At 59.2% G+C, this 57,671-nt stretch carries 45 protein-coding genes, 4 tRNA genes and 1 pseudogene (1 of these 50 running past the window's edge); 20 read left to right on the plus strand and 30 right to left on the minus strand.

What is annotated here, in order from left to right; genetic code table 11:
* Positions 1-253: 253 nt before the first annotated feature.
* The 4 genes from CKW20_RS18620 to CKW20_RS18635 all read right to left on the minus strand — a co-directional run bounded on the left by CKW20_RS18620 (position 254) and on the right by CKW20_RS18635 (position 3,422).
* Complete coding sequence (locus tag CKW20_RS18620; RefSeq protein ID WP_030131947.1) at positions 254-1,033, minus strand: ABC transporter permease; 780 nt, start codon at positions 1,031-1,033, stop codon at positions 254-256.
* Positions 1,030-1,962, minus strand: a complete 933-nt coding sequence (locus CKW20_RS18625) for an ABC transporter ATP-binding protein (protein ID WP_095054241.1) — start codon at positions 1,960-1,962, stop codon at positions 1,030-1,032. Before CKW20_RS18625 ends, CKW20_RS18620 begins: the two co-directional genes overlap by 4 nt.
* Positions 1,963-2,095: 133 nt before the next feature.
* Positions 2,096-2,719: a glutathione S-transferase family protein gene (locus tag CKW20_RS18630; RefSeq protein ID WP_095054242.1), complete on the minus strand. Its 624-nt coding sequence runs from the start codon at positions 2,717-2,719 to the stop codon at positions 2,096-2,098.
* Positions 2,720-2,762: 43 nt separating this feature from the next.
* Positions 2,763-3,422, minus strand: coding sequence for a transglutaminase-like domain-containing protein (locus CKW20_RS18635; protein WP_095054243.1), 660 nt, complete (start codon positions 3,420-3,422; stop codon positions 2,763-2,765).
* Between the two features lie 249 nt (positions 3,423-3,671).
* Between CKW20_RS18635 and CKW20_RS18640 the strand changes: the two genes are divergently transcribed.
* Positions 3,672-6,119: an acyl-CoA dehydrogenase gene (locus CKW20_RS18640; protein WP_095054244.1), complete on the plus strand. Its 2,448-nt coding sequence runs from the start codon at positions 3,672-3,674 to the stop codon at positions 6,117-6,119.
* A 114-nt stretch (positions 6,120-6,233) separates the two neighbouring features.
* Positions 6,234-6,641, plus strand: coding sequence for a PA2817 family protein (locus CKW20_RS18645; protein ID WP_095054245.1), 408 nt, complete (start codon positions 6,234-6,236; stop codon positions 6,639-6,641).
* A 205-nt stretch (positions 6,642-6,846) separates the two neighbouring features.
* On the opposite strand, the gene CKW20_RS18650 is transcribed toward CKW20_RS18645, so the two are convergent.
* On the minus strand, positions 6,847-7,788 hold the full coding sequence (locus CKW20_RS18650; protein WP_095054246.1) for a LysR family transcriptional regulator: 942 nt from the start codon (positions 7,786-7,788) through the stop codon (positions 6,847-6,849).
* Positions 7,789-7,878: 90 nt separating this feature from the next.
* Here CKW20_RS18650 and CKW20_RS18655 point away from each other — a divergent pair, with 90 nt between their 5' ends.
* From CKW20_RS18655 to CKW20_RS18700, 9 genes are all read left to right on the plus strand, one after another.
* Positions 7,879-8,505 (plus strand): serine-tRNA(Ala) deacylase AlaX, encoded by a 627-nt coding sequence (locus CKW20_RS18655; RefSeq protein ID WP_030131941.1) that lies wholly within the window; start codon positions 7,879-7,881, stop codon positions 8,503-8,505.
* A gap of 4 nt (positions 8,506-8,509) precedes the next feature.
* Complete coding sequence (locus CKW20_RS18660) at positions 8,510-8,893, plus strand: hypothetical protein (RefSeq protein ID WP_256585075.1); 384 nt, start codon at positions 8,510-8,512, stop codon at positions 8,891-8,893.
* 572 nt (positions 8,894-9,465) lie between these two features.
* Positions 9,466-10,689 (plus strand): type II and III secretion system protein family protein, encoded by a 1,224-nt coding sequence (locus CKW20_RS18670; RefSeq protein ID WP_095054248.1) that lies wholly within the window; start codon positions 9,466-9,468, stop codon positions 10,687-10,689.
* Positions 10,690-10,808: 119 nt separating this feature from the next.
* Positions 10,809-11,519, plus strand: a complete 711-nt coding sequence (locus CKW20_RS18675; RefSeq protein WP_095054249.1) for a tetratricopeptide repeat protein — start codon at positions 10,809-10,811, stop codon at positions 11,517-11,519.
* A gap of 18 nt (positions 11,520-11,537) precedes the next feature.
* Complete coding sequence (locus CKW20_RS18680) at positions 11,538-11,807, plus strand: DUF3613 domain-containing protein (protein ID WP_095054250.1); 270 nt, start codon at positions 11,538-11,540, stop codon at positions 11,805-11,807.
* Between the two features lie 473 nt (positions 11,808-12,280).
* A complete protein-coding gene (gene tssI / locus CKW20_RS18685) occupies positions 12,281-15,721 on the plus strand; it encodes a type VI secretion system tip protein TssI/VgrG (protein WP_095054251.1) in 3,441 nt (1,146 codons plus the stop codon).
* Positions 15,714-16,382: a DUF2931 family protein gene (locus CKW20_RS18690; RefSeq protein WP_095054252.1), complete on the plus strand. Its 669-nt coding sequence runs from the start codon at positions 15,714-15,716 to the stop codon at positions 16,380-16,382. Before tssI ends, CKW20_RS18690 begins: the two co-directional genes overlap by 8 nt.
* Positions 16,369-17,076, plus strand: a complete 708-nt coding sequence (locus tag CKW20_RS18695; protein ID WP_095054253.1) for a DUF2931 family protein — start codon at positions 16,369-16,371, stop codon at positions 17,074-17,076. The genes CKW20_RS18690 and CKW20_RS18695 overlap by 14 nt, the downstream gene beginning before the upstream one ends.
* A complete protein-coding gene (locus CKW20_RS18700; RefSeq protein ID WP_095054254.1) occupies positions 17,063-17,767 on the plus strand; it encodes a DUF2931 family protein in 705 nt (234 codons plus the stop codon). Before CKW20_RS18695 ends, CKW20_RS18700 begins: the two co-directional genes overlap by 14 nt.
* Positions 17,768-18,131: 364 nt before the next feature.
* Here CKW20_RS18700 and CKW20_RS18705 read toward each other — a convergent pair whose 3' ends face one another.
* The 12 genes from CKW20_RS18705 to CKW20_RS18760 all read right to left on the minus strand — a co-directional run bounded on the left by CKW20_RS18705 (position 18,132) and on the right by CKW20_RS18760 (position 28,428).
* Positions 18,132-19,094, minus strand: coding sequence for a type II secretion system F family protein (locus CKW20_RS18705; RefSeq protein ID WP_095054255.1), 963 nt, complete (start codon positions 19,092-19,094; stop codon positions 18,132-18,134).
* 29 nt (positions 19,095-19,123) lie between these two features.
* Complete coding sequence (locus tag CKW20_RS18710) at positions 19,124-20,110, minus strand: type II secretion system F family protein (RefSeq protein WP_095054256.1); 987 nt, start codon at positions 20,108-20,110, stop codon at positions 19,124-19,126.
* On the minus strand, positions 20,107-21,549 hold the full coding sequence (locus CKW20_RS18715) for a CpaF family protein (RefSeq protein ID WP_095054257.1): 1,443 nt from the start codon (positions 21,547-21,549) through the stop codon (positions 20,107-20,109). The genes CKW20_RS18710 and CKW20_RS18715 overlap by 4 nt, the downstream gene beginning before the upstream one ends.
* 3 nt (positions 21,550-21,552) lie before the next feature.
* A complete protein-coding gene (locus CKW20_RS18720; protein ID WP_095054258.1) occupies positions 21,553-22,773 on the minus strand; it encodes an AAA family ATPase in 1,221 nt (406 codons plus the stop codon).
* Positions 22,767-23,261: a TadE/TadG family type IV pilus assembly protein gene (locus tag CKW20_RS18725; protein ID WP_095054259.1), complete on the minus strand. Its 495-nt coding sequence runs from the start codon at positions 23,259-23,261 to the stop codon at positions 22,767-22,769. The genes CKW20_RS18720 and CKW20_RS18725 overlap by 7 nt, the downstream gene beginning before the upstream one ends.
* Entirely contained in the window at positions 23,261-23,740 is a 480-nt protein-coding gene (locus CKW20_RS18730) for a TadE/TadG family type IV pilus assembly protein (RefSeq protein ID WP_095054260.1), read from the minus strand. Before CKW20_RS18730 ends, CKW20_RS18725 begins: the two co-directional genes overlap by 1 nt.
* A gap of 8 nt (positions 23,741-23,748) precedes the next feature.
* Complete coding sequence (locus CKW20_RS18735) at positions 23,749-25,089, minus strand: Tad domain-containing protein (protein ID WP_095054261.1); 1,341 nt, start codon at positions 25,087-25,089, stop codon at positions 23,749-23,751.
* 74 nt (positions 25,090-25,163) lie between these two features.
* Positions 25,164-25,982, minus strand: coding sequence for a Flp pilus assembly protein CpaB (gene cpaB, locus CKW20_RS18740; protein WP_095054262.1), 819 nt, complete (start codon positions 25,980-25,982; stop codon positions 25,164-25,166).
* Between the two features lie 15 nt (positions 25,983-25,997).
* Entirely contained in the window at positions 25,998-27,326 is a 1,329-nt protein-coding gene (locus CKW20_RS18745; RefSeq protein WP_095054263.1) for an ATP-binding protein, read from the minus strand.
* A gap of 2 nt (positions 27,327-27,328) precedes the next feature.
* Complete coding sequence (locus CKW20_RS18750) at positions 27,329-27,859, minus strand: prepilin peptidase (protein WP_095054264.1); 531 nt, start codon at positions 27,857-27,859, stop codon at positions 27,329-27,331.
* Between the two features lie 30 nt (positions 27,860-27,889).
* A complete protein-coding gene (locus CKW20_RS18755) occupies positions 27,890-28,084 on the minus strand; it encodes a Flp family type IVb pilin (protein WP_095054394.1) in 195 nt (64 codons plus the stop codon).
* Between the two features lie 149 nt (positions 28,085-28,233).
* Positions 28,234-28,428: a Flp family type IVb pilin gene (locus CKW20_RS18760; RefSeq protein ID WP_095054265.1), complete on the minus strand. Its 195-nt coding sequence runs from the start codon at positions 28,426-28,428 to the stop codon at positions 28,234-28,236.
* A 412-nt stretch (positions 28,429-28,840) separates the two neighbouring features.
* On the opposite strand from CKW20_RS18760, the gene CKW20_RS18765 reads away from it, so the two are divergent.
* Complete coding sequence (locus CKW20_RS18765) at positions 28,841-29,695, plus strand: DNA-binding response regulator (protein ID WP_095054266.1); 855 nt, start codon at positions 28,841-28,843, stop codon at positions 29,693-29,695.
* Between the two features lie 92 nt (positions 29,696-29,787).
* On the opposite strand, the gene CKW20_RS18770 is transcribed toward CKW20_RS18765, so the two are convergent.
* The 7 genes from CKW20_RS18770 to CKW20_RS18800 all read right to left on the minus strand — a co-directional run bounded on the left by CKW20_RS18770 (position 29,788) and on the right by CKW20_RS18800 (position 34,532).
* Positions 29,788-32,268, minus strand: a complete 2,481-nt coding sequence (locus tag CKW20_RS18770; protein WP_095054267.1) for a TonB-dependent receptor — start codon at positions 32,266-32,268, stop codon at positions 29,788-29,790.
* 105 nt (positions 32,269-32,373) lie between these two features.
* On the minus strand, positions 32,374-33,333 hold the full coding sequence (locus CKW20_RS18775; protein WP_095054268.1) for a FecR domain-containing protein: 960 nt from the start codon (positions 33,331-33,333) through the stop codon (positions 32,374-32,376).
* The gene (locus CKW20_RS18780; RefSeq protein ID WP_095054269.1) at positions 33,330-33,851 is read right to left on the minus strand and encodes a sigma-70 family RNA polymerase sigma factor; all 522 of its coding nucleotides are present in this window, start codon (positions 33,849-33,851) and stop codon (positions 33,330-33,332) included. The genes CKW20_RS18775 and CKW20_RS18780 overlap by 4 nt, the downstream gene beginning before the upstream one ends.
* A gap of 268 nt (positions 33,852-34,119) precedes the next feature.
* A tRNA-Gly gene (locus tag CKW20_RS18785) sits at positions 34,120-34,195 on the minus strand.
* A gap of 3 nt (positions 34,196-34,198) precedes the next feature.
* A tRNA-Glu gene (locus tag CKW20_RS18790) sits at positions 34,199-34,274 on the minus strand.
* A 104-nt stretch (positions 34,275-34,378) separates the two neighbouring features.
* Positions 34,379-34,454: transfer RNA gene (locus tag CKW20_RS18795), tRNA-Gly, on the minus strand.
* A 2-nt stretch (positions 34,455-34,456) separates the two neighbouring features.
* Positions 34,457-34,532: transfer RNA gene (locus CKW20_RS18800), tRNA-Glu, on the minus strand.
* A gap of 394 nt (positions 34,533-34,926) precedes the next feature.
* Between CKW20_RS18800 and CKW20_RS18805 the strand changes: the two genes are divergently transcribed.
* Positions 34,927-35,685 (plus strand): hypothetical protein, encoded by a 759-nt coding sequence (locus CKW20_RS18805; RefSeq protein ID WP_176466925.1) that lies wholly within the window; start codon positions 34,927-34,929, stop codon positions 35,683-35,685.
* 70 nt (positions 35,686-35,755) lie between these two features.
* On the opposite strand, the gene CKW20_RS30200 is transcribed toward CKW20_RS18805, so the two are convergent.
* The 4 genes and pseudogenes from CKW20_RS30200 to CKW20_RS18820 all read right to left on the minus strand — a co-directional run bounded on the left by CKW20_RS30200 (position 35,756) and on the right by CKW20_RS18820 (position 40,169).
* On the minus strand, positions 35,756-36,637 hold the full coding sequence (locus CKW20_RS30200) for a methyl-accepting chemotaxis protein (protein ID WP_371857440.1): 882 nt from the start codon (positions 36,635-36,637) through the stop codon (positions 35,756-35,758).
* 27 nt (positions 36,638-36,664) lie between these two features.
* A pseudogene (locus tag CKW20_RS30205) lies at positions 36,665-37,720 on the minus strand (methyl-accepting chemotaxis protein); the annotation flags it as partial.
* 108 nt (positions 37,721-37,828) lie between these two features.
* A complete protein-coding gene (locus CKW20_RS18815) occupies positions 37,829-39,217 on the minus strand; it encodes a PLP-dependent aminotransferase family protein (protein WP_095054272.1) in 1,389 nt (462 codons plus the stop codon).
* Between the two features lie 190 nt (positions 39,218-39,407).
* The gene (locus CKW20_RS18820) at positions 39,408-40,169 is read right to left on the minus strand and encodes an SDR family oxidoreductase (protein ID WP_030131915.1); all 762 of its coding nucleotides are present in this window, start codon (positions 40,167-40,169) and stop codon (positions 39,408-39,410) included.
* Between the two features lie 236 nt (positions 40,170-40,405).
* On the opposite strand from CKW20_RS18820, the gene CKW20_RS18825 reads away from it, so the two are divergent.
* On the plus strand, positions 40,406-41,410 hold the full coding sequence (locus CKW20_RS18825) for an NADP-dependent oxidoreductase (RefSeq protein ID WP_095054273.1): 1,005 nt from the start codon (positions 40,406-40,408) through the stop codon (positions 41,408-41,410).
* Between the two features lie 101 nt (positions 41,411-41,511).
* Here CKW20_RS18825 and pyrF read toward each other — a convergent pair whose 3' ends face one another.
* Positions 41,512-42,210, minus strand: coding sequence for an orotidine-5'-phosphate decarboxylase (gene pyrF, locus CKW20_RS18830; protein WP_176466926.1), 699 nt, complete (start codon positions 42,208-42,210; stop codon positions 41,512-41,514).
* Positions 42,211-42,502: 292 nt separating this feature from the next.
* Between pyrF and CKW20_RS18835 the strand changes: the two genes are divergently transcribed.
* From CKW20_RS18835 to xopAW, 3 genes are all read left to right on the plus strand, one after another.
* The gene (locus tag CKW20_RS18835) at positions 42,503-43,261 is read left to right on the plus strand and encodes a response regulator (protein ID WP_095054275.1); all 759 of its coding nucleotides are present in this window, start codon (positions 42,503-42,505) and stop codon (positions 43,259-43,261) included.
* Positions 43,261-44,313, plus strand: coding sequence for a HAMP domain-containing sensor histidine kinase (locus CKW20_RS18840; protein WP_095054276.1), 1,053 nt, complete (start codon positions 43,261-43,263; stop codon positions 44,311-44,313). Before CKW20_RS18835 ends, CKW20_RS18840 begins: the two co-directional genes overlap by 1 nt.
* A 149-nt stretch (positions 44,314-44,462) precedes the next feature.
* A complete protein-coding gene (gene xopAW, locus CKW20_RS18845) occupies positions 44,463-45,290 on the plus strand; it encodes a XopAW family type III secretion system calcium-binding effector (protein ID WP_095054277.1) in 828 nt (275 codons plus the stop codon).
* A 203-nt stretch (positions 45,291-45,493) separates the two neighbouring features.
* On the opposite strand, the gene CKW20_RS18850 is transcribed toward xopAW, so the two are convergent.
* Positions 45,494-52,612: a retention module-containing protein gene (locus CKW20_RS18850; protein WP_095054278.1), complete on the minus strand. Its 7,119-nt coding sequence runs from the start codon at positions 52,610-52,612 to the stop codon at positions 45,494-45,496.
* Between the two features lie 592 nt (positions 52,613-53,204).
* Between CKW20_RS18850 and CKW20_RS18855 the strand changes: the two genes are divergently transcribed.
* The 3 genes from CKW20_RS18855 to CKW20_RS18865 all read left to right on the plus strand — a co-directional run.
* Positions 53,205-54,563, plus strand: a complete 1,359-nt coding sequence (locus CKW20_RS18855) for a TolC family outer membrane protein (RefSeq protein WP_095054279.1) — start codon at positions 53,205-53,207, stop codon at positions 54,561-54,563.
* A gap of 142 nt (positions 54,564-54,705) precedes the next feature.
* Entirely contained in the window at positions 54,706-56,865 is a 2,160-nt protein-coding gene (locus tag CKW20_RS18860) for a type I secretion system permease/ATPase (RefSeq protein WP_095054280.1), read from the plus strand.
* Positions 56,866-56,874: 9 nt separating this feature from the next.
* Positions 56,875-57,671: the 5' portion of an HlyD family type I secretion periplasmic adaptor subunit gene (locus CKW20_RS18865; RefSeq protein WP_095054281.1), read on the plus strand. The gene runs 571 nt beyond the window's last position; only the first 797 of its 1,368 coding nucleotides appear in the window; the start codon lies at positions 56,875-56,877; the stop codon falls past the right edge of the window.

Here is a 57,671-nt window from a genome sequence, read left to right on the forward strand (position 1 = left end):
CAACTTGACCATGACACTGGCCGGTGCCTTTTTTTCAAACCGCGCTAGAACTTCTGCCCACATCGTTTTCGTCACCCTGACTGGAGTTTTGGGGGGATTCTAAACGAAGACCTTGAAAGGGCTGGCTGTAAAAGCGAAACCAATAGAAGCCGTGACCGCAGAAACGGATATGTACACCATCAAAAACCACGTCGCCTGACATCCAGCCTTCGCGGGCAAGCCTCGCTCCTACAGGTACGGTGATGCTCTTTGATCAGGTACGCATCCCACGCCCACTCACCAGCAACCGCGCACAACCGATATACAGCACAACAGTCGCAATGAGCATGAAGGTAATCGCCACGCTGATCCTGATATCCGACACACCGAGAATGCCGTAACGGAAGGCGTTGACCATGTGCAGCACCGGGTTGGCCAGCGACACGGTCTGCCAGAACGGTGGCAGCAAACTGATCGAGTAGAACACCCCGCCCAGGTACGTCAGCGGCGTCAGTACGAACGTCGGGATGATCGAGATATCATCAAAGTTGCGCGCAAATACCGCGTTGATGAAACCCAGCAACGAGAAGATCGTCGCCGTCAGCACCACCACCAGAACGGTCACGCCCAGGTGATGCACCTGCAATTGAGTGAAGAACAGCGACAGCAGGGTCACGATGATCCCGACCATCAACCCTCGCAGCACGCCGCCCAGGGTGTAGCCGATCAGAATCGTATGCGGTGACACCGGCGACACCATCAATTCTTCGATGGAACGCTGGAACTTGCTGCCAAAGAAACTCGACACCACGTTGCCGTAGGAGTTGGTGATCACCGACATCATGATCAGCCCCGGCACGATGTACTCCATGTAAGTGAAGCCACCCATGTCGCCGATCTGCCGGCCGATCAGGTTACCGAAAATCACGAAGTACAAAACCATGGTGATTGCCGGCGGCAGCAAGGTCTGCGGCCAGATCCGGGTGAAGCGCTTGACCTCACGGTAGACGATGGTATTGAGGGCAACGAGGTTGGGTTGCAGCTCGGAACTCATACCGCCACCTTCGACAGATTCTTCTCCACCAGAGACACGAACAACTCCTCGAGGCGATTGGTTTTGTTACGCAGGCTCAACACTTCGATGTTCTGCTGCGCCAATTGGGTGAAGAGCGCGGTAATGCCCATGGCCTTGTCGACCTGGACTTCCAGGGTATGACTGTCGATCAGCCTCGTCGGGTAACCGAGCAACTGCGGGGCCACTTGCAAGGTGTTCTTCATATCCAGCAGGAAGGTTTCGACATGCAGTTGGCTGAGCAACTGCTTCATGCTGGTGTTCTCGACAATGGTGCCGTGGTCGATGATGCCGATGTTGCGGCACAACTGCTCAGCCTCTTCCAGATAGTGAGTGGTGAGGATGATGGTGATGCCTTTTTTGTTCAGTTCGGTGAGGAAGGTCCACATCGAGCGACGCAATTCGATGTCCACCCCCGCCGTCGGTTCGTCGAGGATCAGCAGGCGCGGTTCGTGAACCAGCGCACGGGCGATCATCAGTCGGCGCTTCATGCCGCCAGACAGGGAGCGCGACGGCACATCGCGCTTGTCCCACAGGCCCAGCTGGGTCAGGTACTGCTCGGCGCGTTCTTTGGCGATTTTCGGCGGAATGCCGTAGTAACCGGCCTGGGTAACGACGATGTCGAAGGTCTTTTCGAACTGGTTGAAGTTGAATTCCTGGGGCACCACACCGATGCAGCGCTTGAGCGCCGCTGGTTCCTTGTCCAGGTCATGACCGAAGATATTCACCGTTCCGCTGGTCTTGTTCACCAGGGTCGAGAGTATGCCGATGGTCGTGGATTTGCCGGCGCCGTTGGGGCCGAGCAAGGCGAAAAAGTCACCTTCGGCGACGTCCAGATCGATACCACTCAAGGCCTGGAAACCGTTGCCGTAGGTTTTGGTTAGCTGCCGGATGGACAGAGCGGAACTCATATCGGATTTACGCACCAAGAAGGGAAGAAAGGAATAAATAAGGGCGGGCGGCGAGCAATGCAACCGCGGCGCATGAGCGCAATGGTGCTTGTCGCTGCCGCACAAGTACAGTCAAGCGTGTCGATAGTGAGTATTAAGTCAACGCGGTCATGACGGCTTTGCGATACGCCGGACGCTGTTTGAGGCGCTCGTACCAGGCCTGCAAATGAGGCTGCGGCGCGCGCTCGATCGGCATCTCGAACCAGGCATAAATGAAGCAGCCCAAGGGAATGTCGCCCATGCCGATTTCATCGCCGGACAGGTACGGTTTAACCGCCAGCGCTTGATCGGCCATCGACAGCAGATCGTCGCATTCCTTGATCGCAGCCTTGATGGCTGGCCAGTCCTGCTGGTCTTGCGGGGTGCGCAACACGCCCCAGAACACCGTGCGGAACGGGGCGGCAAAACTTGAGGTGGTCCAGTCCATCCACTTTTCGGCAGAGGCTCGGGCCTGCAGGTCTGTCGGGTACCAGGCCGTATCGCTGGCATGACGGGCCAACAGATAACGGACGATGGTGTTGGATTCCCACAGCACAAAACCGTCGTCTTCGATCACCGGCACGCGGCCATTGGGATTCATCGCGCGGTACTCAGGCGTGTCGACCACGCCAAAGGCGCCGCCGGCGTCGATGGCTTCATAGGCCAGGCCCAACTCTTCGGCCGCCCACAATGGCTTCCTGACATTCGACGAATTTTTCCGACCCCAGATCTTCAGCATGACCGCCCCTTTTTGGATGAATGCGCAGGCAGCATACGCCGGATCAGGCGCGACTCAAATCGCTCTGCATGTCACCCAGCAACACTGGCAGTTGCTCGCCGAACAGATGCGGATAGCACTTTTCCAGGTGATCAAAAAAGAACGCTTCAGGCACATCGGTGAACTGACCGTGATCAATCAGGTACTCCATCAATTGCTCGCCGTCACGATTGAAGGGATGGAACACGCTGTCGTTGATCCCGTCGAATTCCAGCGGTGCGACATTGAACAGTTCGCAGAGTTGTTGATTGAACGCCGGTGTAGCTTTGACCCAACGATCGTTCAGATAGAACTCGGTGTAACCGTGCATGGCGAACACATCACTTTTGAGCAATTCGAGCAGACGCGGCGTCGACAGGTGATTACGCACATCTGCCAGACCGATACGCGCCGGGATCCCGCAATGCCGGGCTGCACCGGCCAGCAGTGTGGCTTTGGGCACGCAATAACTCTCCCCCGCCGCCAGCGCATAGCTGCCGCGCAAGGTCTCTGGATCGCGGCTGAAGGTGTAGGGGTTGTAGCGCACGGCCTCGCGCACCGCGTAATAGAGATTGATTGCCTGTTCGAGCGGATCGCGCCCGACGCCACGATGTTTTTCGGCGAACTCCACCACCGAGGGATGGTCACTGTCGATGAAGCGGCCGGGGCTCAGACATGCGTGCATGGGAACAATCTCCAGGGGGAAGCCACGAGTCTAGCGACACCTTCAGCACAGAGATAACGACGTATCGGCCAAATATCAGCGTTTGCCGCGCAGTCTACAAAAGCACTTAACCGTCCGCCCTCGAAATAACTGACGAATTTCAGCCGCAGCTTCCTACGCGCTCAGACTCATCGCTCTGACCCCGCATTTTTATGGATGCCGTCTAAGCTCTGAAGGTGGTTTTGCCCTTGGCTTCACGGAGAATTGAATATGCTGCTGTTGTGGATACTGGTTCTGGTGGTCGGGATTGCCTACTTGGCACATCGCCGCACTGCGCCTCTGCCCGCCTTGGCCATCATTGCGGCCTATCTGCTGGCGATGGGCATCTTCAGCCGTGCCCCCGTCTGGCTGATGCTGATTTTCTGGGTGATGCTCGCAGCCGTGAGCGCTTTCCTGTTGCTGCCGGATCTGCGCCGAAAACTCTTCACGGCCCCGATGTTCAGCTGGTTTCAAAAAAACTTGCCGCCGATGTCGCAAACCGAGCGTGAAGCCATCGAAGCGGGCACGGTCTGGTGGGACGGCGAGCTGTTCAGCGGTCGCCCGGACTGGAACAAGCTGCTGGCCTATCCAAAAGCGCAACTGAGCGAAGAGGAACAAGCCTTCATCGATGGTCCGACCGAAGAGCTCTGCGCCATGGTCAGCGATTGGCAGATCGGCCAGTTACTGGATCTGCCGCCCCAGGCTTGGGATCACATCAAACAACATGGCTTTTTTGCCCTGATCATCCCCAAAGAGTACGGTGGCAAAGGCTTCTCGGCCTATGCGCACTCCCAGGTAGCGATGAAACTGGCCACCCGCAGCGGCGACCTGGCCTCGACCGTCATGGTGCCCAACTCCCTCGGCCCGGCGGAACTGCTGCTGCATTACGGCACCGACGAACAACGCAATCATTATCTGCCACGGCTGGCCCGTGGCGACGATATCCCCTGCTTCGCCCTGACGGGCCCGATGGCGGGCTCCAACGTCGGCGGGATGACCGACACCGGGGTGATCTGCAAAGGTGAATGGGAAGGCCAGGAAACCCTCGGCCTGCGCCTTAACTGGGAAAAACGCTACATCACCCTCGGCCCGGTGGCGACCTTGATTGGCCTGGCCTTCAAAGCCTATGACCCGGATCATCTGCTGGGCGACAAAGTCGACCTGGGGATCAGCCTCGCCTTGATTCCAACCCAGACTCCTGGTGTAGAAATCGGCCGCCGTCACCTGCCGCTGGGCGCCTCGTTCATGAACGGCCCGAACTCCGGCAAGGACGTGTTCGTACCGCTGGAATTCATCATCGGCGGTCAGGAGATGCTCGGTGAGGGCTGGATGATGCTGATGAACTGCCTGTCGGTCGGGCGTTCCATTTCGCTGCCTGCCATCGGTACCGCTGCGGGTAAGTTCACCAGTCTGGTGACAGGCCAATACGCGCAGGTTCGTGAACAATTCAACGCACCGCTGTCAGCCTTCGAAGGGATTCAGGAAGCACTGGCGCGGATCGCCGGCAGTACCTGGCTGATGGACAGTGCACGGATGCTCACCGCCAACGCGGTCGACCTCGGCGAAAAGCCGTCGGTACCTTCGGCCATTATCAAATACCACCTCTCCGAGCGTGGCCGCGAGTGCATCAGCCACGCCATGGATGTTCACGGCGGCAGGGCCATCATCATGGGCCCGAACAACTACCTGGCGCGTGCCTGGCAAGGTGCGCCCATTGCCGTCACGGTCGAAGGTGCGAATATCCTGACTCGCAGTTTGATGATCTTCGGCCAGGGCGCTATTCGCTGCCATCCATTCGTGCTCAAGGAAATGGCCCTCGCCCACCGCGAAGACAAACAGCAGGCCCTGATCGAATTCGATGCACTGCTGCTCGACCACATAGGTTTTGCCGTGAGCAACGCCGCCAGCACCCTGGTACTGAACCTTGGTCTGGGGCATTTCGAACACATGCCTGGGGACAGGCTCAGCCAAAGCTATCTCCGCGCCCTCAACCGTCAGGCCGCGGCCTTTGCCCTGCTTGCAGACCTGAGCATGATGCTGCTGGGCGGTGATTTGAAACGTCGCGAACGGCTGTCCGCACGTCTGGGCGATGTACTCAGCTACCTGTATCTGGCTTCCGCCGCACTCAAGCGTTATCACGATCTCGATTCGCCGGAGCATATGCATCCGCTGTTCGCCTGGGCCATGGAAGAGAGCCTCGGCCAGTCGGAACGTGCGCTGGACGAACTGTTGAGAAACTTCCCGAACAAGGTATTCGGATGCCTGCTGCGGGTGATGGTGTTCCCGTTCGGTCGCAGGCACAGAGGCCCGTCGGACAAACTGGCGGCCGAAGTCGCAGCCGTCATCGGCCGCGCCAAGGGCGATCCAACGCTTGAGGAGTTACTGGGGGGGTGCTATCGCCCGCAATCGCCAGAAGATTCGGTCGGCGCCCTGCAGCACGCCTGCGACTTGTTGAATGCTGCGAAGCCGATACAGAAAAAACTCAATACGGCGCTGAAAAGTCGCCAGGTCAAACCCACTGTCGGAGAATCCGCCATCGATGCCGCCCTGGAGGCTGGCGTCTTGCAACCGGTTGAAGCCCAGACCTTGCGTGAAGCAGAAGTGGCGCGACGCAAGGTGATTGATGTCGATGATTTCGACCCTAAGGAGTTGGTATTGGCCAAAGGCAAGGTCCGCTGATCCGGCGGACCATGTGTCTTGCATGGGGCTCTTTACCATGTGCTCTCTATCATGGGAAAAGGGGCGCAAGAGCTTTATACTCTCGCGCCCGTTTTGCTCTTGAGGACTTATCTCGTGTCCAACATCGTTGCCGATCATCTCGTTTTGCTCGACCACCTGCGCAGCATCCTGGTCGCCGTAGGTGAGGCCGAACAGGTTCCCGAAGAAAGCCATGCCTTGTTCCTGGAGCGCTTTGACGAACTGCTGGCGTCACTGCCGATCGAACCGATTGAAAGCCAATACCTGGGCCAGGACATCCTGACTCAAGTGATTTCCCGTTATCCGCAAATCGCCCATCTGATCCCGCGGGATCTGCTTTGGTACTTCGCCGGCGACTGCCTGCACTACCTGTCCGACGAAGAAATCGATCTGTACCAGGCCCTTGAAGAACGTCGCTTCGAAGCCGAACAGAACGATGAACCATTCGACTGGAATCAGGAAAAACAACTGCTGGCGATGTCGAACCAGGACAGCAAGCACTGATCCCCAATCAGTCATGCAAAAGGCCCGCATGGTTGAACATGCGGGCCTTTTTTTTAGTGATGTGGGTGATTCGAAGTCAAGCCGCGAAACCCTTAGGAGCGAGCTTGCTCGCGAAAGCGGTATCTCTCACGACATCAATGTTGACTGTACCGCCGCCTTCGCAGGCAAGCCTGCTCCTACAGAGCTTGCGCTTAACTGACTGGCATTATGGCTTGCCCGGCCTTCTCAGCGTCGGCTCCTTCTCCAGGCATTCCACCAGATAATCGATAAACACCCTTAACTTGGGCGGTAGATAGCGGGTTGGAGAATGCAGCAGCCAGGCGCCTCCGTGGTAGGACGCCAGAAAAGTCCAGTCCGGCAGTACTTGCACGATCAGTCCTTGTTCCAGCGCATAACGGGCAGTGAAATACGGCAGGCTGCCGATTCCGATGTGTTGCAATACTGCGTCTAGTCGCACACCCGTGTGATTGGCGGCATAACGTCCACGCACACCGACAGTCACAGCCTTGGTGCCCTTCTTGAATTTCCAGCGCGCATCGTTCGGGGTTTCGCCCAGATAGACGCAACTGTGGTTGAGCAAATCGTGGGGATGAATCGGTGTACCGTGCTCGGCCAGGTACTGCGGCGTTGCACAGAGCAAATGATCGATGGTCAACAACTGCCGTCCCACCAGTCCCGCGGGCGGGCGATCGGTAATACGGATCGCCAGATCGACGTTGTCGTCGATCAAATCTACCTGACGGTCCTCGAGTAACAACTCCACGTTCACTTTGGGATAACGCCGCAGAAATTCCGGCATATGCGGATGAATCACAAATCGCCCGACGGCCTTGGGCACGCTGATACGCACCAGCCCTTCTGCTTCATCGGTGAATTGACCGCTGATTTCCATCACCGACTTCGCGGCGCTGACCATCTCCTGGCAACGCTTGAACACCTCTTCGCCACCGTCACTCAGACGCAGCTTGCGTGTGGTTCGTTGCAACAGCCGCATGGCGAGCGCCTTCTCCAGCCGCGAAATGCTGCGACTCACCGCCGAGGGTGAAGAACCTGACTGGCGCGCCACTTCGGAGAAGCTGCCGGTTTCGACCACTTTGACAAAAATTGCCATTTCACCGAGCAGCGGCAGGGGAAGATTTATGCTCACAGCGCAACAGTCCTTTGATGGTTGAACGGATTATCACGCAATTTCAGGGTTCATATAATAAAGACAGAAACTTTAACAAGAGCATGAAATATGACGTTCCGCCTCTTTTTCCATAGTGATGACCTCAAGGCCGATGTGGAAGTCCTGGATTGCACGCCCCACGAAAACGAATTCGCCGTGGTGCTGCACTCCACCCTGTTTCATCCCCAAGGCGGCGGGCAACCCTGGGATATCGGTTGGATCGGCGAAAGCCAGGTACTGCGCGTGGTCCAGGATCCGGACCGGATCATCCATTTCGTCGACCACCCGGTAAAACCCGGCATGACCCGGATTCGGGTCGACGAGCAACGCCGCCGGTTCAATACGCGCATGCATTCGGCGGGGCACCTGATTGGTCATTTCGTCCAGGCAATGGGCTGGATGCCGACCAAGGCTCATCACTGGCCGGACGAAGGACGTGTGCAATTCAAACCGGGCGACGGTGCGCAGGAGGTCGATACCCAGACGATTCAGCACGGCATCGAACAATGGATCGCCCATGATCTGCCGCGCCTGACATCGTTGCGCGAAGGTGCCCGGGAAATCGGCTTCGGTGAATTGCCCGCCTACGGCTGCGGCGGCACCCATGTACAGAGCCTGAAGGATTTGGGCACGGTCACGATCACTTCCCTTTCACAGAAAAAGGGAACGCTGTCAGTCCACTACAGCGTGGACTGAGCATTTGGGCGATGACGACGCCGGGGAACCTGCGTTCGCGGGTTCTATTGACTATCTGACGTGGTGCGACATGGCCGTTCTGTATCTCGTAGCGTCGCCGTCAGCCCCGCCGCTGAGCATCCTTACCGAGGAATTCCCTGCCAGGTTGGCGGCCTTTAACGGCCTGACCCGCGACATGCGTGACGCAGGCATTGCAATCAAAGCGTTAGTGCTTTCGGACAACATGATTTGCGTCGATTGCAAAAGCCTCGACCTGCTGTCGCGTCACTTTGGGCATGAGTTTCGCGGGATGCGCTGCAACGCTGAGGGCCAGGTTGCCCGCAACACGGCGACTATCCGGGGCATTGGCGTGGTCTGGTTCACGCAAGTCAAGCAACAGGACGAATAAGTTCGCTCGAGAGTCGCCGAAGTCGCCCCCTCGAACAGCCTCATGTGCCACTCCATCACCTCCAACCTGCCTATCTCCACCCTTTGAACGGAAAGTTTTCGTTCAAAGCGTGGCGCTTTGCCTTGGTTGAACTACCTTTCAAACAAGAAGAAATCATAACGGTTGGGAATGACCACGTTAGGTTCAGCGATCAGATAGCGGATTGGCAAAAGGAGTTACCTCACTATGGTCCTGGCAAGCGTTTTCCGGCTCTGTGTTTTGATTGCCGGGTGCTTTTTCGGGGAGTCAGGTCGGCGGACAGTGCCGTCTTTAGCTGCTGTTGCTTTCAAGCCTGAACTTATCGTTCGGGTCGACAGCCCAGGTATCTGGATCACTAAAAACCGTTTTAGCGAAGGTCGCTCGCTGTTCAGTCAGACCAGCGTATTGCACCTGTTTGCAGGTAGCACCACGGAATATTGCCGGGGCCATTAGTCAGGGGTCTGGCGGGGTAGAGGGCCACTCAAGGCCCCTTGTAGTGATCCGAGGCAACTTAATCAGCCTCAAAGATGGCCTATTCAGCGAGGATGCACTTAATGAGCTATCGTACCGTGCCCGCTTTCAAGCGAATTATCCATGGCCTATTCTGGACGGGCCTCAGCGTGAATGCGGCTCAGGCCGCGCCGGCCAATTGTCCACAACTGGAGAGTTTGCCGGCAACGTTCGAGGTCGGTCAGGGGCTCCAGAATGAACTGCGCGTCCCCGTCCCGGTGACGCAGCTGGCAGTCGGCGACCCAAAAATCGCCGACGTGCAACCCAGCGGCAGCAACGCCTTCATCCTCACGGGCCTCGCGCCGGGGGCCACCAGCCTGATGGTCTGGACCGCCTGTTCGAAAACGCCGCGCCAAAGCATGGTGTTCGTCAAGGGCAAGGCCACCTCGGCGCTGACCAGCGTCTCGACAGTGCCTTCCGAAGACCCGCTGTTGCCGATCCAGGTGCAAACCGACATCCGCTTCGTTGAAGTCAGCCGGACCAAACTCAAGGAAGCCAATGCCTCGATTTTTGGCCGCCAGGGCAACTTTCTGTTCGGCTCGCCGAGAACCTTTCCCACCATCGACGGCATTGTCACGCCGTCGGTGCCGGTGAACAATGACATGTTCAACTTCGCTTTTGCGTCCAGCGATACTCTAGTGTCGATCAACGCACTGGAAGGCAGCGGTTTCGCCTACACCCTGGCACGGCCAAGCCTGGTAGCGCTCAGCGGACAGAGTGCGAGCTTCCTGGCCGGTGGTGAAGTGCCGATTCCGGTGCCCAGTTCAGGCAGCGATAACGTGTCCATCGAATACAAGGAATTCGGTATCCGCCTGACCCTGACGCCCACCATCATCGGCAAAAACCGGATCGCGCTGAAGGTGGCACCGGAAGTCAGTGAACTGGACTTCACCAACGCTGTAAGCATCGCCGGCACCATCGTTCCGGCGCTGACCATACGCCGTACCGACACCAGCATCTCCCTGGCCGACGGCGAAAGCTTCGTCATCAGCGGCCTGATCAGCACCCGCAACAGTTCCCAGGTGAACAAGTTTCCGGGGCTGGGCGACATCCCGATTCTGGGCGCGTTCTTTCGCGACAACACCATCAACCGTGAAGAGCGCGAACTGCTGATGATCGTCACCCCACACTTGGTTCAGCCACTGGCTGCCAACGCACAACTACCGTCATTGCCTGGCGAACAGCTGCGCAATTACGACCCGAACTTCTACCGCATGTTCTTCCTCGAAAACGGCGATTTCGACAGTCGCTCCGGGCTTTCGCAATGAGCCAGAGCCTGAATCAGACTTGCCTCGCCCTCACTCCTGACGGTGACCTTGAGCGCTTGCCGGGCCAGCTTTCTTGCCATTGGCCAGGCGTTCAACGTGTTGTAGCCAAAGGACATTCGATGAAAGCAGTCATTGCAATAACGGCGACATTAATGCTCGCCGGTTGTGCCACCAATGGTTTGTCTTCGCGACCGGCTATCTGTGCCAAGCCCGATTCGGAAAAAGAGTTGGCCCTGAGCCTGGCCGACAACATGGCCAATGAAGGCCGTTTGTATGCCAGCCTGGCGAATCTTGAAGGTTTGCCCGACAACATGGTTCAGGTTCGCCTGCGCAAGGCTCGGGTGCTGCGTTTGATGGGGCGTAACGAAGCGGGCCCGTTGTATCAAAGCCTGCTCGGCACTTGCCTGGCCGCTGATGGGGAACATGGCTTGGGCCAATTGGCCGCGGCCAAAAATGATTACGCCACCGCGACCACTCACCTTGAGCGTGCGGTGAAGATGGCCCCCACCGACGAAAAGATGCGCAATGACCTGGGAGTCGTCTACCTCAATCAGCGACGCATCCCTGAAGCACGCTTCGAGTTCATGACCGCCATGGAGCTCAAACAGTCCAACTCACTGGCGGCGCTCAATATGGTGACGCTGCTGATCTATCAGGATAACTGGAAGGCGGCTGCCGAACTCGCGACCCGCGCCAGTTTGAGTCCTCAGCAAATCACAGAGGCTCAAACCCGCGCGGATAAACTCAAGGCTTCTGCTAAAAAAGCGGTGGCTTCCGAGGGGAATCGCAGGACTGAGGTAGCGGATGCCTCATCCAGTGCGACGAAGTAAAACGTACGAGGAGTCGAGATGAATACCAAGAGGCTGTTGATCGTGTGCATGGCTTGCCTGTCCACCAGTGCCTGGGCTATTGAGCCGGGCCCCTCTTCGAAGGAGCAAAAAGGCACCGAACAGTGGTTGGTGTTACAGAGTCGCGGCGTCGTTGCTTCACCCAAAGTGCAAACCGCTTCGGCAACTGAGCGTGACCTGGCCATGCAGCGTTGGCTGAACAGCTTCCTCTACCCGATTCCGGAGTTTTTTGACCAGGATACGGCGGGTGAGATCACCAGCAGCAACTGAGACACATCAGTGGGTGATCAGTCTCTGGCGTCGTTCAGAGTGGCCTGGCTGCAAAGCCGGGCTGGATGACGTCTGCAGGAAAGTATGGGTATCGACACATTATCCAAGCCAGACCGGATTACCCTGTAGGCGCTGCCAAAGGCAGCGATCTTTTTGATTTTCAGTCTGTCAGCCAACATCCCGAATCAGCCGCCATGCCTCGCCCACCGGCGGCTGTTTCATCCGTTCCGCATCACAGGCAATGGCCGCCGTGCTCATGCAGTGTTCGGCGCTTACCCCCCATCCCCTGACGAAACATTCTGAACTTGGGAAGTTTCTGACCGGGCGCCACGATCCCTTCCTACATCAATCCCACTCATGCCTTGTTAGCGTGTTCAGCCATTGACGCCTGTCCGGGCCAGGTTTGGCTTGGGCATCGCAATTTGTTTTCCTCAGCTTAAGGACGAGCTACTAAAAAGCAAAAGGATAAGCGCATGTTCGCCCCGGCCAACGCTGCCCAGTTCACGCTTGAACTCCCGACGGTTCGCCACGATTTCAAAGTGCTGGCCTTTGCAGGCACTGAAACCATCAGCGCCTTGTATTCGATCCAGGTTGAACTGGTCAGCGAGTACCGCGATTTCGATCTGGAGAGCCTGCTCGGCCAGCCGGCGTTCCTCCAGTTCGGCTTTAACGGCGAAGGCATTCATGGGCATGTCGACGGGGTGTTCGCGGGAGAAGTGGGTAAACGCCTGACCCGCTATCGCCTGACCTTGGTACCGGCGCTGCACTACTTGCAGTTCAGCCACGATCAGCGGATTTTCCAGCACCAGACAGTGCCGCACATCATCACTCAGGTGCTCAAGCAGCATGGCATCCTGGCCGATGCGTTCAGGTTCCACGTCAGAACCAGTCCCGAGCGCGAATACTGCACGCAATACGGGGAAAATAATTTCGAGTTCATCCAGCGCCTGTGCGCCGAGGAAGGCATCGCCTGGCACCACCAGCATTCCCGGGACGGCCATGTGCTGGTGTTCACCGAGGACCAGACCTTCTTCCCCACCCTGGGTGAAACCCCTTTTCTGGAAGACGCCGGGATGGTGGCGGAGCATCCGGTGATCAGCCGGTTTTCCCCGGGTTTCAGCACCCGCCCCAGCCAGGTCACGCACCGGCACTACGACCTGAAACGCCCGAGCCGGTTACTGGAAAGTCGCTTCAGCGGCGAGTTCAGCCCTGCGCTTGAAGACTATCGCTACCCGCTGTTTTTCGAGAGCGAGAAACGCGGGCAACAGCTCGCCCGGCAGGCGCTGGAGCGGCACCGGACCGATTACCAATTGGCCGAGGGCGAAAGCGACCAGCCGACCCTGCGCAGCGGTCATTTTTTCAGCCTGACGCAACACCCACGCGGCAAGTACAACGATTTGTGGCTGCTGCTCAGTGTCACCCACCGCGGAAAACAGCCTCAGGTGCTGGAAGAGTCAGTCACCAGCGACGCCAAATCCGAGGACGGGTTTACCCAAGGCTATCGCAACCGCTTCAGCGCGATTCCCTGGGACGTGTTTTATCGGCCACCGCTGCCGGCCCCAAGACCGGCGCTGGTCTGCCAGACCGCCCGCGTCACCGGGCCGGCCGGCGAAGAGATCTACTGCGATGAATATGGTCGGGTCAAAGTCGAGTTCCATTGGGACCGGGCCGAGCGCAACAGCGAACACAGCAGTTGCTGGCTGCGGGTGTCCTCCAGCTGGGCGGGTGAACATTTCGGTGCGGTGACCATTCCGCGCATCGGCATGGAAGTGGTGGTCACCTACCTCGAAGGCAATCCCGACCATCCGTTGATCACCGGTTGTGCGCCGAACAAGCTCACGCCCGTCCCCTATTCCTTGCCCGAACACAAAACCAAAACCGTACTGCGCAGCCACAGTTCACCGCACACCGGTGGATACAACGAACTGTCGATTGAAGACCGCGCCGGGCAGGAACTGATCTACCTGCGCGCCCAGCGCGATCTGGAGCAGAAGGTGGTCAATGACAGCCGGCTGGAAGTGGGTAATGAGCGTCGGGAAACCATCAAGGGCCACAGCATTACGCTGCTGGAGGCAGAAGAGCATCGCACGGTCATGGCGGATCGCAAGGTGCAGCTTCAGGCCAGCGACTACCTGCAGGTGGCCGGGAGCAGCCACACGAGAGTCGATGACACGCTGGTGGTCGAGGCCGGTCAGCAGCTGCACATCAAGGCGGGTACCCACCTGGTGCTGGAGGCGGGCGAGAGTATTTCGTTGAAGGTGGGTGGTCAGCACATCGTGCTCAATGCCGACGGCATTTTCAGCAGCCGCGAGCTTGAGCTCGGCGGTTCGCCGGTGGGGGGGATGGCCGCCCAGGCCTTGTTGCCGGGGGCAGCGGCCGGCTGGTGGGTCTCCGTCGCGCCGGCGTCACTGGACGAGGATGAGTCGGCCGAACTGGAGGAAGAGGAGGAAGAAGTTGAGTTGCAGGGGATTACCCTGCGGATCGGCGTGTTCTTCGATGGCACCGGGAACAACAAAGCCAACAGCGAAACCGTGGCGGCCTGCTACGCCCCGGATGCGAAGCTGGCTGAAGCCGCCGAGGAGATACAGAAGCATTGCGCGGCTTACGGGTACGACGGCAACGGGAGCTCGCCGGACAATAGTTATGGGAATGATGTGAGCAATATCGCGCGGTTGTATGAGCTGTATACCGATCACGTGTTCAAGCCCTTACCCGAAAACTCCAAAAATGCATCTATAGCGGTTTACATCGAAGGTATAGGCACCGAAAGCAATGGAGCCGATTCGCTTTACTCACAAGCCACGGGTCTGGGCGAAACAGGGGTAGTCGCCCGAGTCGAGCAGAGCCCAGCGCTTATTGGGGAGCAGATACGTCAGCTAAGAGAGCGGACCCCGGAACTGATAATTGATCGGATTGAATTCGATATTTTCGGCTTTAGCCGAGGGGCGGCAGCGGCGCGGCACTTTGCGAACGAAGTGCTCAAGGGCAATCAAGGCATTCTTGCCCAAACATTTCCTAGTGGCTTCGAAGGCTTGGCCAAAACCTTTACCTGGCGACCGAAAATAGATACGGCCATCAACTTCATTGGCCTGTTCGATACCGTCGCCGCAATCGCCAACCCTGGACTGTTCGATTTCACCGGCGCCAATAGAAGAAACCCCGGCGTCAGTCTGAAACTACCAGACGACTGCGCCAATAAAGTGGTGCATCTGGTTGCCCGTGACGAAATCCGTGAAAACTTCGCCCTCAACAGCCTGGGAAGCATCGATCTGGCCTTGCCCGGCGTGCACTCGGATCTCGGCGGCGGCTACTTGCCCAGAGCCAGGGAAAAGCTTCTGCTGGGCAACCCGGTGACCAGCACCATCAGCCAAAGCATGTCCCCGACCCGCAGTGCGGCTTACCTTACCGCCGAAAAGGAAGCGTTCAACTGGTACCAAAGAGGTGTCATCGATGTCGACGGACCGGGCAACGAACTCAGAGTGGCACTCTGGGAACGACCGCTGACTCAATCAGTAGAAAGGGGGGGACCCGATCGCGATCCGCAGAAGCGGGTTTATGCCGCCGCCAGCATTGAACGCCCGGTTCATGGCGAACTGTCGCTGGTGTACTTGCGCATCATGCGCGAGCTGGCCGTCAGACATGATGTGCCGTTTGACCTCATCGATGTCAACGACCCAAAACTGGCCCTGCCTGACGAATTGAAACCCATTTACCAAAAACTCCAGGCCTATGCATTGGGGGAATCATCCGTTGAAGGGCTGACGATCAAAGAAAGAGCATTGTTACGCAGTCGCTATATCCACCTCTCCGCTCATTGGAATGCAGCCAAGGACTTGAACAGCAGTGATATGGAATTTGTGTTTATCAACCGACCTGCCGACAAAAACCGGCGAGTGGTGCATCCTCATGAATAACGTTGCCCGCCTTATCAAAACAGGCGCGGGCCTGCTTTTCGGGGGGCTGTTAACGGGATGCACCCAAAGCTTCGCACAATCGCCCGATAACGAAGCATGGTTTCTGGGTTTTGGAGTCCCGGATTACATGGAGGTCTGGATTGAAACGGCGGACGTCGTGGATATCCGAGAGCGTGTCTTCCGACGCGCCGGTTCTGGGATTGCCTCGATACAAACCCCCAATAACAATAAAGGGAGCCCGGCAGGCTGGCCAGATAGCCCTGCCAGTGGCAAAGGCCGAAACGTCACGGGTGCTGATCTGCCCCGGTTGATTTATGTGCGTTGGCAATCCCTGGCCGAACCACAAACCTATGAGGCCTACATCGTCATTCCCGAATCTGCACGGGAGATCATGCGCAAACCAGAAAAGGCCTTTTGCCGCTTTGGCGCCGAATGGATCACCGAGCGCCGTGACAACATGGGTATTGGTCTGGCGCCGGGCGGCATTGCCAAGGTCTGGCTGGGTGGTGCCTGCTTGAAGTCGGTCGAGATTGCTCGGGTCGTAGGCACCATCAACCCAAAAGGACCTTACGAAGGTAAATCCGGCGGCAAGCATCGACCCCTTTCGGAAGTGTCCAAAGCCTACATCGAAAAATTCGGAATTCCTTATGGCTCCTGGTAACAGCCACCGCACGGCCTCGTCTATCAACAAGGCGTTCCAGCCACTCAAAACATGCTCAGGTCTGCTGGCTGGGTTGCTGTTGGCTGGTTGCACACAAAGCTTCACGCAATCACCCGATCACAAGGAATGGTTCCTGGGCTTTGGAGCACCCAACTATATGGAGGTCTGGATTGAAACGGCGGACGTCGTGGATATCCAGGAGCGCGTTTTACGAAGAGCCGGCTCCGGGATTGCGTCGGTACACACTCTCAGCGACAACAAGGGCAAGCCCGCAGGCTGGCCCAAAAGTCCCGGCAGTGGAAAAGGCCGGTACGTCAACGGGGTCGATCTGCCCCGGCTGATCTATGTGCGCTGGCAATCCCTGGCCGAACCGCAAACCTATGAGGCCTACATCGTCATTCCCGAATCCGCACGGGAAATCATGCGCAAACCAGAAAAGGCTTTTTGCCGCTTCGACGGCAAATGGATCACCGACTACCGCGACAGATTCGGCATTGGTCTGGCGCCCGGCGGCATAGCCAAGGTTTGGTTGGGCGCTCCCTGCTTGAAGTCGGTCGAGATTGCTCGGGTCGTGGGCACTATCAATAAACAAGGACCGTCTCAGGGCAAAAATGAAGGCCGTTATGCCTTACCCCTGTCGCCGGAGTCCAAAGCCTACATCGAAAAATTCGGCATTCCTTATGACTCCTGGTAACAGCCACCGCGCGGCCTCGTCAATCAACAAGGCGTTCCAGCCACTCAAAACATGCTCAGGTCTGCTGGCTGGGTTGCTGTTGGCTGGTTGCACCCAAAGCTTCGCTCAATCGTCCGATCACAAGGAATGGTTCTTGGGCTTTGGGGCACCGGCTTACATGGAGGTCTGGATTGAAACGGCGGACGTCGTGGATGTTCAGGAACGCGTTTTACGAAGAGCCGGCGCCGGGATTGCCTCGGTACAGACCCCCAGCAATAACAAGGGCAAGCCCGCAGGCTGGCCAGATAGTCCCGGTAGAGGCGCTGGTCGCCATATCAGCCAAGTCGATCTGCCCCGACTGATCTACGTGCGCTGGCAATCCCTGGCTGAACCACAAACCTATGAGGCCTACATCGTCATTCCCGAATCCGCACGGGAAATCATGCGCAAACCTGAAAAAGCCTTTTGTAGGGCTGATGGCAAGTGGATCACCGACTACCGCGACGACATCGGCATCGGTCTGGCGCCCGGCGGCATTGCCAAGGTCTGGTTGGGCGGTCCCTGCTTAAAGTCGGTCGAGATTGCTCGGGTAGTAGGAACCATCAACCCAAAAGGACCTTACGAGGGTAAATCCAGCGGCAAGCATCGGCCCCTTTCTGAAATGTCCAAAGCCTACATCGAAAAATTCGGCATTCCTTATGGCTCCTGGTAACAACAATCCGGCTGCCACGCAGAGCAAACCGTCCTGTCCCATCAAAAAATACGCAGGTCTGCTGGCTGGGTTGCTGTTCGCTGGCTGCTCGCAAAGCTTCGCTCAATCAAACTACGACGCCTTGGATGCATTGAGCTGGAATGCTTAATGTAACTGCGCATTGAAAACTCAGACTGGCCCCATGGAGCTGTCGAAGGCTGCGATCCTTTGATTCAGAGGCCTGGGCAACGAATTGCCTGCCAGAAAAATCAAAAGATCGCAGCCTTCGGCAGCGCTACAGGGGATGTGTAAACCTATGGCAGGAAAGTTCAGATCAGGCTCGGATGGCAAGGCCATCGTGCTCGACCGCCTCTGCCCGTTTACCTCACCCGAATGCTTTCATCACACCGATCAGGGCAGGGCCGATGGCGACCAGAAAGAAGCTCGGCCACAGGCAGAAAATCAGAGGAAATATCAGTTTGGTACCGATTTTTGCCCCCGCCTCTTCGGCAGCCTGCATACGCCGGTCACGGAACTCATCGGCATAGATGCGCAAAGTATCGGCTACGCTGGTACCAAAGCGGATACTCTGCGCCAACAGGCTGACCAACCCTTGTACGTCATCCAGACCGGTGCGAACGGCCAGTTGCTTGAGCGCTTCGGTACTGGTGATGCCCGCGCGGATTTGCGCATTGACCAGGGCCAGTTCCTCAGCCAGTTCAACCTGACTGACCGACATCTCCTCAGCCACCCGCTCGATGGTCGTGGGCAGGGCCAGGCCCGACTCTACGCACACCACCATCAGATCCAGAGCATCCGGAAACGCGGCACGCAGCCGGCCTTGCCTCGATTGTTTGCGCTTGCCGACATATATCGCTGGCAGCAGCCACCCGATAGCGGCCACCATGACCAACAGCAGCAGCCCGGTGATCAGGGAAACCTTGGGAATTATCGGCAACAGCAACAACGCAATGCCAACCAGCAACAGAGGTAACAGCAAGCGCACCGCCCAGTACATCTGCACCGCCGAAGAGGAACGGTACCCCGCGTGTGTCAGTAAAGTCTGGGTTACGGACGCCTGAACCGATTCGGTCGAGGCAAAGCGCTGGCCGACCCGTTCCAGCAACAGTTGCAGGTTACCTGGAGCTTCCTGTCCGGCAGTGTTGCCTAAATGACCACGCTTGATCAGCGCCAGACGGCGCTGTACCGGGTCCTGAAGACCCAGCATCAGCAAAATCACGGCGACGACCGCAAGCACCGTACTCAAACCGATCGCACCGAGGAACAACAGGCGCCCCATCTCCTCGTTCCCCGTGACCCGACTGAACAACCCAAGTAAAAAGTCCATGACCTATACCTCCCGGTAGCGAGTACCGCTTAAACCTGAATCCGGATGATTTTTTTTATCCAGAAAATCCCGATCAACATGGCGCAGAAAGCCCCGATGATCAGCTTATGGCCCGTGGGATCATTGATCAGCACAGGCAGGTAAGTGGGGCTTGTAACGATGATCGCGATCGCCAGTACAAAGGGAATCGCCACCAGTATCCAGGCGGACATACGCCCTTCCGCCGACAAGGTTTTGATCTTGCGCTGAAAACGGAAGCGTCCACGAATCAGTCGACTCAGACGCTCCAGCACTTCAGTCAGATTGCCGCCCGTCTCGCGATGGATGAGGATCGAGGTCACCAGCATCATCACTGTCATGCTCGGCATACGCTCGAGCAGGCCGAGCATGGCCCGGCGCACATCATTACCGTAGTTGATATCGGCGAAGGTCAGGCCGAACTCATGAGCGACCGCCCCTTTGTGCTCCTCGGCGACCAGACGCAGGGTTTCATTGAACGGGTGCCCGGCGCGCAGGGCTCGGCACATGGCATCCAGCGCATCCGGCAAACCCTCCTCGAACTCCGCAAAACGTTTGTTGCGATCACGGAAGATTTTCAGGACGGGGAGACAGGCCACCGCAAAAGCCACTGCCAGCGCCATCCACCAGATCTGCGAAAACATCAGGACTACGGCGCCGGCTGCAACGCCCAGAGCAAGCCCGAGCAATATCACCCGATAAGCACGATATTCATGGCCGGACTGCTCGATCACTTGTGTCAGGTTAGCCATAAAAGGCAACTGCTCGAGCATGGCCTCCAGTGGCGACAAGCGCGTCAGGTATTTCTGCCGCAACACCGTCTGCATGTTGGGCAGATTGTTGGCCTTCTCCAATACGTGCAATCGACCGCGAATGCGCTTGCGCATCTTGCCGGCCTCACCGAACACAGGCACTACCACACCTTGGGACAGGAGGAACACAGCGATAAACACCATGCCGAGGAACATCAGAATGAATTCGCTGGGAATATTGTTCATGGCTGACGTGCCTCCATCCATTCAGGCCTGAACATCGTCAGCGGCAACTCGATGCCGCGCTTGGCCAGTACATCGCGGAAGGCCGGGATCATGCCGCTGGGGCGATAATCGCCGAGCACTTCGCCGTTTTCGCCCATGCCCTGGCGCGCAAAGGAGAAAATTTCGGTCATGGTGATGATCTCGCCTTCCATGCCGTTGATCTCTTGCACGCTGACCAACCGGCGCTTGCCATCCTCCTGACGTTCCAGCTGAATCACCACATCGATGGCCGACGCGATCTGCTGCCGCATGGCCTTGATCGGGAAGGTCGCACCGCTCATTGACACCATGTTCTCGACTCGCCCCAACGCATCGCGGGCGGTGTTGGCGTGGATGGTGGTCAACGAACCGTCGTGACCGGTGTTCATCGCTGTCAGCATGTCCAACGCCTCGGCGCCGCGTACTTCGCCGATGACAATGCGGTCCGGGCGCATCCGCAAACTGTTGCGCACCAATTCACGCTGGCTCACCTCGCCACGCCCCTCGATATTCGAAGGCCGGGTTTCCAGGCGCACCACGTGGGGCTGCTGCAGTTGCAGTTCGGCCGAATCTTCGATGGTAACGATCCGCTCGTTTAGCGGAATGAAACTGGACAGCACATTGAGCATGGTGGTCTTGCCGCTGCCGGTACCGCCGGAAATCAGCACGTTCAAGCGTCCACGGACGATCGCCTTGAGCAGAAGGGCAATGGCCGGGGTCAGCGTTCCCACCGAGATCAAACTGTCGGTATTGAGCAGGTCCACCGCAAAGCGGCGAATCGACATGCTCGGGCCGTCGATGGCCAACGGCGGGATAATCGCGTTGACCCGCGACCCGTCCTTGAGCCGGGCATCCACCAATGGCGAGGACTCGTCGATACGCCGCCCCAGACTGGACACGATGCGGTCGATGATGTTGAGCAAATGCTGATCATCGCGAAAACGCACATCGGTCCGTTGCAGTTTGCCGAAGCGCTCGACATAGACCGAGGCATGGCCGTTGACCAGAATGTCGGACACGCTGTGATCGGCCAGCAACGGTTCCAGAGGCCCCAGGCCAAGCACTTCGTCAGTGATCTGCTTGATGATCAACTGGCGGCTGGTGGTACTCACCGGTGCCGAATGCTCATCGAGCAGGCGCTGGCAAATATCGCGAATCTGCCGCGTGGCCTCGGCCTGTTCAAGGGAGTCCAGCAAGGACAGGTCCATGACCTTGAGCAACTGCTGGTAGATCTTTTCCCGCCACTCGGCCTCCACCGGGGTAACCTGGCTTCTGGTTTCGTAAAGAACATCCGGGACTATGTGTTCCCACGCCATCATTTCATCTGCCGGATCCGGCACATCGCCGTCCAACTGGGTTGCCGACGATGAGGCGGGTTTACCGGACTGTTTGCGCAAGCGGTTACGAAAGTCGCTGATCATGGGTCATCCCCCGAAAAAACGGTTGAAGGCGCGTTTGAGTAAGCCTTTGTTCCCGGCCACCTGTTGACCGACCAGGTCCTCGGTCATGTCGCGCAGTGCGGCAGTGATCGCTGCCCTCGGCGCATGCAGTCCCAACGGCACGCCAGTGTTCTGACTCTGGCTGACCAGGTTGAAGTCGTTGGGTAATTTCGACAGATTGGTGCAGCGCAGCGCCTCGCCGATGTCTTTGAGGCTGATCGGTGCCGCCTTGTCAAAGCGGTTGACCACGATCTGCAATTGATCCCCGCGCACGCCCAGGTCATCGCGAAGAATCCGCACCAGGGAGCTGGCATCGCGCAGATGACTGACGCTCTGCTGCACCACCACGTACACCCGATCCACTTGCTCCAGCACCGAGCCGGTGAGGTGGTCGATTTGCCGCGGCAGGTCGATCACCACCCAGCCATAGCTGGCGCGGGCCAACTGCAACAGGGTGTCAAGTTGTTCGGGTTGGGCATCCTGCGGCAGACACAGCTCACCGGCCCGACCGCCCAGCACATGCAAAGTCGGGCTGAAGTGACTGCAAAAACCGCGTAATGCGACGCTGTCCATGCCGTCGATCTGGTGCAACACCTCCAGATGGCTGTGTGTCTGCGCCACATCCAGATAATGCGTCACGCTGCCAAATTGCAGGTCCATGTCCAGCAACAGGGTACTGCCGCCCTTGGCACTGAGCTGCTGAGCCAGGTTGCAGGCCACCAGGGTTCCGCCGGAGCCACCCTTGGCGCTCATCACGGCGATCAATTTGCCTTCTGCCCCACTGCCGGTCCGAACCTCCGTGACCAGACGATTCAAGGCGGCGACCAGTTCGGTCTCGGCGATGGGCTCGGGCAATACGTCACGGGCGCCGGCCTGCATCGCCATACGCATGCCTTCCTGTTCGCTCAGCAGACCGCAGACCAACATCGGCGGACGCTCATGGGCCGGGTGCAGCAACAGCGCCGCCAGCTCCTCGCGCCACAGGTGGCTGACGCGCAGCAGCAACAGATCGGGCATGCGGTCCAGACCGTAGAGCGGGTCGACATGCCCATTGCTCACCAGGCGAGTGCTCACCTCAAGGCCGGGCATGCGCTGGCAGACACTCTGCAGATCGCGCAAAGAGGTGGCATCACGGCTGCTGATCAGCAACCGGAGCCCGGCTTTGCCAGTCGAGCTGGCGACTGGCGTTTCCTTGGTATTCAGCATGGTGTGATCTCCCCGGAATCGGAATGACGCCCGAGGCTTTCGCGTGGCAACGTTGCCCTGAATGTGGGCAAGGTAATGGGCACGCCGAACCCGGGAATAAACAGGTTGAAAACGAAGTTTTGCAGGCTCAACTGGACGTAGCGGATGGCACGGAATCCATTGACCCCACTCGTGTCGGCAGGGTTGGCCACTAGAGCGCCGTTTGCATCCAGATAAGTCAGTACCAGGTTGCTGGTAGTCAGATCAGTGATCAGCTGGCTCGTACCGGCATCCCCCGCGGCATTGAAAATCGCCCGCTGCAGGATCACCGGATCGCTGATATTGCACACTGCCGCCAGGCGTGCACCGCGACGGGCTGCTTCATCCAATGCATTGACCGTGAAGTACAGGCGGCCCATTTCCAATACGGCGAACAACAGCGTGAATACCAGCATGCCAATGATGGCGAACTCCACGACATAGGTGCCGCGCATGCGTTTGCGATTCATCACAGTGCCCTCATGACAGTCGTGGCGACCAGCGGAATGCTCAGCGCAATCTGACTACCAAAAAAACCCGGAATCGAGCCGGTACAATTGCCACTGCCAATCACCGGGCAGAATGTATAAGTGATGGTGACCCGAACATGGTCGGTGCCCACTGCGGCGACCTGTACCATGCCAGTTGTTAACCCTGACACCACCGCGGAGCCTGTATTGGCAGGCACGCCATAGACCGCCACGTTTTTCGTCTGGGTCAGCAGCGCACTGCTCAGAGAGACTTCTCCGAGCGTCGAGTTCCAGGCCTGGCTGGCGACGAAACGGTCGGCATCACGGCTGGCCTGCAGCAGGACGTTGTACTGATAGAGCATGCGGCCGAACTCGCCGAAGGCCAGCAACAGCAGCAGCAACACCGGCAGGACCAGGGTGAATTCCACCAGTGCCACACCCTGCTGGGCCTGTGCTCGTTTAAATGCGTGAAGTCTCATGACGCCTCCTACGAGTCAGTGCTCGGAGTGCCGCTGCCGTTGAGATAGGTTTTGTAGAGCTGAATGATATTCGGGCCGGAATCGTTCATCGGTGTAGGACTGGGCACGTTGTCGCCTTCGCACTCCTGCACAAACTGGCCAAAGATTTGCGCCTCCGTGCCGCCGCCATTCATTGGCTGAACGACGAAATAGCAGCCGAACCCCAGGACGGGAACCGAGGTTGAACCGCCCTGTTTCCCGGTGCAGTTGCCCACCACGATTTTCAGCATCCGGCGCTCGAACACGCCATTGCTTTCACAGCCACTGCCGGACCCTGCCACACAGGCGGCAACGCTCGCACGCCAGTCGTTGTAGTCGTATATCGCGTTACTGCCCGCCGTGAGATTGCCGTCGCTTGAGGTGACGGGTTGTCCCTGGTATTGCGTTTGTGCCGGGCTGACTGAGTCGTTGTAGGTGATCGAGGGGTTGCTGGATGTCGTCACCAGGTCTGGTGGATAGTCCGAGGCACTGACCGGGCCGTTGTAGATGCCGAAGCGCGTATTCAACCCCTGGGACGCTGGGCCGACCTTGTTGCCAGGTGCGGTCTGGACATTGTCCCCGACATTGCGGCAGACCTCGCCGCCTCCGGCCAAGTCGTCTCTGACCGTACTGCCACCCGAGCCGAAGTCGAGCAACTGAAAGTTGCCTGGGCCAATGGGCGAGGAATTGCCGGCAGCCGATTTGAGTACCTGCAAATCACCAAACTGGAAGCCCCAGAACATGCCAGCGTCCGGATCGTATTGAGTCTCGTCACCACAGACCATCAAAGGTGCGAGATCACACGGGCTGGTAGGGCTGGGGCCAGCGGTGGCGATCGCCGCCACCGTTTTGTTCCCCAGAACGCCCAATGACTGGGCGAAGTTCCAGAAAAATCCTGTCAGGCTATAGCCAGGGACCGATACCCGAACGTATTTGGCATCCGAAGGCCCGGGAAAGGAGAACGGGCCATAGACGCTGCTGGACAGTTCCACCGCCGCGAATGCGCTTGGGTTGCCGGCGACCGCCGTGGCCAATTCGTTGTTGCCCGTGGCATTGGCATTTTGCGTCAGCGTGTTGAGCGCGGCAGCTTGCGTCGCGCTGGCACTGTTGATTCCCCCTGCCACCTGACTCAGGGTTTTGGCGCCACTCAGGGCGGCGGCGTCCACCGCATTCTGCAGGCGCGTTTTGTTCAGCAACATGTGTCCGCCGTCCAGAGCCAACGCCGCCATCATGGCCATTGCCGCCAACGCCATCACCATCAGTACACTCACCGCTCCTTCCTGGCGCCTTGGCGTCGCAGTGAACGGCTGCTGAATACGAAGATTCATCATCAAGCCCTCATTTTGCCGATGCTGATCCGGATCGGCTCCGCCAAGACCTGGTGTCCAGGACCTGTTGCGCCCTGTCAGCGAATGTTGACTACTTTGGTTTCGATCCCGCGAATGATGGTGATAGCCCCACCACTCTCGCCGCCGCTGCGCCGCACCACGCGTTTTGGCACCGTGGCAGTGGCTACAGCCATGACCGGTGCGGCAGGCGCAACAGGCGCAACGGCCGCAATTTTTTTCTCGGAGTTCAGCGGGTTGCGCAGGGTCAGTTGCAGTTTCCCTTCCGTTTGCGCCGTGACCAGGGTTTCAGCCTCTGCAGTCGTCATCTCCAGCGTTACCGCACGCACCACTACCGGTTGGGTCTTGTCGGTACCTGCGGTCTGGTCCACCGCCAACACCCGCAAGTTCTCGAGGATGGTCCTGGACACGGCACTGTTACTGCCGGCACTGGTGGTTTTGGTCGCCAGCACATCGACCCGGTTACCTGGCAGAAGGAACCCGCCCACCCCGACCACATCGTCCACGCGGACCGAGATGGCACGTTTGTCTGCCGCAATCAGCGAGGCAAGGGTACTGCCACCCAAATGCTCACTCAGACGTGCGCCGCGCATGATGTCGCCCTTCAGGATGTCGAACGTTGCGATCTTGCCCACGGCCTTTTCGGTGGAATCGAAGGCATCGTCCGGGATCGTGTCCATGGGCATGCGCAGGGTCGTGACCTGTTGAGCCTCGACCATCTGGCCGAATGGAATTTCTACCGTGGCAACCACAACGCTTCGAAGGTGATCATCCGGGCTGGCATTGAGCCGTGCGCTCAGCCAGGAGTCGGCCATCCATGCAGCACCAAGGCCCATGACCAGGGAAACGCCTATCAGGGAAACAGTACGAGAGCTCATGTCAGTATCTCCGCATCAAAGAAAGTCGAGCTGGACGAAATAGTTGTGCCAGGCCCATTCCAGTTCCTGTGGCGACAGAGCCCCGGAGCCGCCCAGGTAACGCTGACGGTCGAGTGCCATGTTCAGGAGATCGCGGGGATGGCAAGGCACCAGGGGCATGCCTTCACTTGCATAAAGCCTTTGCAGCACATAACGCAGCAGCAACGGGTCAAAAGGAATGCCCAGACGCTCGCTTTCCTGACGCCAGATCTTTTCGTACTCCTCAGGCTTCAGGTAACCGAATTGCAGCTTGTAGCCAATCCGGCGCAGGAAGGCCTCATCAGCCAGCTCCAGGGGATTGAGGTTGGTGGAGAACACCAGAATCAGATCGAACGGCAGCTCGCAATGCCGACCACCGCCCAGGTTGATGAAGTCGCGCTTCTCTTCCATCGGTACGATCCAGCGATTCAACAGCTCGGCAGGAGCCATGCGCTGGCGTCCCATGTCGTCGATGATGAACAGGCCATTGCTGGCCTTGAGCTGCAAGGCGGCCTGGTATTGACGGGTGTAGGGGTCATAGCGAACGTCCAGCTGTTCCATGCTCAACTCACCGCCCGTAATGACGATCGGGCGTTTGCAGCGCAGCAGTCGACGGTCGATCCCTTCGTTGAGCATCAGACTGTTCGGTTGACTGTTGTCATCCAGACGCTGATGCACCTGCGGGTCATAGATCTCGATCACCGACTCGTTGATCACGATGGCATGAGGCACCCAGATGGCCTCGGCGAACAGACGAATCAGCCGACTGCTCACATACGTCTTGCCGGTACCCGCGGGGCCATAAATCATGATTGCGCGACCGGAGTTCAGGGCCACGCCCAGCTGATCGAGCATGCCCTCGGTAAGCACCACGCCAGCAAGGGCGTTGTGCATATCGTTGGCATTGATACGACCATGGTGAATGGTCTGGAGTTTGATCAGGGAACGGTAGGTACTCACCGGAAAAGGTGCCGCGCCGATGTAGCCACTGCGCGACAGGGCATCACGGGCGGCACTGCGTCCGCGTTCGGTCAGGCCATAACGCAGCATCTGCCCACCGGATTGCCCCATCTGGCCAAGCACTTCGACACGGCCGTCCTTGCGCAGAAACGCCAGGACCTCTTCAAGGACGGCGCCGGTCAACGCCAGGCGTTCTACCAGCCGCGGCATGTCGAGCACGCCGGCGTCATGCAGATGCTTGCACACCAGCTCACCGAGAAAACTGTCTGTCAGACCGGTATCGCGGATTGTGCACGGCTGAGGCGCCAGTCGTTGCACCGCATCCCGGTCGCTGGAGTAGGCACCACTTTCGACGATGACGTGCATGACTAACCTCCCAATCCACCGGCAACGAGTTGCCAGTAGACGCTGTTCAAAGTGCCTATCAAGATTGCAATCGAATAGGGGAAAGGCTTGCCGGCTACTTCATCTGAAGTCGGCGCCAGATAGGACTGCGCCCTCAGAATCAGCCGATAGCGGCCCAGGGTCTGCAGCAATTGACCGCGGAACAGCACGATCAGGAAACCGCATACGCCGCCGGCCATCAGACTGAACAAGGCAGCCCACAACGCGAAATGAACCGGTAAAAAACTGCCGACCATAGCCATCAACTTGACATCACCGGCGGCCATACCACCCACGGCGTACATCGGCAGAAACAACCCAAAACAGATCAGCATACCCAACAGGCCGTCACCCAATCCGCTGACACCACCTGTATAAGTCTGACCGGCCAATCCCAGGGCAAGGCCCAACAAGACCAGCATGTTGGGAATACGGTGGCGAAGCAGATCGCTCACCACCGCGACGCCCAGCAGTCCTAGCAGTACGACTGTCGACACCAGCAATTCCATGGACATGGCGCGTCTCCCGAGTGCGACTTATTGTTATCAGCAAGCGGCCCCACCGTTGACCGCGGCACACAGCCCTTCGATTTTGGTATTCACCTGCCCCCCAAGCGTTACGAACGCTGCTGCGACAGCCACCGTAATCAGCCCACCCGCCACCGCGTATTCCACAATGGTCAGGCCATCCTCGTCTTTGACGAACTTCAGTACCGAAGCCTTGATTGTTTGCAGAGTCATTTCGATCACTCCAGCGGCCATGCCGCTCATTACGTAAGTTGGTAGGGACAACGCGAAGCCCATTAAGAAAGTTGCCCGGCGCCCTATCAGAAATAGTGGCAAACCGGTTCTATGGGCATCGCCGCGTCCCCGAGTAGGAATTATTGTTATCAGCAAGCGGCCCCACCGTTGACCGCGGTGCACAGCGCTTCGATTTTGGTATTCACCTGGCCCCCAAGCGTTACGAACGCTGCGGCGACAGCCACCGTGATCAGCCCACCGGCCACTGCGTATTCCACAATGGTCAGGCCGTCTTCGTCTTTGACGAACTTCACAACCGAAGCCTTGATTGTTTGCAGATTCATTTTGCCCACCTCACTCGAATGTTGTTTTTTCGGGAAGGCAGTACGTTCTGTGCTGCCTGGATGCAACACTAGTCAGGGGCAGGGCATAGGCGTTAGGAGGATTTTGCACATCGCTAGGACTTTTTTGCGGACGCGACCCAATACCGGTTCATGGGTCTGTGCAGGAGAAATAAGAGGGTCAAAAGACATGGCACTGCGAAGGCCATGGTCGAGGATTCACACGCGACGAATGGTTTATGCCGCGCGTGTCGAACAAATGCCGGTAAACAATCGTCCAGAGCTGGGGTCCAGAAATACATAGAAGTAATAGAACTAAGCTTCTTTTTCCTTATCAGCATTTATTCTGCAAAGTGATAGCACATTAGCAATACTACTCAGCGAACAGAGGCATGAAGAACCCCAGAGTAGAGACATGACGTCCAATTTGACCAGAAGGCCATCGCTACTGTGGTTCGATCTGACTCACGATCGTTCCACGAAGGAACTCATCGCGCAGTTCGAGGGTACCTGCGACTGCAAATTGACGAAAAACTCCTTGTTGCCCCACGGGGAACAGGCAGACATGATCTGCATCCATTTCGATCGCCCCGACACGCCGGGCTTGAGGCTGTTGCTGGAGATCAAACGCACCACCCCCTCCATCCCGATCACCATGTTCACCGTGCAGCACTCAGAGGAACTGGCGGTCTGGGCCATGCGCTCCAGTGTCTGGGAATACATGGTGCTGCCGCTCTCGGCCACCGAGAGGAAGCGCTACCTGTTGGCGCTGGCGCAGCTCTGCGAGCTGCGCCGAAATGGCAAGACATCACTGATCGACCACTCCCCTACTCTCCCGGACAGCATCCGGTTGACCTCGGGACACCAAAAACACCAGGCGCTGAGCCATATCATGCTGTACATCGACCAGCACTTTCGGGACAGCATCGATCAGAGGGATTTGGCCAAGCGCTGCGGCATGACGACCTTTCGCTTCAGCCGTCTGTTCAAGGAAGCCAATGGCGTTGGCTTCACCGATTACGTCCTGGACAAGCGCATGAACTTCGCCAAACAACTGCTCGACAACAGCCAGATGCCGATTACCAGTATCGGCTATGAGGCCGGCTTCAAAGACCCATCCTACTTCGCTCGCGCCTTCAAGCAGTTCGTCAACTGCACGCCCAGCGAATACCGTTTGACATGCCAACTCAGAGCGGTAGCCGCGCAACCGGCGCTGGAGGATACAACCGTTGAAGCGCTCGAAAGCCTGGTGCAGAGCCTCGGAAGTTGAGGCATTTTTCAGGTGCCTGTCAGTTAAGACACGAAACCCTGTAGGAGCGAGCAAGCTCGCTCCTACAGGGTTTCGTGTCTTTGGCGAGGGAATCAGAAGCGAGCCTTGACCGTCATGGCGAAGTTGCGCGGGTCACCGTAATAGTTACCGAAGTTTTCGGTGCCAATGGTGGTGTAGTAGCGCTTGTCGAACAGGTTGTTGCCATTGAGCGCCAACGACCAGGTGTCATCGATGCGATAACCGATACGCCCATTCCAGACGGCGTAGCCGGCCTGGGTAATCTTTTCGCCCGTTGCCGGGGAGACTCGAAAATTGTCGCTTTGCGCGTTGACGCCGGCACCTAGGCTGAACCGCTCGAGCGCTCCGGCAAGGGCGTAATCGCCCCACATGCGCAGTACATGGCGCGGCACATAAGTGTTGAAGGCGGCGCCATTGAGGCTGGTGTCAATGTCGTCGAGGGTCTTGGTCTGGGTGTAGGTGTAACCGGCGAGCAATTGCAGGCGCTCGATGACCTCACCGCTGATTTCAGCTTCGAAGCCCTGGGCGCGGACTTTGCCGGCATTCAAATAGCAGAAGCCGTCCGATGACGGACAGGTCGAGTTGTAGTCCGTCTGTGCCTGGTCTTTCTGCAAGGTCCGGAACAGGTTGAAGGAGGTGTTCAGGCGCCCCTCAAACCATTCGCCCTTGATCCCCAGTTCATAACTTTCCCCCACCAGCGGCTTGAGCGCCGAGCCGCTTTGCGAGCGGTTATTGCCTTGGGGCGTGAAGATCTCCGAGTAACTGGCATAGGCGGTCAGGTGCTCGTTGAGGTCCAGCAACACGCCGGCAAACGGGGTGACTTGACCGGTCTCGGTGCTTCTGGCGTGTTCCGAGGTTCCCGAATTGATGAACACCGAGTCGGTTTTAGAGCTGTACCAACTCACTCGACTGCCCACGACAAACGTCAACGGGTCCGCCAGTTTGAGACGCAGGGTCGAGTACAGGCCTTGCTGTTCGGTGACGGTTTTCACCGGGCCACCGCGTGTCGAGTTCTCGATGAAGTAGCTGTCGTCCGGTTCAGGAATATGTCGATCCGGGTTGAACACGTTCTGCTTCTGCGGCAGCAACGCGACCGAGTAGAAATCATCCTTGTCCGAGCGACTGGCATTGAAACCGACGATCAGTTCATGTTGCTGGCCGAACGCGCCGAACTTGCCATCCACGTAGGCATCCAGGCCGTAATCGACCTGATCGTAGTCGTACATGCTGCCCAGCATATCTGTGGTCGAGGTACCAGGCGTCACCGAGCCTGCCGCAAACGCATATTTGATGTCCTGGGTGTTTTTCGTATAAACCCCTGCCACTTTCATGGCCCAGTCGTCGTTGATCTGATGTTTCAGATCGCCGAATACCGTAGTCCTCTGGCTGCGCCAGGTATTCCAGGACGGATCCAGGCAGGTGGAACGACTCAGTTTCAGATCGCTGCCGTCCTTGTAGCGAGGCAGGCCACCCCAGCAAGGGCTGGCATCGACATCTTCATAGGCGACTCCCAGGCCGAGCGTCGTGTCGGGCGTCAGATCGAAGTCCAGCGCACCGTAGTAGATCTGGTCCTTGCGACGGGCATCGTCATAAAAATAATGCCGGCTCTGTTCAGCAATCACCGCCCTGCCGCGCACAGTGCCGGCATCATTCAACGGGCCACCGGTATCGACTTGCCCACGGTAGTTGTCCCAGGTGCCACCGGAGAGGCTGAGTTCGGTCTGGGCCGTAGCCTGGCCGCGTTTACGAACGAAGTTCACCCCGCCCGAGGTGCCGCCCGAGCCCTTCATCATCCCCGCCGCGCCACGCAAGATTTCGACCCGGTCGTAATACGCCATGTCGCTGGTGAAACTGTCGGCCTGGACATAGCTGTTGCCCATGTCCAGCGGCACACCGTCGTACTGATACTGACCCGACATCCGGAACCCGCGGGAATAGAAATACTTGCCGCCCATGGTCGAGTCGTAGACGGTAATGCCCGGGGTCTTTTCCATCACCTGATCGATGGTGTGCAGGTTCTGGTCATCGAGCATCTTGCGGGTCATTACCGTGACCGATTGAGGCGTTTCCCGCAGGGAGTGCTCGCCCTTGCCGATAGTGACCGCTCCGGTAGTGTACGAGCCGCTGTTCTCGGTGGTCGCTCCCAGTAGTTGCCCGTTGATGGTGGTAGCGCCCAGTTCCAATGCCGAACCGGTGACAGGCGCGGAACGCAGCACGTAGGTGCCGTTGGCCTGGGGTTCGGCTTGCAGACCGCTGCCGCTCAGTAGGCGAGCGAAGCCTTCGCTGACCCCGAATGAGCCTTTCAGACCTGGCGATTGCAGGCCCTGGGTTTGCCGGGCATCAAACGAAATCGCGGCCCCGGCGGCACTGGAGAAACGGGTGAGAACATCCACCAGGCTGCCGGCCCCAATATCGTAGGACTGAATCAAACGCTGTTGCGTCGAGGCCTCTGGCGCCGAACCGGCATTCGCCGACCAGGCGCTGGCCATCGTGGCTGCCAGCAATCCGATTTTCACTGCGATCGCCAGACGACTTGGCGCGTTCACCCGAGACATGCTTGCTTCCCCCAAAACGGTCAATAAAAACTCACTGAGGGATGAGCCGAACGATGCCGGTGAAAAGTGCAGACGAAGCAGAAACTTTTTATCCGCGCCGCACCGTCAGCGCGAATCACCATTCGATACCTGGACCCAGAAATGGCTGTATCGCGTCACGCGCAACGAAAAACCGCTCTCCAATGCCGCCAGGGCTAGATCGGTGTTATCGATGGGAAAAACCCCGGAAACCTTCATGTTGCCGATGGCCGGATCACAACGCAGCACGCCCGCGCGATAACGCGAAAGATCGCTCAGCAACACCGCCAAAGGACGGTCGATGGCAATGATGCTGCCTTGCTGCCAGGCGCCTACCGAGACATCGTTGCCGCGCAGCGTTCCCAAAGTGCGGTCATTGAAATCCAGACGTCTGCCGGCTTCGACCCGCCTCCTGGACCCGGCCTCCGGCAAACTGACCTCTACTGCTTTCTCCAGCACCGCCACCTCACCGCCCTGCGCCTGAGTGCGGACGATAAAACGCGTCCCCAATGCGAGCACCTCGGCATGGCGAGTGACGACCTTGAAAGGACGCTGCAACGGATCGACCGCCGTCGTCACGAGCATCTCGCCCCACAACAGTTCCAACACCCGCTGTCGTCCATCGAAACGAACGTTGACCGAGGTGTCGGTGTTGAGCAGTACAGTGCTGCCGTCCGCCAGCCGAAATTCGCGGCGCTCCCCCACCGCCGTGCGCAAATCGCAAATCAGGTTTTGTGTGGTCTGACTGCGCCAACCCAACCAGCCCAGGGCGCCGACAGACGTCATCAATAAGGCACTACGCAGCACCTGGCGACGGGATCGATTGTCGGTATTGCTCAAGGTCGGCGCCGCCAAGGCGCCCGGCACGCTCGCCATCTGTTCGGCCACTGCCGCCATTCTTTGCCAGGCCTGGCGATTCAAGGGATCTGCGACCAGCCAGGCGTTCCAGGCGGCTCGATCCGCGTCGGTCGTGGTGCCGGAATGAAGCCGGGCGTACCACTGCGCGGCGACGCTGATGGCTTTCAACTCCTGGGGGGGCAGGTTCATGCGAGCTGCAACTGAATCTGCATCAGACAGCAATGCTCCATGGCCTTGGCCATGTGGTTATTCACCGTGCGAACACTGACGCCCAGACACTCGGCAATTTGCGGGTACGTCAGGCCATTGAATTGCGACAGGATGAAAGCTTGTTTGACTCGAGGCCCCAGCCCTTGCAGCAGGCGGTCTATTTCCATCAGCGCCTGGAACAGGATCGCCTGCTCCTCCAACGATGGCTGCTGTGATTCGGGCGTGGCGGCCAGCGCTTCGAGATAGGACTGTTCCAGCGAACGACGACGAAACAGATCGATCAACAACCCCTTGGCGATCATCGACAGATACGGTCGCGGCTCGCGGATATCCAGGGCGGTGCGAGCCTTGATGACCCTGACGAAGGTATCCTGAGTCAGGTCCGCTGCATCGAAGGCATTGCCCAGACGCTTGCGCAGCCAGCCCTGGAGCCAACCATGATGGTCACAATACAGATCGTTGACAGCACTGCGTAAGGACAAGTCGTTGGCGGGCATGACAATGGAATAATTCGCGACTGATAATGACTCGCATTGTCGTTCGACCAACGGCAGGTTGCAACACAAACATATCGCCTTGTAGGAGCGGGCTTGCCCGCGAAGGCGGCGGTACAGTCAACATTGATGTCGCCTGATACACCGCTTTCGCGGGCAAGCCCGCTCCTACTGGGTTCCGTGTCTTGACTGATTGGCCTTATTTCCATTCCAAATGACAAATAACGCGCACAAAAAAACGCCGCTCAATGAGCGGCGTTTTCTTTGAATTTGGAGCGGGAAACGAGACTCGAACTCGCGACCCCGACCTTGGCAAGGTCGTGCTCTACCAACTGAGCTATTCCCGCAAATGGCGTCCCCTAGGGGACTCGAACCCCTGTTACCGCCGTGAAAGGGCGGTGTCCTAGGCCACTAGACGAAGGGGACACGCTGCCCGGAACACATGGTGTGTGTTTCGGTGCCCAGATCCGCATCCGAAGATTTGGTTCTGGTTTCACTCAGCCCTGCCCGAAAGCAAAGCCGTTTAAAACTGGAGCGGGAAACGAGACTCGAACTCGCGACCCCGACCTTGGCAAGGTCGTGCTCTACCAACTGAGCTATTCCCGCATTGGCGTCCCCTAGGGGACTCGAACCCCTGTTACCGCCGTGAAAGGGCGGTGTCCTAGGCCACTAGACGAAGGGGACACACGTACAACATTCACTCCCTACCGCGTTTCGCTGTGTGCTTTACGCTGTAAGTGGCGCGCATTCTATGGATGGATTGAGGGGTCGTCAACCCCCAGATATAAATTTATTTAAATCAATGACTTCGACCTGCTTTCGGCTGCCATCCAGGCTTTTCCGTCGCCTGACGTTTGGCGCCTATATTCTGGCATCCGGCAAGGCGCTATAGTCCATGCCGAGATGATGGCAATGTGCACCTACCCCACTATTTACTTATATATGCGGCATTGCGGCCGATATAAGCAGAACTATAAGCCGACTCACTCGTCGAGCGGCCCTAGTCGCCCAAATGCCGAGCCACTACACTCGACTCGCACGCGAACCCTAATAAGAGGTCTTACCGGTGACACCACTCATGATCACCCTGCTAGTCGTAGCCGGGATCGCACTATTGATCGCCATTGGCTACATGAACCATGTGGTGGAAAACAATAAGCTGGAAAAGGCCCGCACCAAGGTTGAACTCAACGACCGCCTGCGTCGCTGTGGCGAAATCACCGAGACCTTCCCCGGTCAATTGATGACACCGGCGCTCAAGCTGCTGTTGACCCGTCTGGAACTGAACGTCTGCCAGCGCCTGCTGAACCTGGAAAAATCCAGTGCCATATTGAAGGCACGGATTACCGAGCTGAGCGCCTTGGTCGCCCAGGGTGAATCAATCCCCGTCAACAACCCACCGGCCCCGATCCAGACCGAAGCCAAAGCCAAAGACGTGCGCTTCCTGCTTGAAGCCATGCATGGCCAGATCACTCGTGCCGCACAGGACGGTTTCCTGCCGCCCAACGAAGCCAAGCGCTGGATCCGCGAAGTGCGCCACATTCTGGTGCTGCTGCACATCGAATTCTTCAACAACCTGGGCCAGCATTCCCTGCAACAAAACCAGCCCGGCCAGGCCCGCCTGGCCTTCGAACGCGGCGTGCAATACCTGCGCAAACAACAGGAGCCGCAGGTGTACGCCGAACAGCTGGAATACCTGGAAAAACTCCTGGCCCGCGCCAACGCCTTGGTCATGGACACCATTGCCCCGGTTGAAGGCGAAGTAAACCAACTGACTGAAGGCCTTAAAGACGTCGAGGCTGATGCCGACTGGAAGAAAAAAGCGATCTACGACTGATCATGCAAATGCTGAAAAGCCACCGGGGCAGGTGGCTTTTTTTTGCGTTGGGATTGGTGGAGGGCAGCCCCTACAGCCTGAAGTGCCCCACCATCCCCTTCAACTCAACCCCCAACTGCGCCAATTCAATACTCGACGCCGCATTGCCCCGCATCGCCAGCGACGACTGATCCGCACTGGCGCGGATACTGGTGACACTGCGATTGATCTCCTCGGCCACTGAACTCTGCTCTTCCGCAGCCGCCGCAATCTGCTGGTTCATCTGCTGAATCAACGACACCGCTGCCGCAATGCTCCCCAAGGCGCTCTCGGTCTGCAACGCATCGCTCACCGCCAGCTTCACCAACTCGCCGCTGTTCTGAATCTGCTGCACCGACGATTGCGCCGCTGAACGCAAGGCACTGACCAGCCGTTCGATTTCCTCGGTTGATTGCTGGGTTCGCTTGGCCAGTGCCCGAACTTCATCGGCCACCACCGCAAAACCCCTGCCCTGCTCACCCGCCCGCGCCGCCTCGATGGCCGCATTGAGCGCCAACAGGTTGGTCTGCTCGGCGACGCTTTTGATTACGCTGAGCACCGTGCCAATGTTCTGGATTTCCGCACTGAGGCTTTCGATGCTGGAGCTGGCCGAGGTGGCCGAGTCCGCCAATTGTTCGATCCGCGCCATGCTCTGACGTACCACCTGCTGACCGCTTTCGACCTTGCCATCGGCAGTCTGCGCCGCCTGGGCGGCCTCCTCCGCGTTACGTGCGACGTCGTGCACCGTGGCGGTCATCTGGTTCATCGCGGTGGCGACTTGCTCGGTTTCTTCCTTCTGGCTACTGACTTCAAGGTTGGTCTGCTCGGTCACCGCCGACAGCGATTGAGCAGAGCTTGCCAGCTGTTCGATACCGGCCTGCAAACCACTGACGATACTGCTGAGCCCCGCGCCCATTTGCTGCATGGCCTGCATCAACTGGCCGATCTCGTCGCGGCGGGTCACATCAATCGTTGCACTCAAATCGCCTGCGGCGATCTGCTGAGCGACGCGGATCACACGGCGCAGCGGTGCGACGATCAAACGGGTAATCACCCACGCAGCAATCAGCCCCACCAGCAAGGCCAGTGCCGAGGAGCCGATAATCAACAGCGAATTCTTTTTCAGCTCTGCCTGCATCGACTGATCTTCGGCAACATAGGCCTGGTCCACCCGCGCCACCACTTGAGCGGCACGCTGGTGAAGCTGCTCGTAGACGGTCTTTTCCTGCGCCAACAAGTCGGTGTACTCGGCGAGTTTTTCACTGAAACCGGCAATATGACCGGACACTTCATTGAGGACGGTCTGGTAACCCTCATCCTTGATCGTGGTTTTCAGCTGCCCGGCCTGGGTCAGCGCCTGATCGGCCTGCTCGATCTTGCCCTGCCCGGCGCTGTCGTCGCCCTTGCGGCTCAGGTCCAGGCGCACGCGCGCTTCGTTCATGGCCTGCAACATCAGCCGCGATACCTGACTGACCTGATTGGCTTGCTCGATGAATTGCGCGCCGTCCTTGCCCTCGGATTCCTTCAAGGTATAGGCACCATCATCGGCAAGACCGGACTGCAACACGTCCAGGTTATTGGCCACGCTGGACACCGACCAACTGGCCATTTCCAGTGCCAGATCCTTGGCCTGACTCAGCGAGACAAACTCGTCAAAAGCCTTGCGATAGGCGCCCAGAGATTGCTCGACGTCATTCATGACCGGCACATTGGTCGCCGACTGAGCCTTGAGCTCGGTCGCCAGAGCAACCAGAGCGTCCACCCCGGCGCGCAAGGCGTCCGCGGTTTTCGGATTACCGTGCAAGGCGTATTCCTGCTCGAGCAAGCGCACCTTGAGCAAACCGCTGTTGAGCGACGACATCTGCTTGAGCCCGTCGAAGCGTTGACTGATGGTTTGCAGGGACCATACGCCGATGGCCGCCACCAGGGCGGTCAACAGCAGCACCAGTACAAACCCGACACCCAGTTTTTTCGCCATACCGAGGTTGGCAAAACGTCCTTGCACGGCCGAAATCATTGCGCTTAGTCCCCTGCCATTGTCTGTTGATGCAGATTCGCAACGGGCTTGTGCCAACACAAGTCTCCGGCGTCTGAATAATGGCAAAAAGCTACGCCTACGTCGCTTTCAGAACGTTTGAGGTCGATTCAGAGCGGTCGCCTGAAAAAACGCCCGTGCGCGAGGATCACAGGCATAGGCGACGTTAATGCGCTGCCAGTCATGGGCCTGGCCAGTGGGACTGAATGCCGTTGCGCAAGACAGCAAGACACCGAAGCGCCGCGCCTGAGCCCGCACCTGAGCAGAGTCGGAGCGGCGTGATCGCGCCCAGATGAACAGGCCGCCCACCGGTTTGCCGAAAACCTCCCACTCCGCGTCTTCGAGCACCTGCAAGGCCGCCTCCCGGTCTGTGCTTAAACGCTGACGCTGACGTTGCACCAATTTACGATAGGCACCACTGGCCAACAGACAAGCCAGCACCGACTCGCTAAACCGTGAAGCGCCCATGCTGCTGATCATCTTGACCCTGGCGAGTCGCGAAATAATGTCGGCATCGGCCACGACAAAGCCAACCCGCAACGAACTGCTGAGGGTTTTGGAGTAGCTGCCGACGTAGATCACATTGTCATCGATGCCCAGTGCCGCAAGGCGCGTGCCGGGGCCGCTGTGCAAATCGGCATAGACGTCGTCTTCGATCACCAGTACCCCATGGTTTTTGGCCAGTTGCAGGACCTGCTGAGCTACCCCCGGGGTCAAACTGCTGCCGGTGGGGTTGTGATAAAAGCTGTTGATGAACAAGCCACAGGGTTTGTACTTGCGCAACAGTGCCTCGAGTGCTTCGGTGTCTGGCCCGCGTGGGGTTCGTGGCACCTCGATCATGCTGACCCCGTGTAGCCTGAGCAAATCGAACAACATCGAATAGCCCGGACTCTCCACCACCACGCAATCGCCCGGTTTGAACAAAGTACGCACAATCAAATCGAGCCCATGACTGGCCCCCGCCGTGGTCAGGATTCGGCTTTCATCCACCGCAATATTCAGCTGCTGCAATCGTTTGAGGATCTGCTGGCGCAAGGCAGGCAGGCCCAGCGGCGTGCTGTAGTTGAACAACCCGGCCATGTCGGTGCGGCTGACCTGGCGTATGGCGTAGCTCAGATCGTCAGTCTCACGCCAGCTTTCGGGTAATCCGCCGCACCCCAGCTTCAGTTCGCCGACGAGGCCGCTCTGCTGCTCACCCCCTTCGGACCAAGGAAGGTCCCATTGCCCCTGAGTGGCCAGCGCCGTTGCCGCGACAAAGAAACCCGCCCCGTTACGCGTCGCCAGCACCCCTTGAGCCACCAGCCGTTCACAGGCCTCGACAACACTGGATTGACTGAGCAGATTGATCCGCGCGATTTGCCGCACGGAAGGCAAACGCGTCCCAGGCAACACCTCGCCGCGACGAAGCCAGTCGGCCAATGCGTCGACGATTTGCTGCACGACAGGCACCAATGCCTGTCGATCGATTCTCAACTCCATGAGCAAGCAAACTCCTGTCTGTTTTGCGGGAAACAGTTAATCACAGGAACGCTCGAGGGGATGTGCGACAAAGCCGCCAAAACCGCCGGTTCTAACCATTTGAAACACAATGACCGGCGTCTTCACGGAACCGGCGCCGAGCGATAAAAAACTGTAGGAGCGGGCTTGCTCGCTCCTACAGGGATTGGGTCTAAAACGCTGTGACCCCACCATCCACCGCCAGCGAATGACCGGTGGTGAACGCCGCGCCGTCACTGCACAGGTACAGCACCGCGCTGGCAATTTCTTCGACTTTGCCGATACGCCCGACCGGGTGCATGGCATTGGCGAACTCGCCTTTCTTCGGGTCCGCTTCGTAGGCTCGGCGGAACATGTCGGTGTCGATCACTGCCGGGCATACCGCATTCACGCGAATCTTTTTCTTGGCGTATTCGATGGCCGCCGATTTGGTCAGGCCGATCACCGCGTGTTTCGAGGCCGCGTAGATGCTCATTTTCGGCGCAGCCCCCAGGCCGGCAACCGAGGCGGTGTTGACGATCGCGCCGCCGCCCTGGGCCAGCAGCAACGGCAACTGATACTTCATGCACAACCAGACGCCTTTGACGTTGACGCCCATGATCGCGTCGAACTCATCGACCGTGCCTTCGGCCAGTTTGCCTTTCTCGATTTCGATACCGGCGTTGTTGAAGGCATAGTCGAGACGGCCGTAGGTATTCACGACCTCGTCCATCAGATTTTTTACATCGCTTTCCACAGTGACGTTGCAGCGCACGAAAGTCGCTTCACCGCCGGCGGTACGAATCAGCGCCACCGTGCCCTCGCCACCGGCCGCATCCAGATCGGCAACCACCACTTTCAAACCTTCGGCGGCGAACGCCAAAGCGGTCGCGCGGCCAATACCATTGGCCGCGCCTGTCACAACGGCAACCTGGCCAGAAAACGTCATGCTCATTGTTATGTCCTCAGAGGGAAGAATGCAGGGGATCGCGTGTGGCCAGTCTAGTCATAGGGGCGTATGGCACGGCAGCACTATCAGAAGGCCGGTTGGTTGCCCATGAGTTGCAGTGATAGAACCACCGCCCTGACTATCACTGCACTGGATCGATGTGCATTCGCAGCGTCAGCCAACCTTGCGACATCGCCCATGAAGGTCTATCAACAAGACTTCATTCATCTTGAGTGCCTGTCATGACTACCCAGACCAATCGCCAGTTCCTGCTCGCCAAACGTCCCGTGGGGGCGGCCACCCGTGACACGTTCACCTATCAAGAAGTACCGGTCGGCGAACCGGCGGCGGGTCAGATCCTGGTCAAAAACGAATACCTGTCCCTGGACCCGGCCATGCGTGGCTGGATGAACGAGGGCAAGTCCTACATCCCTCCGGTTGGCATTGGCGAAGTGATGCGTGCATTGGGCGTAGGCAAAGTCATTGCCTCGAACAATCCGGGTTTTGCCGTGGGGGATTACGTCAACGGCGCCTTGGGTGTGCAGGATTACTTCCTCGGCGAGCCGCGAGGTTTCTACAAGGTCGATCCGAAACTGGCGCCGCTGCCGCGCTATTTATCCGCGCTGGGCATGACCGGGATGACCGCCTACTTCGCCCTGCTCGATGTCGGCGCGCCGAAAGCCGGCGAAACAGTAGTGCTCTCGGGCGCGGCCGGTGCAGTGGGCAGCATTGCCGGGCAGATTGCCAAGATCAAAGGTTGCCGGGTGATCGGCATCGCCGGCGGCGCGGACAAGTGCAAGTTCCTGATCGACGAGCTGGGTTTTGACGGTGCCATCGACTACAAAAACGAAGACGTGCAGGCCGGCCTCAAGCGCGAATGCCCGAAAGGCGTCGACGTGTATTTCGATAACGTCGGCGGCGATATTCTCGACGCTGTGCTGAGCCGTCTGAACATGAAAGCACGGGTGGTGATTTGCGGTGCCATCAGCCAGTACAACAACAAGGAAGCGGTCAAAGGCCCGGCCAACTACCTGTCGCTGCTGGTCAACCGTGCACGGATGGAAGGCTTCGTGGTGATGGATTACGCCGCGCAGTTCGCCGCTGCCGGGCAGGAAATGGCCGGCTGGATGGCCAAGGGGCAGCTCAAGAGCAAGGAAGACATTGTCGAAGGACTGGAAACATTCCCGGAGACGCTGATGAAATTGTTCAGCGGCGAGAATTTCGGGAAGTTGGTGTTGAAGGTTTAAAAGCTTCGCGGGCAAGCCTCGCTCCTACAGGTCATATGTCGGTCATGACACATAACTTGTAGGAGCGAGGCTTGCCCGCGAATGGTTTTAGCAGGCGCCGCTCAAGCGATTTCTGCGACGACCGCTGCCAACGCCTTCGCCGGATCCGCCGCCTGGCTGATCGGACGGCCGATCACCAGATAGTCGGAACCGGCGTCCAGCGCCTGACGCGGGGTCAGGATGCGGCGTTGATCGTCCTGGGCGCTGCCCGCCGGACGAATCCCCGGGGTCACCAGTTGCAGCGACGGGTGAGCGGCTTTCAAGGCCTGGGCTTCCAGGGCCGAGCAGACCAGACCGTCCATCCCGGCTTTTTCCGCCAGCGCGGCCAGGCGCAGCACCTGCTCCTGTGGCTCGATGTCCAGACCGATACCCGCCAGATCCTCACGCTCCATACTGGTCAGCACGGTCACGCCGATCAACAACGGTTTCGGGCCGCTGCGCTGATCGAGCACTTCACGGCAGGCGGCCATCATGCGCAGACCGCCGGAGCAGTGCACGTTGACCATCCACACACCCATTTCCGCAGCGGCCTTGACGGCCATGGCGGTGGTGTTCGGGATGTCGTGGAACTTGAGGTCCAGGAACACTTCGAAACCCTTGTCGCGCAGGGTGCCGACGATTTCCGAAGCGCAACTGGTGAACAGTTCTTTACCGACTTTGACCCGGCACAGCTTCGGGTCCAGTTGATCGGCCAGCTTCAGTGCGGCGTCACGGGAGGGGAAATCCAGGGCGACGATGATAGGCGTCTGGCAAGCGGACATGAGTGGGCTCTCAGGCAAGTCGAAATCGGCGCGCATTGTAGCGGAACCAGCGCCGCTGCGGGACCCGATGATCGGTAATTCGTCGTCGCGGCTCAGACAAGACTAGCTGCTGCGGAAATTGTGTCGAGTTCGGTACACACATGACACGCCCACAACACCCTTCAACGCTACTCTCGGCAGCCGCAACAGGTCCTACAGCACTTCCCGCCTCACGGCCGGACGCCTATGCTGAAGCCACAACCTCGCAGCCTATCTTTGTGGTTGGCAGCCTATCTGGCAGATGAACACACGCATGCACAACTCCCCAGCACCTCTGAACGACGATCAAAAAGCGCCGGCCGACGATAAACGCTGGAGCATTCGCGCCCTGATCGTAGACGATGACATCCCGATCCGTGAACTGATGATCGACTACCTGGCCCGGTTCAGTATCCACGCCAGCGGCGTCACCGATGGCGCCGCCATGCGTCAGGCCCTGCAAGCCGAGCATTTCGACGTGGTGGTGCTCGACCTGATGCTGCCGGGCGAAGACGGTTTGTCGCTGTGCCGCTGGTTGCGCGCCGAATCGGACATTCCGATCCTGATGCTCACCGCCCGCTGCGAACCCACCGACCGGATCATCGGCCTGGAATTGGGCGCCGACGACTACATGGCCAAGCCATTCGAGCCGCGGGAACTGGTCGCGCGAATTCAGACCATTCTGCGTCGGGTGCGCGACGACCGCACCGAACAGCGTGCGAATATTCGCTTCGATACCTGGCGACTGAACAGCGTGCTGCGTCAGTTGATCGCCGCCGATGGGCTGGTAGTGCCGCTGTCCAACGCCGAATTCCGTTTGCTCTGGGTGTTCATCGAACGTCCGCGCCGGGTACTCAGCCGCGAACAACTGCTGGACGCCGCCCGTGGTCGCTCGATCGAAGCCTTTGATCGCAGCATCGATTTGCTGGTGTCGCGCCTGCGCCAGAAACTCGGCGATGACCCGAAAGCCCCACAGCTGATCAAGACCGTTCGCGGCGAGGGTTATCTGTTCGACGCACGAGACATTGGCTGATGCGTGCGCGCTTCGATACGCTGTTCGGCCGCCTGTTTGGCGTGCTGCTGCTGGCGATCGTACTGGCGCACTTGTTGGCGTTCTTCTGGTTCAAACATTACGGTCCACCGCCTCCCCCTCCTCCGCCGTCGGAATTTTCCGAGCGCTTCGACGGACAACGCCCACCAATGGACCCGCGATTCGACAACCGGCCACCGCGACCGTGGTTCGGCGGGCCACTGGTGCCACTGACCTTTCAGTTTGTCTCGCTGATCATCGCCGCCTGGTACGGCGCCAAGCTGCTAACCCGCCCGATCCAACGCCTGAGCGACGCCGCCGAGCGCCTGAGTGAAAATCTCGACAGTCCACCGCTGGATGAGTCGGGGCCACGGGAAGCGCGGCAAGCGGCGCACACCTTCAATCTGATGCAGCAACGCATTCTTCAACAAGTGCAGCAACGCTCGCGGATGCTTGGCGCGGTGTCCCATGACCTGCGAACACCGCTGTCGCGGCTCAAGCTGCGACTGGAGCAGGTCGATGACGACAAGCTGCAAGGCCAGATGCGGCAGGACCTGGACGACATGATCAGCATGCTCGATTCCACTCTCACCTACCTGCACGAACAGCGCACCAGCGAGGTGCCGCAATGGATGGACGTGCAGGCACTGGTGGAATCCCTGAGCGAAAACGCCCAGGACCAGGGCGCCAACGTCAAGACCAACGGCCACTGCGCCCCGTTGCAGGTTCAGCCGATGGCCTTGCGCTCGTGCATCAACAATCTGCTGGACAACGCCCTGCGTTATGCCGGGGACGCGCTGATCACGCTTGAGGACAGCCGAGAGGAACTGGTGATCCGGGTCATCGACCATGGCCCGGGTATCGCGGCGGATAAACGTGAAGCGGTGTTCGAACCGTTCTTTCGTCTGGAAGGTTCGCGTAATCGCAATTCTGGTGGCGTCGGTTTGGGCATGACCATCGCCCGCGAGGCAGCGGAGCGTTTGGGTGGGCAGTTGAGCCTGGAAGAGACCTCCGGTGGTGGTCTAACCGCCATCATCCGCCTGCCGCGCTTCTGAGTCACACACCCCTCGCCACAGGATCGCAGGCTGGCCTGATATCTGTGTGTGTGTACCGGACGGTACAAACCCCACATACCCACGACAATTTGCCCCTTGAGGCTGCATAAACCGGTGCACCCACCGGTTTCCCATTAGGAGTGAGCCCAATGATCGGTAGTGTCAGCAACTACACGAGCTATACCAGCACCAGCAGCACCTCCACCAACAGCGCCCGCAGCCAGCAATTCCAGAAAGACTTGCTCGCCAAACTCGACAGCAACAGCGACGGCGCGGTGGATCAGGACGAGCTCACGAGCGCCCTGTCGCAGAAAACCGATGACGGTTTGCTGGTCAGCCTGAGCAAAAACTTCAGCGACCTGGACAGCGACGAAAGTGGCAGCCTGAGCAGCGAAGAAATGGCCGCGATGGCCCCTCCTCCGCCGCCACCACGTGATCAGGCACCGAGCACCGAACTGGCCGATGCGCTGATCAGCGCCCTGGACACTGACAGCGACGGCGCCATCAGCAGCGATGAACTGAGCAACGGCCTGACCAGCGCCGGCAGCACGGCCGACAGCGCAGAAATCTTCTCGGCCCTGGACAAGAATGAAGACGGCACCATCAGCCAGGACGAACTCGTCGCCAGCCTGACCCCACCGCCACCTCAGCAGGTGTCCAGCGAAGAGCTGTTCAGCCAGCTCGATACCGACAGCGACGGCAGTGTCACAACCACCGAACTGAGCAGCGCCCTGGCCAGCGACAGCACCTCGTCGACCAGCACCGACAACAGCGCCGCGTTGCTCAAGATTCTGGATAGCGACAGCAGCGATGAACTGAAAGCCACCCTGCAAGCCGGCCGCGAGCAGAACACTGACAGCTCCACCGAGCAGTTCAACGTGACCGAAGCCCAGAGCAAAATGATCGCCAATCTGAGCAAGCAGTACTCGCTCGACAACGTGGCGACCGTGGGCAAATACCTGAACGAGGCGACCTGAGTCGAAAGCTTCGCGGGCAAGTCGGTGCGCCGGGTTCCTTGATGCCTGGTCTGCTAACCCGCGTACAGCCGCCACTCTATTCGATCCGCCGTCCTGACCATTGACCCGAGGCCACAGGGCTTGATCGTTCCCACGCTCTGCGTGGGAACGATCAAAAACCCGCCATCCCCTTTCACCGGGATGGCGGGTTTTGTCGTTTCAACTCACACGGTATCCACCTTCAACGAATGGTCATTAAGCATGCCGTTGATGATCGTCGCCGTGTCCGCCCCACCGGCAATCACCCCACCCGCCCCCGGCGTGACGCCATAGTGGCTGGCCAGGTTCACACCGGCCAAGTCGATGGTCTGGTTCGGCGTGGCGCCGGCCATGGCGCTGACGTCGATGCTGGTGAGCACCGACGCGCCGCTGCCGGTGACGGTGAAGTGCAGGTAGTCATCCAGCGACGCCGCGGTGCCGTTTTCCCCTTGCAGCAGTTGTGACAGATCGAGCTTGTCGGTGCCTGGGGTGAAGTCGGTGATGATGTCGTGGCCGCTGTTGCCCTTGAGCCACTGGAAGGTGTCGGCGCCGCTGCCGCCGGTGAGGGTGTTGTTGCCCAGGCCGCCGATGAGGAAGTCGTCGCCGCCCCCGCCGTTGAGCACATCGTTACCCAAACCACCGTTGATGATGTTGCTGTTGTTGTCGCCCGTGAGGCTGTCGTTGAAGTTTGAACCGGTGAGGTTTTCGATGCCGGTCAGGGTGTCGGTGCCTGCGCCAAGCGTGTTTTGCGCGGTGAGCAGGCTCAGGTCGACGGCGACGCCGGCGGTGGCATGAGCGTAACTCGCGGTGTCGTTGCCGCTACCGCCGTCGAGCAGGTCGTTGCCCGCTCCGCTGAACAGCAAGTCATTGCCGGCGCCGCCATGCAGCTCGTTGTTGCCTGACCCGGCGGTAAGCAGGTCATTGCCGTCGCCGGCATTGAGGACATTGTTGCCAGCGCCCGCCACCAGTACATCGTCGCCCGAAGTGCCGGTCAGCGTATGGCCGTCCTGATAGCTGATGGTCACATTGGCCGCGTCGCTGCCGCCGTGGTTGTCGTTGGCGATGTAGGTGCCGTGGAAATCCGGAGTGCTGTCCTGAGCGTCGGCGTAGTTGACGGTCATGGTCAGCTGGTAGTTTTCCGCCCCCTTCCCGCTGTTGCCCGGACCACCGTCGTCGATGTTGGTGATATGGATCCGGTACGTGCCGTCCGCCGTGGCGGTGATGGTCTGGCCGTCGGCGATGGCAGTGAAAGCCCCGCCGTTGACCGAGTACTCCAGGGTGATGCGGCCGGCCGCCAGGTTGTGGTCCAGGTTGAGGGTTTCCCCCTGTTTGAGGTTGACGGTGATGAGATCCTCGTCATTGGTGTTGTTGTTACTGACCGAGCCCAGCGCCCCGCTGACCACCAGCACCGCCGTCATGGCCACGGTGTTGGCGACGAATGCGCTACGGGCGATGGTGACACCCTGGACGTTATTGCCAGTGAAGCTGAAGCTCGAGTTGGTGCCGATGAAGTCTGCGCCCTTGCCCCCCCATCCGGTGTTGAAGGTGGTCGGCGATGCCGTGAGCGCATCGCCATTGACGTCGGTGTCATTGGCCAGCAGCAATTCGCCCGGCAGCACAATGCTGCCCGACAGCACGTTGGTGATGACATGGTCATCGACCGCCACCGGTGGCGTGTTCGGAATCACGTTGATCACCAGCGTGGAGCTGGCCAGATCGCCGTCGTTGTCGCTGGCGGTGAAGCCGATGTTTTCGCTGATCACCGCGGCCGTGGTTGTCTGCGAGGTGTAGGTGTACTCGCCGGTGTCGAGGTTCACCAGCAGCGTGCCGCTGTTGTCGGTGGCGATGCTCAAGGTGTTGTTGGCGGTGTTGAACGTGCCGTGGTTGGCGCCGCCGCTGAAGTTCAGCGAGCCCTGATTGCTGTTGGCTTTTGGATCATAGGTATAGGTGGTGCCATCGACGGTGATGGTTTTGATGAAGCCGCCATCGGCGCCGAACGTACCGCCCTCGCCCTCGCCGTCGCCCAGCAGCGAGCCGGTGACCGGCGCGCCTTGCACGGTGCCCGAGAGTACCGAGTTGAGTTGATTGAGGTCGGTCACCGCCACGGCATTGGTGTCGGTGTGCGTACTGCCGTCATAGGCCACTGGATCGAGGCTGTCGTTACTGACACCGCTACCCAGGCCGATGGCGTAGTTCTTGATGCCATTGGCGTCGAGGAAGGCTTTGAGGGCGATCTCGTCCGCGGTGCCGATGTCGCCTTCGTTGGGCTTGCCATCGGAGAAGAAGTAGCCGACGTTCTGCGCCCCGATGAGTTTGCCCGTGGTGTTGAATGCGCTTTGCATGGTCGCCACGGCCGCGTCGTAGTTGGTCCCGCCGCCCGCCGTCAACGTCGCGATAATCAACTTGGCCGTCGCCACATCGACCCAGATCGACGTCTGGTCCGTAGCGCTGCTGCTGAAGGTGACGATCTGCACCTTCACGTCGCCCAGGTCGTCGTACTTGTCGAGCAGCGCACTGATCGCCTGCTTGGCCAGGTCCAGCCGCGACAGCCCCGACACGCCGGAGGGGTCGTCCATGCTCCCGGACACGTCGATCACCAGCAGCAGGTTGGAGTCGATCTGCACCGCGGGCACCGAACGGTCCGAGGCGACGGCGTCAGGCGGCACGTCATCGACGATGTTGACTACAAGGGTGCCGGTGGTGCTGTTGCCCACGGCATCGGTGGCGGTGTAGGTGAAGCTTTCATTCAGGGTGTTCGCGCCGTCATTGGCGTCGGGCGAAGTTTTCGGCGCCGAGGTCAGGGTGTAGGTGTAGCTGCCATCGGGGTTGAGCAGGATTTGCCCGTAGGTTCCGGTGGCACTGCCGACCAGGGTGTAAGTGATCGCGCCGCTGGCGCCGGTGACCGCACCGACTAGCGTACCGGAGCCGGTTTCACCGGTGTTGCCAGGCTCGCTGCCGATGACCGTGCCCGCGGCCAGATCCTGCCCATCCTGGGTCAAGTCCAGGGCTTTTTCGTAAACGGTCACGTCGGTATCAGTGACCACTACAAGACAGTTGTTGGACACGCCGATGGTCAAGGTTGTGGTGCTTTCATCACCGTCGGCATCGCGCACGGTGTAGGTGAACACATCCGTGGCGCCCGGCTCGTCGACCGAGTTCGGGTTGCTGTGGTACACGGCGATGCCATTGGCATCCAGAGTCAGATAGCCGTAGGTGCCATTGATTTGACTGTTCAAACCGCCGATGGCAGAGGTCGAAGTGTCGCTGCCGGCGCGCACGCCAACCACTGCACCACTCGCGGCTGCGCCATCAGCACCGAGCACATCGTTGTGCAGCACATTCCCGCTGACCGTCCCGCCCTCCACCACCGAGACTGAATCGCAGTGAGCCGTCGACACGTCATCGACGATGTTGATCACGATGGTACTGGTGACGCTATTGCCCAGGGAGTCGGTGGCCTGATAGGTGAAACTTTCGCTCAGGGTATTCGGCCCGTCGTTGGCGTTGGGTATGGTCGTAGGTGCGGAGGTCAGGGTGTAGGTGTAGCCGCCGTCCGGGTTGAGCAGGATTTGTCCGTAGGTTCCGGTGGCGCTGCCGACCAAGGTGTAAGTGATTGCGCCAGTAGCGCCAGTGATGGAGCCGACCAGCGTGCCGGAGGCGGTTTCACCGGTATTGCCCGGCTCGCTGCCGGTGACGGTGCCTGCTGCCAAGTCTTGGCCGTCCTTGGTCAAATCCAGAGCTTTTTCCTGAACCGTCACGTCGTTATCGGGGACCACTACAAGGGAGCAGTTGGACACGTCGACGGTAATGGTCGTGGTGCTTTCATCGCCATCGGCATCGCGCACGGTGTAGGTAAACACATCCGTGGCGCCCGGCTCGTCGACCGCGTTCGGGTTGCTGTGGTACACGGCGTTGCCATTGGCATCCAGGGTCAGGTAGCCGTAGGTGCCGTTGATTTGCGTATTCAGGCCGCCGATGGCTGAAGTCGAAGTGTCGCTACCGGCGCGCACGCCGACCACTGCACCACCCGACGCAGGGCCATCAGCACCGAACACATCATTGCCCAGCACATTCCCGCTGACCGTACCGCCCTCTACCACCGAGACCGCATCGGCGTGAGCGGTGGGTACGTCATCAACAATGCTGATCACGATGGTATTGGTGACGCTGTTTCCGAGAGGATCGGTGGCTTGGTAGGTGAAGCTTTCGCTCAGGGTATTCGGCCCGTCGTTGGCGTTGGGTGTGGTCGTTGGTGCGGAGGTCAGGGTGTAGGTGTAGCTGCCGTCGGAGTTGAGCAGGATTTGCCCATAAGTCCCGGTGGCGCTGCCGATCAGGGTGTAGGTGATTGCGCCAGTGGCGCCGGTGACGGAGCCGACCAACGTGCCGGAAGCAGTTTCGCCGGTGCTGCCTGGCTCACTGCCGGTGGTCGTGCCCGCCGCCAGGTCCTGCCCATCCTGGGTCAAATCCAGGGCGTTTTCGTTAACCGTCACGTCGCTATCGCTGGCCGCCACGAGGGTGCAATCGGCCACGTTAATGGTGATGGTCGTGGTGCTTTCATCGCCGTCGGCATCGCGCACGGTGTAGGTGAACACATCCGTGGCGCCCGGCGCGCTGACCGAGTTCGGATTACTGTGGTAAATGGCGTTGCCGCTGGCATCCAGAGTCAAGTAGCCATAGGTGCCGTTGATTTGAGTGTTCAAGCCACCGATGGCCGAGGTCGTGGTGTCGCTGCCGGCGCGCACGCCGACCACTGCACCACTGAGTGCCGGGCCATCGGCGCCACCGATGTCGTTGTCCAGCACGTTGCCCGAGGCCGTTTCGCCCTCGCCCACCATGGCGAGATCAGGGTTGGCGGTGGGCAAGTCATCGACGATGTTGACGTTGATCTGACCCAATGCCGTGCTGCCATCGACGTCGGTGGCAATGACGTTGAGGTTCTCGGTGATGCTGTTGGTGCCGTTGGCGTTCGGGTGGGTTTCGTTATCCACCAGTGTGTAGCTGTAGCTGACCACGCCGGTCGCAATGTCGAAGCCGGTGATGGTCAGCGTACTGCCGAGCGGCGTGACGATCGATTGCGGGAAACCTGCGGCCACACCGCCAGTGACCACCGCGATGCCGCCCACGGTCAGGGTTTGCAAACCGTCGAGGGCGGTGACGGTAAAGGTGCCGCTCTGGGTCAAGGCCGGTGTGTTGGGGCTGGTGCCGTCGCTGAGGTTTTTCTCGTAGACGGTGAGTTCGCCGCCGTTGACGTTCAGGCCATCGAGGGTCACCGGGTCATCGTTGTCATGGATGTTCAGCACCAGCGTCGCAGTGCTGGTATCGCCATCGGAATCGGTGAGGGTGTAGACGAAATTCTCGGTAGCATTGCCACCACCGTTCAAGGCTTTGAAGTCCGCATCGCTGGTGTTCAGGGTGTAGATGTACGTGCCGTTGGGGTTGAGTACCAGAGTGCCGTAAGTCCCGTTGAACGTGCCACCGATGATCGGCCCGCTGTCGGGGCCGATGGCAATGCGGTCGGCGCCCTGGATATCGTTGGGCAGCACGCTGCCGGTTAACGTCAACAGGGTTTCCGAGGCGGTGTTGGCATTACTGTCGTCCACGGCTTGTGGCACGTCATCGACGATGTTCACATCGAGAATGCCGTGGGCGATGGTGCCGTTGTCGTCCACCATCATTACTGCAAATTGCCCGGCCAGGCTGTTGCCGCCGTTGGCCCCCAGGTGCGCGTCGTTAGCGTTGAGGGTGTAGCTATAAGTGACCACGCCAGTCGTACGGTCAAACCCGGTGATGGTCAGCGTATTGCCCAGCGGCGTGACGAACGATTGCGGGAAGCCTGCGGCCAGACCGCCGAGCACCACGTTGATTGCACCTATGCTGAGGTTTTGCACTCCGTCTGGAGCAGTGATGGTGAAAGTGCCGCTGCGGGTCAGCGCCGGTGCATCGGGGTCACTGCCGTCGGCGAGGTTTTTCTCGTAAACAGTCAACTCGCCGCCTTCGATATTCAGCCCACCGAAGGTCACCGGATCATCGTTGTTGTGAATCTCCAGCACCAGGTTCGCGGTGCTGGTATCGCCGTCGGCATCCGTCAGGGTGTAGGTGAAGGTTTCCGTAGCGCTGCCGTCGCCGCGCAAGGCTTTGAAATCGGCGTCGCTGGTATTCAGGGTGTAGGTGTAGGTGCCGTTGGCATTGAGTACCAGTGTGCCGTAAGTCCCGTTGAACGTGCCGCCGATGATCGGCCCGCTGTCGGGGCCGGTGGCAATGCGGTCGGCACCCTGGATGTCGTTGGGCAGCACGCTGCCCGTCAGGGTCAGCAGGGTTTCCGAGGCGGTATTGACGTTGGTGTCGTCGATGGCTTTGGGCACATCGTCGGTGATGTTGACGTCCAGCGAACCGGTGGCGGTATCACCGTTACTGTCACTCGCGACCACGGTGAACTGTTCACTGAGGGTGTTGGCGCCGTCGCCCGCCGAGTGGGTTTCGTTGCCGACCAGGGTGTAGCTGTAACTCACCACGCCAGTGGCCGGGTTGTAGCCGGTGATCGTCAGGGTGTTGCCCAGTTGCGTGGTGATCGATTGCGCAAAACCGGCAGGCACACCGCCACTGATCACGTTGATTCCGCCGATGTTCAGGCTGGTCAGGCCGTCAGCCGCAATCACGGTGAAGGTGCCGTGTTGAATCAGCGCTGCGGGGTTGCTGACCGAACCGTCCGCCAGGTTGGCTTCATTGAGGGTCAGTTCGCCTCCTGCCGCCGACAGGCCAATGAGGGTGACGGGGTTATTCGGTGCATCGCCGTTGTCGCCGTTGTCCGGGTCCCGGCGCTCCAGAGGGAATTCGGGAATACCGTTGAAGCCCGCCGTGGGGAAACCAATCGTGGGATCCACCCGGCCCGCCACTTCCTCCAGCAGTACAAAACTGTGACCACCGCCCAGTGCGCCAGCCGTTGCGCCTGGCCCGGCGGCGGTGGCCTCACCGGTCTGGGTCGGGTCGGCGCCGGCGGCAATGGCTTTTTGCAGTTGCTCGACATCGGTCAATTGCGCCTGGCTCGGCGTCATCGCCTCAGAGGTCTCCACGTGCGGGACCTGATGCGCCAGTATTTGGGACGTCATCTGCAGGCTGCTGTCACGACCCAAGGTCAGCTCCTGGCCATTTTGCAGTTGCACCGCCACCGCGCCTTCGGCCCCGGTGACCAGCTGCTCGCCGGCAAACAGCCGATCGCCCTCGACCAGGGTGCGTCGGGTGCCATCACCCGCCACTGCATACACCTGACCGATGACCTTACTGACGATACCGATGAGCGTTGCCATGTGCATTTCCTCCGCTGCCAACTGCTGTCGGCATCCTGTTTGCGCGAAGAACGTGCCCATGGTTCAAGCAGGTTGGCTTGGCGAATCGTTTGCCGAGAAAGCGTTTACCTGACGTAAACCACTGCCTCCCGACACTTTCGCCAGGCGTGTCGCTCGCGAGGGGAATTTCTGGATCGGGATAAAACCCTCTGCAATCAACGGCATCGGGGTCCACTTCCAAAATAACCGGCCTGCGAACAATGCGTAACGGTTCTGAATCACCCGAGTGACAAAAAAACGTCACTGGAAAACCGTCTCGCTTCCCTCCCCTCCAGCACTTCTTCGCCCTGTGTCGACAAGTGAATGGAACTTTCCTCAAGCCCGTCGATGTTCCTGAGAACTCATAAAAACAAGGCTTTCGGATTGAACAATGTGCTGGATTTTTCAGCGCGCATAAGTTTTTTTCGACATAAGTTTTATGAGAAATCCTTCTTAGCTTCCCGTCAGGATGTTCTTAGCTTCTGTTGTAACAAGCGTGAAACGGATTCACTTAAAAATAACGTCAAATATTTGGCGACCGCTAAGCACCATCAGGAATCAGGGAGAGGCATCCATGCGCGTTTTAACCCCCCTCTGCAGCGCGATTTTGCTGGCCATGGCCTGCACTTCTCAAGCTCAGGCGATGTCATTGACCGAGGCGATCCAGAGCACCATTGCGACCCACCCGGAATTGGCGTCGCGGGTCGACGCCCGACTCTCGGCCGACGAGCAGATTAAAGTCGCCAAAGGGGGTTTCTATCCATCGGTGGATTTGAACGCCGGCTACGGACGCGGCTACAGCGATAACACCACCACTCGGGCGCAGGGCAATCACCACACCGAAATCCTCAATTACACCCAATCGGAACTGCGCCTGCGGCAGATGCTGTTCGACGGTTTCAACACCTCCAACGAAGTCGCGCGCACCAAAGGCGTGGCCAACTCGCGAGCCTATTACGCTCAGGGCACCGCCCAGGATCTGGCCCTGCGCACCGTCGAGGTGTACCTCGAAGTACTCAAGCGCCGCGAACTGGTGACCCTGGCCAAGAACAACCTGCAAGCGCACATGCGGGTCAACGATCAGATCGGCCTGCGCACCCAGCGTGGGGTCGGCAGTAACGCTGACTCCGACCAGTCCACCGCTCGCCGGGCGCTGGCGCAAAACAACCTCGACACCGCCGAAGTCGATCTGGCCGATGCCGAGACGAATTTCTACAGCGTCGTGGGGCGCATGCCCGATGAACTCGAAGCGCCGCCATCGACCCGTGGCGAATTGCCCGCCACCCTGCCGGAAGCCCAGCAGAGCATGGTGGAAAACAATCCGTACCTGAAATCCGCCCAGGCCGATGTGCAATCGGCCGAGAGCCAGTATGAAGTCGCCAAGTCGCCGTTCTACCCTCGCTTCGACGCTGAAGCGGCGGTGGGCGCGAATAACAATATTCAGGGCGACGAAGGTCACGACAACCAATGGCGAGTAGGTGTGCTGATGAACTACAACCTGTTCCGCGGCGGTAGCGATAAGGCCCGGCTGGCCTCCGATGCGCACCAGATCAACCAGGCGCTGGACATCCGCAACAACGCCCTGCGCCAGCTCAACGAGAACATTCACCTGGCCTGGAACGCCATGCTCAACGCCAAGAAACAAACCCCGACCGCCCGTGAATACGCCGAAACCACCACCCGCGTACGGGCCGCGTATCAGGATCAGTTCGGTCTCGGTCAACGGACCCTGCTCGACTTGCTCGACAGTGAAAACGAGCTCTACAACGCCAACCGCCGCTACACCGAAGTGCGCTACACCGAGGAATTCTCGATGTACCGCGTGCTGGCGAACATGGGCCAGTTGCTGAGCAAACAACGGGTGGTGCTGCCCGCCGATGCGATCGCCTCCACCGAAGTGAAAAACGAAGCTCGTTTGCCTGAACTGAAATGAAGTAGCTCGACGTGACCAATTGTGGCGAGGGAGCTTGCTCCCACTGGGTTGCGCAGCAACCCCGAACACCGATTGAGGATGAAGACAGTGTGAGTGCTGCGCACTCAAGCGGGAGCAAGCTCCTTCGCCACAGGCAATCAATATGACCAGCATGGAAACCGGCAACACGAGTGTCGATCCGCGTTTGAGCTTCGACGACCCGCTTCTGGACGGTCTGTTGATCCTCTGCAAACTTCATGGCGCGACGGTCAGTCGCGCCAGCCTGAGTGCCGGGCTGCCAATGGCACACCAACGCTTGAGCCTGGACCTGCTGCCGCGCGCAGCGGCTCGGGCCAGTTTGCAGGCGCGTGTGTTGCGCCGTGAGCTGGGAGAAATTTCCGCGCTCAACCTGCCTGTGATGCTGATCCTCAACCATGGCCGCTGCGCGGTCTTGCGTCGCTTCGGCGATGACGGTCAGGCACTGATTCTGCCGAGCGAAGCCGACGGCGGAGAACAATGGGTCAGTACGGACGAGCTGGTCGCCAACTACAGCGGCCAGGCTTTGTTCGCCCGGCCGCGACATGAACTCGAAGACTTGCGCGCGCCGCTGGTGCCGCGAGTCGAGGCATGGTTTCGCGACACGCTGAAGTTGTCGAAATGGCTGTACAGCGACGCGATTCTGGCGAGTTTTCTGATCAACCTGCTGGGGCTGATGGTGCCGCTGTTCGTGATGCAGACCTACGACCGGGTGGTACCGAACCAGGCCACTTCAACGTTGTGGGTGCTGTCGATCGGCTTGCTGATTGGCACCGGTTTCGAACTGGTGCTGCGGGTGGTTCGCGCGCACCTGCTGGACACCGCCGGGAAGAAAACCGATGTGATTCTTTCGGCGACCTTGTTCGAACGCATCACCGGCATGGCGATGAAAGCGCGGCCAGCGACCATCGGCGGTTTCGCCCAGAGCATTCATGATTTTCAGGGCCTGCGGGAATTTCTCACTGCCGTCACGCTGACCAGCCTGATCGACCTGCCCTTCGCGGTATTGATGCTGGTGGTGATCGGCCTGCTCGGCGGCTGGCTGGTGGTGATTCCGCTGCTGGCCTTCCCCCTCACGATCATCTTTGCCATGGTGATCCAGGCACGTCTGCGCGACACCGTGCAGAAAAGTCTGAGCCTCGGCGCCGAACGTCAGGCCTTGCTGATCGAAACTCTCGGCGGCCTGGAAACCCTCAAGGCCTGCAGCGCCGAAAGCGAACGCCAGCACAAATGGGAAAGCACCCACGGCGCCCTCACCCGCCTCGACAGCCATGCGCGCAACCTCTCGGCGCTGGCCACCAACGGCACGCTGTTCATCCAGCAATTCTCCGGCATGGCGACCATCGTCGCCGGGGTCTACAGCATCATCGCCGGCAACCTCAGCGTCGGCGCGCTGGTGGCGACCTACATGCTCGGCAGTCGTGTGCTCGCGCCGCTGGGGCAGATCGCCGGGCTGATCACCCGTTATCAGCAAGCGCAACTGACCATGAAAAGCACCGACGCGCTGATGTCGTTGCCGCAAGAACGTGACGCCAAACAGCGGCCGTTGGAGCGCACACAATTGCAAGGCGCACTGGATGTCAGCGGCGTGACGTTCCACTACAACGGCCAGAATGCTCCCGCCTTGGCCAACGTCAGCTTCAGCCTGAAACCCGGCGAACGGATCGGCATCATCGGCCGCAGTGGTTCAGGCAAAAGTACGTTGGCGCGCCTGGTGATGGGTTTTTATGCCCCCGAGGAAGGTCAGCTGCTGCTCGATGGCCTGGACCTGCGACAACTGGATGTCGCCGACCTGCGCCAGCAAATCGGTTACGTCGCCCACGACCTGCCGTTGCTGGCCGGCAGCCTGCGCGACAACCTGACCCTCGGCGCGCGTTACATCAGCGACGCGCGGATGCTTGAAGTCGCCGAACTGACCGGTGTCACCGAACTGGCTCGCCAACATCCCCAGGGTTTCGACCGGCCGGTGGGCGAACGCGGTCAGTTGCTGTCGGGCGGTCAACGGCAAGCGGTGTTGCTGGCGCGGGCCTTGTTGCTCGACCCGCCGATCATGCTGCTCGACGAACCCACCAGCGCCATGGACAACAGCAGCGAAGACGTCCTGCGGCAAAAACTCCACGGTTGGATTCAGGGCAAAACCCTGCTGTTGGTCACTCACCGCACCTCGATGCTCAGCCTGGTAGACCGGCTGGTGGTACTGGACAACGGGCGGATCGTCGCCGACGGCCCGAAAGAAGCGGTCATCGATGCATTGCGCAAGGGCCGTGTCGGCTCTGCGACGGTCTAGGAGTTGCCCATGGCTGATTCATCGTCCGCATCATCAAAAGACAGAGGCTACTTCGGCAGTTTCAGCAAAAGCGCCGAAAGCGAATTCATGCCGGAAACCGCCGGCGCCTCGTTGCAGGATTCGCCGCGCTGGTCACGGATCACCGTGTGGCTGGCGGCAGCGCTGCTGATCACCGCGCTGCTCTGGGCCAAATTCGCCGTGTTGCAGGAAGTCACCACGGGCGAAGGCAAGGCGATTCCGTCGAGCAAGGTGCAGGTGATCCAGAATCTGGAGGGCGGTATCGTCACCGAGATCTTCGTCCGCGAAGGGCAAATGGTGAACAAGGGCGACACCTTGCTGCGCCTGGATGACACGCGATTTCTGTCGAACAAAGGTGAAAGCGAAGCGGACCGCTATGCACTGACCGCGCAGGTCGAACGGCTATCGGCCGAAGCGGAAGGTCGGCCGTTCAAGCTGTCTGCGGAAGTGATCGCCAAGGCGCCGCAAGTAGCCGAGGACGAACGCTCGCTGTATGAACAACGTCAGCGCCGGCTGGCCAGTGAACAGCGTACGCTGACCGAACAACTTCGACAGAAAACCCAGGAGCTGGCGGAATTCCGTTCCAAACAGGGGCAGTTCAGTTCCAGCCTGGCCCTGCTGCAACAAGAGATGAACATGTCTGCGCCGCTGGTGGGCACCGGGGCGGTTTCGCCGGTGGAAATCCTGCGGCTCAAACGCAGCGCGGTGGAAATCCGTGGCTCGCTGAACGCCACGACCCTGGCGATTCCCCGGGCGGAATCGGCGATCAATGAGATCAAAAGCAAGAT

This window comes from Pseudomonas sp. Irchel s3b2 (assembly GCF_900187445.1).
GTDB lineage: Bacteria > Pseudomonadota > Gammaproteobacteria > Pseudomonadales > Pseudomonadaceae > Aquipseudomonas.

Coding starts and splice junctions, on each gene's coding strand:
- CKW20_RS18620 (WP_030131947.1), bottom strand. CDS start 1,033: ATGAGTTCCGAGCTGCAACCCAACCTCGTTGCCCTCAATACCATCGTC.
- CKW20_RS18625 (WP_095054241.1), bottom strand. CDS start 1,962: ATGAGTTCCGCTCTGTCCATCCGGCAGCTAACCAAAACCTACGGCAAC.
- CKW20_RS18630 (WP_095054242.1), bottom strand. CDS start 2,719: ATGCTGAAGATCTGGGGTCGGAAAAATTCGTCGAATGTCAGGAAGCCA.
- CKW20_RS18635 (WP_095054243.1), bottom strand. CDS start 3,422: ATGCACGCATGTCTGAGCCCCGGCCGCTTCATCGACAGTGACCATCCC.
- CKW20_RS18640 (WP_095054244.1), top strand. CDS start 3,672: ATGCTGCTGTTGTGGATACTGGTTCTGGTGGTCGGGATTGCCTACTTG.
- CKW20_RS18655 (WP_030131941.1), top strand. CDS start 7,879: ATGACGTTCCGCCTCTTTTTCCATAGTGATGACCTCAAGGCCGATGTG.
- CKW20_RS18670 (WP_095054248.1), top strand. CDS start 9,466: ATGAGCTATCGTACCGTGCCCGCTTTCAAGCGAATTATCCATGGCCTA.
- CKW20_RS18675 (WP_095054249.1), top strand. CDS start 10,809: ATGAAAGCAGTCATTGCAATAACGGCGACATTAATGCTCGCCGGTTGT.
- CKW20_RS18680 (WP_095054250.1), top strand. CDS start 11,538: ATGAATACCAAGAGGCTGTTGATCGTGTGCATGGCTTGCCTGTCCACC.
- tssI (WP_095054251.1), top strand. CDS start 12,281: ATGTTCGCCCCGGCCAACGCTGCCCAGTTCACGCTTGAACTCCCGACG.
- CKW20_RS18690 (WP_095054252.1), top strand. CDS start 15,714: ATGAATAACGTTGCCCGCCTTATCAAAACAGGCGCGGGCCTGCTTTTC.
- CKW20_RS18695 (WP_095054253.1), top strand. CDS start 16,369: ATGGCTCCTGGTAACAGCCACCGCACGGCCTCGTCTATCAACAAGGCG.
- CKW20_RS18700 (WP_095054254.1), top strand. CDS start 17,063: ATGACTCCTGGTAACAGCCACCGCGCGGCCTCGTCAATCAACAAGGCG.
- CKW20_RS18705 (WP_095054255.1), bottom strand. CDS start 19,094: ATGGACTTTTTACTTGGGTTGTTCAGTCGGGTCACGGGGAACGAGGAG.
- CKW20_RS18710 (WP_095054256.1), bottom strand. CDS start 20,110: ATGAACAATATTCCCAGCGAATTCATTCTGATGTTCCTCGGCATGGTG.
- CKW20_RS18715 (WP_095054257.1), bottom strand. CDS start 21,549: ATGATCAGCGACTTTCGTAACCGCTTGCGCAAACAGTCCGGTAAACCC.
- CKW20_RS18720 (WP_095054258.1), bottom strand. CDS start 22,773: ATGCTGAATACCAAGGAAACGCCAGTCGCCAGCTCGACTGGCAAAGCC.
- CKW20_RS18725 (WP_095054259.1), bottom strand. CDS start 23,261: ATGAATCGCAAACGCATGCGCGGCACCTATGTCGTGGAGTTCGCCATC.
- CKW20_RS18730 (WP_095054260.1), bottom strand. CDS start 23,740: ATGAGACTTCACGCATTTAAACGAGCACAGGCCCAGCAGGGTGTGGCA.
- CKW20_RS18735 (WP_095054261.1), bottom strand. CDS start 25,089: ATGATGAATCTTCGTATTCAGCAGCCGTTCACTGCGACGCCAAGGCGC.
- cpaB (WP_095054262.1), bottom strand. CDS start 25,982: ATGAGCTCTCGTACTGTTTCCCTGATAGGCGTTTCCCTGGTCATGGGC.
- CKW20_RS18745 (WP_095054263.1), bottom strand. CDS start 27,326: ATGCACGTCATCGTCGAAAGTGGTGCCTACTCCAGCGACCGGGATGCG.
- CKW20_RS18750 (WP_095054264.1), bottom strand. CDS start 27,859: ATGTCCATGGAATTGCTGGTGTCGACAGTCGTACTGCTAGGACTGCTG.
- CKW20_RS18755 (WP_095054394.1), bottom strand. CDS start 28,084: ATGACTCTGCAAACAATCAAGGCTTCGGTACTGAAGTTCGTCAAAGAC.
- CKW20_RS18760 (WP_095054265.1), bottom strand. CDS start 28,428: ATGAATCTGCAAACAATCAAGGCTTCGGTTGTGAAGTTCGTCAAAGAC.
- CKW20_RS18765 (WP_095054266.1), top strand. CDS start 28,841: ATGACGTCCAATTTGACCAGAAGGCCATCGCTACTGTGGTTCGATCTG.
- CKW20_RS18770 (WP_095054267.1), bottom strand. CDS start 32,268: ATGTCTCGGGTGAACGCGCCAAGTCGTCTGGCGATCGCAGTGAAAATC.
- CKW20_RS18775 (WP_095054268.1), bottom strand. CDS start 33,333: ATGAACCTGCCCCCCCAGGAGTTGAAAGCCATCAGCGTCGCCGCGCAG.
- CKW20_RS18780 (WP_095054269.1), bottom strand. CDS start 33,851: ATGCCCGCCAACGACTTGTCCTTACGCAGTGCTGTCAACGATCTGTAT.
- CKW20_RS18805 (WP_176466925.1), top strand. CDS start 34,927: ATGATCACCCTGCTAGTCGTAGCCGGGATCGCACTATTGATCGCCATT.
- CKW20_RS30200 (WP_371857440.1), bottom strand. CDS start 36,637: ATGCAGGCCATGCAGCAAATGGGCGCGGGGCTCAGCAGTATCGTCAGT.
- CKW20_RS18815 (WP_095054272.1), bottom strand. CDS start 39,217: ATGGAGTTGAGAATCGATCGACAGGCATTGGTGCCTGTCGTGCAGCAA.
- CKW20_RS18820 (WP_030131915.1), bottom strand. CDS start 40,169: ATGAGCATGACGTTTTCTGGCCAGGTTGCCGTTGTGACAGGCGCGGCC.
- CKW20_RS18825 (WP_095054273.1), top strand. CDS start 40,406: ATGACTACCCAGACCAATCGCCAGTTCCTGCTCGCCAAACGTCCCGTG.
- pyrF (WP_176466926.1), bottom strand. CDS start 42,210: ATGTCCGCTTGCCAGACGCCTATCATCGTCGCCCTGGATTTCCCCTCC.
- CKW20_RS18835 (WP_095054275.1), top strand. CDS start 42,503: ATGCACAACTCCCCAGCACCTCTGAACGACGATCAAAAAGCGCCGGCC.
- CKW20_RS18840 (WP_095054276.1), top strand. CDS start 43,261: ATGCGTGCGCGCTTCGATACGCTGTTCGGCCGCCTGTTTGGCGTGCTG.
- xopAW (WP_095054277.1), top strand. CDS start 44,463: ATGATCGGTAGTGTCAGCAACTACACGAGCTATACCAGCACCAGCAGC.
- CKW20_RS18850 (WP_095054278.1), bottom strand. CDS start 52,612: ATGGCAACGCTCATCGGTATCGTCAGTAAGGTCATCGGTCAGGTGTAT.
- CKW20_RS18855 (WP_095054279.1), top strand. CDS start 53,205: ATGCGCGTTTTAACCCCCCTCTGCAGCGCGATTTTGCTGGCCATGGCC.
- CKW20_RS18860 (WP_095054280.1), top strand. CDS start 54,706: ATGACCAGCATGGAAACCGGCAACACGAGTGTCGATCCGCGTTTGAGC.